Genomic DNA, 57,671 nt, shown 5'->3' on the forward strand with positions numbered 1-57,671 from the left:
CCTTCCAGAGTGCCCCTTTTGTCTTTTTTTCTTCGTCCACGGGCTCTGTGAACCTTTCAGAGTGACCCTTTTGTCTTTTTTTCTTCGTCCACGGGCTCTGTGAACAGTCAAGTCCATTTAATTGTTAAAAGTGTCAACAATGTTTTCATTTGTTAAAAAAGAATTTGTATAGTGAACTTCAATTTTTACTTTTTAAGAAGTTCTAAAAAGGAACAAATGGTTAAGATCCCTTTATCAAAGTTTTCTAAGTTAAAGTGTTCGTTTGGAGCATGAAGATTTTCATCTGGCAAACCGAATCCCATTAAGACAACAGGCACATTTAATGATTGGCTGAAATCCGATACAATCGGAATGGAACCGCCTTCTCTTTTGTAAACCGGCGATTTCCCATAAACGGTTTCATACGCTTCGGCCGCTTTTTGGATCATCGGACTGTCGATTGGGGTTAAGAATGGATTTCCTGTATCGCCAAGAGACACTTTCACCGTACATCCCTTTGGTGCATGTTCCTCCAAATGCTTTTTGACTAATTCCTGAATCTTTTCAGGGTTTTGATTGTGGACTAGACGGCAGGTGATTTTAGCATGAGCCTCGCTCGGGATGACTGTTTTTGTTCCTTCTCCCTGAAATCCTCCCCATAATCCATTTATTTCTAATGTTGGCCGGGAACTGATTTTTTCAGGGTATGGGAAATTGTTTTCACCTCCAGTTAAATCTGTTAACCCTAATGATTTTTTTAGCTTTTCTTCATCAAATCCTAACGCTTTAATTTGTTCCTTTTCAAAATCTGTAAGCTCTACAACATCATCATAAAAATGGTCCACATTTACTTTTCCGTTTGCATCATGAAGGGTCGAAAGCAGCTGTACCAATAAATGGTTCGCGTTCTGGACTCCCCCGCCGAACATGCCCGAGTGCAAATCCGAATTAGCGGTTTTTAGCGAAAATTCCAGTGCACACAGACCTCTTAAAGAATAGGTGATGGCAGGGACTCCTCTGTCCCACATATCAGAATCGGAAATAACGACCACATCACAGGATAATTTTTCTTTATTTTCGGATAAGTATGGCGGAAGATGAGGACTTCCGATTTCTTCTTCTCCTTCGATGCAAAATTTAACGTTTACTGGTAATTTACCTTCTAATTTCAATAGTGTTTCGACTGCTTTGATATGTAAGAACGTCTGCCCTTTGTCGTCGGTTGCCCCTCTGGCAAAGATCTTTTCATCACGGATCGTTGGTTCAAACGGAGGCGTTTCCCATAAATGAAGAGGGTCAACGGGCTGAACGTCATAATGGCCGTACACTAATACTGTTGGGGCATTTTCCTGATGAAGCCAGTCCGCATAGATAATCGGATGCCCTTTTGTCTGGACGATTTCAACATGTTCCATTCCAATGCTTTCTAATTTATTGGCAATCCATGAAGCTGCTTTTTGAATGTCCTCTTTATGCTCCGATAAGGAACTGATGCTTGGAATTCGGAGCAATTCTTTTAATTCCTCGACATTTTGATTATGTTGATTGGATAATAACTCGGATAATTGACTCATGTACTCACCTTTTCTAGTTTATTTCCTATTCTTATTTTATATATAAAGACATGATTAGCTTCAAGTAATACAACTTGGCCAATACCTGTCACGTCACATAAAAAAATATATAGTATATCTTTCTTAAAAAATTCTATATGTATTCATATGTTAGGGCAGCATCTAGTTTTAAGATGATGCCCTCATGATCCCTCTTATGAGATCCATCAAAGAAAACCCTATGTTTATTGAACGTTAATTCATATATCGATATTCCCTCAAACTATTCAATATTGAAATTTCCTGTAATAGTTCTTTACCAATATTCGTTTCTCTTACCTTTTTTCTCACCAGTTCTTTATCCACTAATCTTTTTACAGATAATACATCCGTTCCGTCACATAATACATCTTCTTTTGAATGAAAATGTTTATGAGCCACCAATTGCATACCGTAGGAATTATATAGTAAAGTGTATCCTGCTATACCTGTGACAGATTGATATGGTTTTGAGAACCCGCCATCGATGACAATCATTCTTCCATTTGCTTTGATCGGATTCTCACCCTCAATTTCTTTCACTGGAGTATGGCCGTTTATAATATGGCCTTGCTCAGGGTCGAGATCAAATTCAGCCAAGATATTTTTGCAAATTTCTTCCTGCTCACGTAAATAATAGTACGGGTTCTTTCCCTCCTTATGCGCTTCCTTATCCTTAATAAAGTACCTTTCAAAGGTGGTCATCTCTCTTTTTCCAAAGAGAGATGAGTATTCTCCCGTCCACAAATACCAAACCATATCTGTTGCAAGGTCATCTGTTATTTCCGGGTGTTCAAAAGAATGTCGTAAATTATATTCAAACGTATCCAGTAATTCACGGCCTGCATACGTTTTATTCTCAATCGTCATTTTTTCCATATTTCCTTCTTCATCTAAAGGAATGCAACCATGAATTAACAAGTTACCGTTATATTTTAAATAAAGGCTGCCTTTTTTCATTAGAAATTTCATATGCCTAGCCAGCTTTTCGGAATGCTGAACGGAAAATAACAATTTTTCTATCACTTGTTTTTCTTCTTCTAATAATTGATCGGGCTGCATTGGATTAACGGTAGCAAAGCAACTATTTACTAGAGGGTAGGTTTTCCCATGTATTGTTATTTCGTTCTTTTCATAATCAATTTTCTCAAGTAACCGCCTTTCTGACATATTAAAATACGGGCGCCTCTTGATGATCGGGATTTCCAGTTTAAATTGAATTATTGCGATTGCTTGATGAATTTTCGTTATTTGCAGTTGTTCATGATCAGATAGACTTTTACCAGAATGGATCTTAGGTCTAAAAGCTGGATTATCTTCATAGTACTTTTCCGCTAGATTAAGTAATGGTCTTAAATTGATTCCATACACGTCTTCAATAATATCCAAATTGTCGTATCTCGCACAAATACGAATAATATTTGCCAAACATACCTTTGATCCAGCAAAGGCACCTAACCAGAGGACATCGTGGTTTCCCCATTGAATATCAACCGAATGGTAACCAATTAGTGTTTCCATAATTTTATCGGGCTCGGGTCCACGGTCGTAAATATCTCCTACTACATGAAGATGGTCGACCACTAATCTTTGTGTAGTATAGGCAAGGCCTATAATCAATTTATCAGCCTGAGCTAAGGAGATAATCTGCTGGACAATTTTTGTATAATATTCGTCCTTATTTGTGGAATCATCTTGTTTGTAGAGTAGTTCTTCAATGATATACACAAACTGTTTCGGCAATGCTTTGCGTAACTTAGAGCGTGTGTATTTGGAGGAGGCATAAGAAATGAGCTTAATCATACGCTCAATGATATCTGTATACCATTGGTTTAACTCTAGTTCATTACCAAAATGGCTTTTTATTAACTTCAGTTTTTCCTCTGGGTAATAAATTAAGGTTGCAAATTCATTCCTTTGGTCTTCAGATAAGCAATGTTGAAACAGGTCATTGATTTTCTCTTTTACATTCCCTGAACCATTTCTTAATACATGTTGAAAGGCTTGGTACTCACCATGTAAATCACTGACAAAATGTTCAGTCCCCTTTGGTAGATTTAGGATGGCTTCGAGATTAATAATTTCTGTTACTACTTTTTCTGCACTGTCATATTTTTGGGCCAATAAATCTAGATATTTTGTGTTCAATGGTATGTAACCCCTTCCAGAATTGACTGCGTTACTCTTATTAACATAATTCATTAATGATATTATAAGGGATAAATAGAATATATTTTATATCATTATACCACAACAGGACCCGACTAGAATTTTTCACCTCCCCTCTTAAAATATCCCGCAATAGCTGGAAAACTCATGAATTCCTTCCTCATGTCCCGAAACGAAATCACATCATTTCCTCTAGCGAGCTGGTAATCTAGCGAATAATCGTGACAGTTCAATGGTGTTTGATGATATGTTTTTGTATAGAATTGGATGGCTTCTTGCTGGCTGGCTGCAAAGATAAAGACAAAATCCTTCTGGCTCATCTTCAGTGAGTAGATTCCCAGTTTATGAAGACCTAATACATTGTTTTGAATCAATTCCTTTACTTTCTGATGGTCCGCTTGTTCTAGGTCTATTTTGTCCATGTCGTCTTCTAATGAAATTTTATTCTCTGCTAGTAAATGGTAGATGTAATGGGCCAATGCCGATTCTTCATAACGGAAACAATCCATGTAAAGATCTTTCACAATCATGTAATCACACCTCGAAATATGATTTTTTCTTCAATATAGAGGTTATACAACGGTAGGACTCGATTCCTTCTGATCTTCAATTTTCCCTGTATGCTCGTTGTAATTTACAGCGATGCTTCCAACTGGACCATTTCTGTTTTTCGAGATAATTATTTCAAGGGAAAGATTGTCCGTTTCCTTGTCATAATACGACACACGATATAAGAACAAAATGACATCGGCGTCCTGTTCGACACTACCCGATTCCCGAATATCAGACATCATCGGCCGTTTAATGGCTCTGGATTCCACCGAGCGATTTAACTGCGCCAAACAAATGACGGGGCAATTAAAATCCTTCGCCATCGTTTTAAGGGATTTGGATATTTCCGTTACTTGTTGATGGGAATTCCCTCCGTAAAATTGACTGGAATGGATCAATGTTAAGTAATCTATAAAAAGGATCGGTTTCTTGGACGGAAATTGATTCATCATTTTACGCGTCTTCGCTCTCATTTCGGCAATCGTTTGTCCCGCCCCATCAAAAATTTGCATATGGGTTTCAGAGAGATCACCAATTACGTCCGACCATTTATTCTTTTGATTTTCATTAAGCATTCTTTTTGGATCCCGCATTTTTGCCCGGTTAAAGGCCCCTGTCGAAGCTATTAATCGTGTGGTTATCAGCCTTTCAGGCATTTCCAAGGAAAATACGAGTGGCAGAAACCCTGCCCAACCCGTCATTTTGGCAAAGTGAAGCATCACATCGGTTTTTCCCATCGATGGTCTTGCGGCGAGAATCGTCACTTCGCCATTCTGAAAGCCTCCCGTCACTTCGTCCAGCTTTTTGATGCCCGTTGTGGCACTTTTCACCGTGACTTGATCTTCCCAAGGTGCCTCATAGATATCTGTTAACGCTTGTTGTAAGGACGTGTGATCCTCCATCTTCACTTGATTAATTTTATCCAATTCGGCAATGACTTTAGCAATCTCCCAATCATTCATGGCTGCAGCCGTCAAGATATTTCTCTTTTCCCGTTCCTTCCACAGATCAAGAATGAGCTTCTCCGTAGCGTCAAATTTCTCCAGATCCGCATGCGATAACAGCTCCGATAGGTAAGACATTCCACCTATGGAATCGAGGTCTGGTAAGGTCGTCAATGTGATCAAATCAACATTCTTACCCGACCGGTTTAACTCCACCAGTCTTCGCATTATTTCTTTATGCCGTGTACTTTCCAGCTGTTCAGGTTGGATTACGGTATCCTTGAGTAAGTACTCCGCCTTCATCAAGCTTCCTAAGAACGCTTTTTCCGCAATACTCATCACTCTTCACCTGCCGTAAGGTCAAGTTCAAAACCACTTGGAATAGCTCTTCCGGTAGGAATCGATTCGGTTGATTGCCTATGCTTTGGTGCTGACTTTTGGTTCTCATGATAGGAATCAATTTCTTCTACGGTTAGTAAAGATTCATTTTCCCAGTTTTTCAGTATCCCAACCACATAGCTCAGCCTTCGCTTGTTATTCGCACAAGCAATATTCATTGCTTATAATTTGATCAAAGCTGCTATGTATTTACGGACTATTTTGTTGTAAATATGGAATGAAGTAAAAAATAACATTGTATTTTAATACAACTGATTGTATTATTATTAATAACTTTTCTATATTTGAGAGGTTACTACTGCATGAGGACTCCCCCACAGGGAGTCCTTTTGTATTTTTATAAAATTACTTCATTATTAGAAGATGAAAAGTTCCCTTAGAGTGGGACAAAATAAAAGAAAAAAAACCGTAACGATATTAGCGATCGTCACCGGTTTTTGAGTAATGGTAATTACGCTAGAAATCGTTCGGAACATAGATGGCAATGCCTATACGTGTATAGCTCAGGAGGAAGTGGGGTCGTTAACAATGGGCAATCCTTATGTTATACACCATTAGTATATGACTTAGACCCACGCAAAGCACAAGCTCAGGGAATACACGCGATCTCCAATAGTGAATCCTATAAGAAAGCAGTAACAGATTGTCCACAATATTTGCTGGATAAAGAAAAATAATAAAAAATAGAAAGAAACACGTTAAAGAGCATCTATCTTAAAACAGATAATGCTCTTTAATTTATATGTATTATTTTATTTAAAAAGTTTAGGAAGCCTTGCGCTCTTTAGCGTTCTTTAGTTCCCTTAACCTTTCTTTGATTAACTCTCTTTGTTCCTCGGTAATAATAAAATCCGTAAGACGATCCTCAAAATGAGCAATACGTCTTTCCAACTCCTCTATAGTAAGGTTATCAGTATTCTTCATAAACCCACTAACTCCTCTTATTATAATTTATATATAATTAATATTCTTCATAAAAGCCGCTATTGGCAGATGGATATTCAAGTAAAGGAAGCTAACCAAAATCTATTCTTCAAGTGGAAGTTCCATTCCTTTAATCCCAGGATCCCGTATTTAATTTGCCCATTGTTTCAGAACTTGTTCTTTTGCTATACGATAAACTTCTTCTTCTGTTTGGTTTTTGGTAGCTATTACGTTGGTTTGATAAACTTTACCTTTATGTGGTACATAGATTGTATATTTGTACATTTTATTCTATCTCCTTTATATAATTCTAATAATTCCCACTTTTTGTTTATTCCACTTCTAATAAACCAATTTCATTTTGTTATGCCTATAAATGTTTTTTAACTTTTCTTTATTTTACAAATAAAATGAAAATGATTAAAGCTAAAAAAAAGGTCAAGATTTGACAAATTCTCAACTTAACAAAAATTTATATCCTCACTAGCAACGGTAATGACTGGCAAAGTCAATAAAATCAACAAACTTTTTATGATTCTAATCTCTTGTGTATTTTGTTACACTTCTTAGATTGCAGAAAAATGTCGAAATATTAATACTAAAAAATGCCGGCTCCTTATACCGATCTTAAATTACCTTTTTGTTTTAATCCTTCAAACTAAATTTCCCCAAAGTAAAAAAACCACCTTTGATAAGATGGATTTCTTACTTTTTATTAAACTTACGCACCCTATAGTTCAAGAATCATAAATGAAAAACACACTGAAACATCCAGTGTGTTTATTTTTGCTATTCTTCACTACGTGAATACTAGCACGAATGTTCCTTATTTCTGATTCTTAGATACCTTGGAAGCTACTGATCCTGGCTGTTTTTCAGGTTTATTAGCCTTTAGGTTGGATGCCCAAGATACTCGAGACTCATACCTCTGACTAAGTTCCTTGTTGACTAGGTTTTGTAAACGATCTTTGTTCTTTTCAAGGGAATCCTCTAGTGATTGTAGGCGGCGGGTAGGGAAGGAAAAGCCCGCTAGAATTGTTGTTATAGTCGGGTCGGTTTCTGAGAAATAGGTCCCTTCGAATAATTGTAAAGGTTCTCCAATACTTTCAAAGATAGATGGTACATGAATTAGCTTAGACAAATTCTCTGGTCCTTCATAGATTAAACCAGCTCGAATGACGCCTGTTGATTCAACAGGACAGAATATGGAGTGAACCCATGATTGGTGAATTTCTCTAGATGCGTCAGACGTTGTCTTAGCGTCTGTGATCGTGGCAGAAGATATGATCGTTACTCCTCTTGTGTTAAGAATATTCATTAGGTCTGACTCATCAAAGTTACCATAAAAAGAACTCTTTTGTGTTATTCGCAGTACATTATTTATTGCCTCCATGACTTTTTGATTAGAAGAAAGGTAGATCTGATGTTTGCTAGATTGTGGGTTAATCTTACGCATCTGATCATTGTCTACAAGGAATACAGAAGAGATAGCTTTGATTTTGGAAATCTCTTCAATGCATTCAGAAGCATTGATTCGGTTACCTGCTAACACGTTTCGTTCAGGTAAAATAGCAATAGCACCAATGTTGATGCCAGGCAGTTGGTCTAATAACAGCTCAATTATTAGAGGGCTCATACCAGATCCAGTACCACCATCGGTAGAGAATGCGACCAATAAAAGCTTTATGTTCTTAAAGGACTCCTTTATAAAGTCAATGATCTCTCGATAATTTTCTTGAAAAGCTCTTAATCCTATTGATCTATCTTGACCAGCACCATTATAACCAGGAACAAAATACTTCTTTTCCACCCTCGTGTTTACTACCCCATCACGTTGGTTCGTGTTGATCAAGGCAGTTTGAAAGCCCAAAGTTGTTGCTATCTCAGCAATATTACCGCCTGCTTGCCCTACACCCAAGATACCAATTGATTTCACCAAATCGCCTCCTTATCTTAATATGATAATACTCAAGTTTTAAGAATTTAGACTTTTTCATTTTAAAAATGAATGAAAAGATGGAGAAAAACATTGGTTTTGCCATCCACATTCCATAATAAATGGAATCCATAAAGGTGATTTTATCAAATGGTTAGGATTCACATTGGTAAATGTTGTGAATTTCACAGTACTGATTTATAGTTAAATTAAATAAAGTTTTTTTCCTATATTTCTTAATTAGGAGAAGAACATATGAAACTAGGTGCAATTTCTGTAAGTTTATAATTATTCTTGATACGAAAGGATGATTGAAATGAGTACGGAACAACAGTTTTCATCGAACGTCTCACTCAAAGAGAAAGCAGTGTCTTTTCTACAGCTCGTGGCATCAGGGAAAGTTCGAGAAGCATACCATACTTACATTGGTCCTGACTTTTGTCACCATAATCCCTATTTTCGTGGAGATGCAAATTCGCTTATGCTCGCGATGGAAGAGAATGCAGCTCTAAATCCTCACAAGGTACTTGAGGTTAAACTTGCGATTCAAGAGAGAGATACCGTTGCGGTACATTCTCATGTGAAGCAGAATCCAGAAGATCTTGGTGGGGCTGTTGTACATATCTTTCGTTTTCAAGATAACCAAATCGTTGAATTGTGGGATATAGGACAACGCATCCCAGAGGATTCCCCTAATGAAAACGGCATGTTCTAACTTAGTTAAATAGATGTGCTGCTAAAACACGTTTATCCTTTTTGTTACTGGAGAGTACCATTCGCTGATATTTTTTTAGAATCTTGTTAGTACAGGAGTGTAACAAATTTTTGCTTGATCAATATATATAATAATAGTAAGTATTATTAGACTAGCTGGAGATGATGATATTGGAACCTAAATGGCTGGATTGGGCGAAACAACTTCAATCCATTGCGCAGGCGGGATTAACGTATTCAAAAGATGTTTATGACTTGGAGAGATTTGAATTAATAAGAAATATAAGCGTTGACATTTTAGCACAATACACAGATATGGACAGGCCTGTAATCAAAGATTTATTTGCAGGTGAAACTGGTTATGCAACTCCTAAGGTTGATATTAGGGCAGTAGTCTTTAAAGATGATAAAATACTAATGGTCAAGGAAAATACCGATGGTAACTGGGCATTACCTGGCGGCTGGGCTGACATTGGACATACCCCAAGTGAAGTCGCTGTTAAGGAAGTAAAAGAAGAATCGGGATTTAATGTGAAACCGATCAAAGTATTAGCTGTAACCGATAAAAAGTGCCACCCACATCCTCCTTCTGCTTTTCATGTTTATAAAATATTTATTCAATGTGAAATAATTGGCGGGCAGCCAGCAATAGGAATTGAAACAAGTGAAGTGAAGTTCTTTGCTGAAAACGAACTGCCTCCTCTGTCAACAGCTCGGAATACTAAAACACAAATTGAGATGGCTTTTAAATACCTAAAAAATCCCCATGAAGCCGTTTATTTTGATTAAGTTTAATTCATAAAGGTACTTCCTTTTTTTAATCAGTAAATGTTTAAGACCAAGATATATTTGAAATTCTCAAAATACATCTTGGTTTTGATTTTCTATTTTCTTTACAGCCCCGAATCTTTACACAAAAAAATTTATGCTCATTTTTTTCTAGGAACTTTATAATTTGTCTTATATTAACTTCACTCTTTATCTTTATAATTTGGCCATTGCATCTTAATAGATTCTCTGAATTGGCCCATATTAAAGTTTTTACCTGGACAACTTTTTGTGACCCCTTTTAATTCACGATGTCCCAGAATGTGAGTAGTTGATAAATTAAATTGATGTAATAGAAAAATGCATAATTTACTCAATGATTTTAGCTGCTCTAGTGATGGAGTATGAAGATCAAAATTACCAGCTAAACAAATACCTATTGATTTTTCATTATATGAATAGGCGTGTGCTCCAACATGGTATCCTCTTCCTCTAATGATTTCACCATTTTCCTCAATAAAAAAATTGTATCCTATTCCACTCCATCGACGATGATCCTGATGAAACCTATGCGTCTTATTAATATCCCAACCTATTTCCTCTGTATGATGTACAATGATGTACATGACTTCTTTTAGAGCAATAAGCGGTTCTTTAAACGATAAATTAATATCTTTAATCCATCCCGGTTCTACTTTCATGTAGACCTCTCCTCATCACAAAAGCTTAATCATGATCCCCGTCTTATCATCAGAACGAAGATTATTCCTTTTCTCATATTGTTCTAATTCCATAGAATATACTTGTAAACCGATTGTATGTATCTTTCTAAATGTTTCTTCCATTGAATCGTTTGGATGAAAAAGGCCATCTGTTATCATTAATAATGTTTTGATTTCACTGCGATTTACTTGACCATGCTGAATAAAATGTAAAACTTCTTTTTTTCCATTAGCTACAGTGTAACCATACTCCTTATTAGCTAATGAACGATTAAAGATAAGCTGTTGAGTACGATCCTGATAATTCTCCTCATCTGGAATTTTAATTCCTTGCTTTCTTTGTTCTTCACGCCATGCTTTCGCTCTATAACTTATATTTTTTACAGTATCCCTTGTTAAGGCTTTTATGGTTCCGTTTTGATACTCAGCAATGATCATACAATCACCAAGTTGAGCATAAGAAATCCTTCCATCTTTTTCAATCTTTATAATTGCAGCACATGTTGACCAAAGATTTTCATATTTTTCCTGATTCACCTTGTATTTTTCCATGTGTTCTCTTAACATTCTATTAGCAGCCATGATTCCTTCAACTAATGATAAGTTACTTTGGTAGAGTCTTAAGAAATAATCTTTAAATATATTAGATGCTAAATAGGCACCGTTCATTCCGTTTTCATCTTTGAATGGCATTAATGGAGTTGCCCCATCAAAAACCCCATATACATTTACCTTTTCATTTAATACGATTGAATCTTCACTTACACTTTTATGAGGGGCAGCACTTAAAAAAGACTCAACTTTCATTGGTTGTCCACCTTCTTTTTTATCAAAATTAACAGAAAATCGATTAATTATATAAAGACATTATATGATTTAATGAGAATTTTATGGTTACTAATTCAATTTCTGGTATGATAAAAAAAACACAATCAGTGAAAGTAGGAACATATATCCATGAAAAAATCTTGCAGTGAATCGAGAACCATTCAAACCGACGGCGTCCTGCCAAATGACACAAACCCGCACCAGACTCTTTTCGGAGGTGCTCTGATGAGCCGAATTGACCGCGTTGCTGGCATTGCAGCGATCAAACACTGCAGAAAACCTACAGTGACCGCAAGCACAGATTCAGTCGATTTTTTGCATCCAATCACCCTTCAGGATGCAGTCACATTAGAAGCGTTTGTCACTTGGACCGGGAAAACCTCAATGGAAGTGTTTGTAAGAGTGACAGCAGACAACTTATTTACAGGGGAAAGCCGAGTGGCGGCGACATCGTTTTAACCTTTGTCTCGTTAGATGAAGAAGGGCATCCGGCCCCAGTCCCATCTGTCTATCCCGAAACGGAAGAGGAGCACTATTTATTTAATACTGGAGAAGAACGATCCATTGCCCGAAAGCTCCGAAGAGAACAAAGCAAGCATCTCGCCCATACGTTTGGCCGGAAATAACAATACAATTTACCTTTTGCGCGTTCGGTTTTGAAGTACAAAATGGCAATTAGCAATTGAAACCCCAACAGAATTTGCACTTTTATTAACAGGCTAATAAGTATCATTTATGGTACAGAAAAACGCTCAGGGCATATAAAGCTCTGAGCATACTTTTTAACCAACCTAGTTCATTTATAAATGACTAAGAAACGATTTCTAAAAACAATCTCATTAATAATAACCATGGATTTAAATTTAATATCTCCCTAAGCTGTTAAAAGAATCACAGAGTATTACGGTTTTCCTTTCTTAATCTTCTAAGTACCTCGATTCCACTTAACCCAGGCAACATAACATCTAATAAAATTAAATCGATTTCGGAATGTAAGGCAGATTCTAATCCTGCTTTACCATCATGTTCTACTGTTACTTCAAAACCCTCAAACTCCAATTCCACTTTTAAGACACGAGCAATTTGAGTCTCATCTTCGATTACTAAAATATGTGTTTTCACTACATATTCGCCCCTTCTACCATTAAAGCATTAATCATTCTCAACATTATGCTTTTCCAAAACAAGCCGTAGCATCTCAAACAACAAGAAGTTAAAAAATATCCATACAAAGCCATATACATAACCACCCACAATATCACTTGGAAGTAAATCGGTCGATGCAACATTTGCTATGGTTAACCCTATTAATAAGACTAAAGTAAATAAAAGGCTCATTAGTGGCGTTATAGTGGTTTTTGGATGACGGACAAGTAAAAATAAACATGTTCCATAAATTATGATTGTTAAAGTGGAGCTTATATCAGGAAAATTATCTGAATGAAATTTTCCTACAAACCCTATTGATTGAAGATAGGAAAAAATCTGCATGATAGATTCATGAAACAGCCTCGCTCCTAAAATCGAAACGATGAGTAAAAGGTACTCAAGCAGTCTGTTCTTTCCTTTTCTCCAAATACGGATGATGGTTATCCCAATAATTGCACACAGGGTATACGGAGATTGGAATACTAGAAATACTTTCATCCAACTCATATAAATTGCAATCTTAACCATATATTCAGCTATTTCATTAAATTGACTAAACTCATCATATAAATAGTCTTGAGCCATTCCTAGCATCAAGGTCACCATACCGATTAACACTAAAGTAAGAAAAATAAGAAAGCTCTCTATTTTTCTAATGGTTTTTAGATGATTCAACAATCGTTGTATGAAACGAATAAAAAAGTCCTTGATTTGATTCTTATAAAACCAATAGGCCAAAAAACCTGCCAACAATATGACAAAAACAATAATAAATATAATGAAATATTTACTAGCAGCTTGATGTAAGGCTTCCCAACGAGGTCCCAATACTTTTCCTAGGGTAATAAAACAAAATCCCCATAAAAATGAACCTGTATAAGCAGGAATAATGAATTTTCGAAAAGGCATTCTTGAAATACCCGAAATATAACCAGTGAAATGCCTAATCCCTGGAATGAAATAAGCAAAGACCAACAGTTTGCTGCCAGATTGTTCAAACCAAGCGGCGGTTTTTTCATATCTTTCTGGTCCCAAGTGGATATATTTTCCGTATTTTTCAATTAGATTATATCCTCCTACCCTACCTATCCAATAAGTTGCAGTAATTCCCGCACCGCCCGAAACAAAGACTGTCAGGAGAGCCAAAGTGTAATTCATTTTACCCTGAAATACAAAATAACCAGCGTAGCTCATTAAAAATTCGCCTGAAATAGGTAGGGCCAAAAGCTCTAGTAAGATTCCTGTAAATAGAATCAGATAACTGTGCTGTTCAAATAAAGTGATTAAATGTGACATAAAATATGCCTCCAATATTTATAAAAAGAAACACTAAAATTAATTCAAATTTAGTTCTACATACAATGTAGCACGATAAATGAATTCATTTTCCATATTAATGAATTCTAAATCTGGTTTTAAGAGAACAAAAAGGTTATGGATAAAATAAAAAAGCTAATCCCTTATTTCGAAAAGGTTACCAGCTTTTTTACAATGGATATTAAAATTAAAGTTTTTTAACCTTAATTGGACTTACCATCAACAGAGCGAGGATTAAGGTAATCCATGCATTGCTATATAAAAAGAATCCCATACCAGCCAAGGGCAATCCAGCAGCTGGAATAGGTAATCCTTTAAAATACCCAATGGTTGGTTTAACACTAAACTTAGCTAATCTTATTGCCCCCATTGTTGGGAAAAGGATAAACGCCAAAGAAGTTAAAATGGATGGTGCTGCTAACGAATGAAATAAAAGTGCTGGAGCAACTCCGAAACTAACAATATCAGCTAAGGAATCCAATTCTACGCCAAATTCACTGTTCACTTTTAATTTTCTCGCAACCCTTCCGTCAAGAAGATCTAAAACAGCCGAAAAGAAAATAAAAATGGAGGCTATTTCTAAAAAGCCACTCATATTAAAAGTAATTGAAAGAACACCGCACAATAAATTTCCAATTGTAAATAAATTGGGTACAGCTTTTACTATCTGATTGAACAAGGTAGCCCCCCTGACGATGACAAATCATCTGCACTAAAGTAGCATTTTCTGTTTATTCTTCCCTATTATTAAAAAGACATGATATAGAATGAAAAAAATTTTGTTCTCCCTGCAAAATTTCTTATTTTTTGATATTGATTTTAACCAAATTTAAAAAGCGGGAGATTCAAAGGAAAAACAATCCCTATGCCCCACACTGCATTAAATACATAAGCCACTCAGTAAATCATTTGCCTTAAGATTCAAAATAAAAAACTTATTATCGCTACCGTGGAATTTAAAAAAGATGACTCCTGTACAATACAGAAATCATCTTCTTCACAGCGCCTAACCTTTTTTTAAAATGTCCTTTACAACGGGTACACTTTATAATTGAATGTGACTTTAAGGGTGTCAGGAACCATCGACAAATATAGATGGTACCTTATGTGTTAAAACATAAATTTTTCAAGGTATGTTGGAAAAAATTTAGCGTGTTTTTGTTTCGTCCTATGTAATAGCCCACACAATTTCACTAGTTATGGCTGCTGCGTTCCCGCCCTGACCAGTTTCCTAGTGTTTTTGTTGGACTATAACTCCGCAGGTAGGACTCGAACCTACGACCGATCGGTTAACAGCCGATAGATCTACCCATGAGCTACTACGGATTAATTAAATGTGTTACCTAAACTTAGTCATATTACAACCATGTCCCCGCCTCAGTAAGTACCGCAAGAAGCAGCTCGGCGTGTACAACTCGCAGCTTTTTCATGATGCTATGCTCGTCTCTACCACTGAGCTACTGCGGAAAAATTCTAACTTCCTATATACATAATAATCGGATGATGAATCTAATTTAAGATGTTTTGGTTGGTTTTAGTGGAAATGACGGGAGTTGAACCCGTGTGCAAAGATATTGGCACTTATACATCTACGAGTGTAGTCAGTAGAATTCATTTCACTTACTTCGTTAGCCCACTGACAGACATTGAAGCAGCTAGTCTGGTTAGTCTCTTCCTTCATCCTCAGACGGTGGAATTCGGCGTAGTCCACTTGTAATGAGTCCCTTACCCTACCACATGGACGATGGAGGAAGGAACCGCTAACGACTGTTATTAGGCAGCGAAAGCGAAGTTGTTGTTTTGTTTGCCAGTTATTAGGCTTTATCGTTTTTACGAGGACGATTCCCTCGACTCGCCATATAAGTTCAAACTATCCCTGTCGATACCAAGACATTCCCATAATATTATGGCAGAGAAGAAGGGATTTGAACCCTCGCGCCGGTTACCCGACCTACACCCTTAGCAGGGGCGCCTCTTCAGCCTCTTGAGTACTTCTCTGTAATGAAAACTTACGCGTATGTCCGCTTAAGAACTTACAAGAGAAATATATCATGTCTGCAAAATGGATGATAGCTGTAAATTTCGGTAGTTCAAAAGACCTAGTTATATCATTAGAACTTTATGGTTAACTTCTAGCACATTTTGCCGAGTCCTCACACAAAATATACATTATTTTGATAAAAAAATGCCGCTTCAATGGCTGAAACGGCACTTTTTTACGTAAATGATTGCACACCCTGAATCTCAATACGTTCAGGTCTTGTATAGATGTTTAAAGAATGATTGCGGAGAAAACCAACGGTCGTTATATTAAGCTCTTCTGCCAGCCTGAGGGACAATTCGGTTGGGGCAGATTTTGATAGCACAATGCCACATCCTATTTTAGCTACTTTTAGTAATACCTCTGAGGATATACGACCACTAAATACGATAATTTTATCTGGAAGGGATATAGAATTCTGCAAGCAATAACCATAAATTTTATCCAGTGCATTGTGTCGTCCTATGTCCGTTCTGTCTACGATGATGCCGTTCCTGTCACAAAGGGCTGCATTGTGTACTCCACCTGTATCCTGGAAGATAACGGACGACTCCTGCATAAGTCGCATCAAATGAAAGCATTGGTCAATGGAAATCTTCGCATCTACGTTTTCCATTGGTTTAACGGTTCTCGCATCATTATAAAAATAAAAACTTTGCCGGCTTTTCCCACAGCAGGATGTTACTACTCGTTTAGAATGGAACAATTCGCTTAGTTTGTTGACCTTATGCGTATTTACAATTGCACGGCCAGTCGCTTCTATAATTGTAAGCTCTTTAATTTCTGTATAGCTTCTTATGATCCCTTCTGAGGCCAAAAAGCCAACTACTAATTCTTCTATATGCTCAGGGCTGCAAACAAGTGTAGCGAATTCTTGCTCATTAAGAACAATGGTAATCGGATATTCAGTGACGATGGTATCCGTTACTCTTTGTATGGCACCGTCCTCATAACGCCATATATTGCTTTCCATTTTCATTGGCTGATCCATACTTTTTCACTCCTAGTTACTTTCCCTCAATCGGCTGGTCAAAAACGAATACAGTCATTGCAATATCTTCTTTAATATTAATATCGGAAAATAACCGTACTACTTTTGAACCCATCAAGTTTTCAAACCGTAAAAGGACCTCAGGCTTTTTATATATTTCTTTTACAAATCTCGTTCTCGTTTCATGTACCATCTGTTCGCCATGTTCGGAAGTAATCATAAACTTCTCTACATTTGTCAGGTTACCTTTCATTTCACTGATCGCCCAAGAACCGATAAATTTTGTGGTGATTTCCTTAGGACCATTTCCGACATATTCTTTTCTAATTTCGCGAACAAGCATACTAAATTGATGCTCCAGATTCTTTGGCACTCACTGTCCCTCCCTATCCATATCACTTAGTTTGATTCTAAAGTGGAAACCGATTCATTACTAAAACGAATGGGTTTGCATTTTGTATTTCAAATTACTCTTTTAGGCCTTCACCCATGCCTTTTAACAGATTAAATCCAAATCCTAATACACGATTAATATCAGGATCCTTTAGGGCCTTCATTAAGTCAAAGAGCCCAATCTTGGTATCGTCTTTTAATCCCTGTTCAGCCTTTTGTAATCCGGTCGTTAGGCTTTTTGCGAGCTTACTCGTTGTCTCCGGGTCCAGTTCAGTCAGTATACCGCCTGCGGCCATCGCATTATTAATCATGTTTGTGACAGGTTGGCGAGTAAGTTGACCGACAGCAATTTTTGCTGCTTTCTCTTTTGATTTTAAAAGACTTCCTAAAGCATCCATGATCCCACTGTCGTGTAGTTCCTGCAGCAGATTCAAGGTCTCGAGCAGCGAATCCTTATTTTCTGCAACCCCGGAGAGAAGATTCTCCAAGGATTGTATTTTCTTTTGTTCCTCTGTCTGTTCTGGTCTTTGAATGGTCTGAATTGGCTTTGCCATTACGCATTCCTCCTGTCATAGGAACCAGGTTCTACATGCTCGTTTACACTTGCAATCGGAACGTAATCCCCTCGTTCCCATTTGCGGTAGATTTCAAGTCCCATTTGAGGTGTCCGTGTCGCATTACGCGGATTGTACTTTGGAAGCGGATTTTCTCCGTCCAGTTCAAGGACTTCCATCCGTACTTTCGCCTGTTTGTAAGCTGGTGTATGTGTCACGACATCAACTGCCCCTCCTGTAAGCAGGTTAACCGCACTTTCATGGCTGGAGGAGTGCATTGGTACATATACCGTTTTTCCTGTCACACGATCTGTTACAAGAACTGGCAGCTTAATTGCTCCATAGGGTGATACAAGACGTACAAGTGAACCGTCCTTTACGCCGCGCTTTTGGGCAAGTTCCGGAGAAACCTCCACGAAAACTTTTGGGAATTTGTAGTTAAGTCCCTCAGATTTCTGTGTTAAGTTTCCTTCATGGAAGTGCTCCAACAGACGTCCATTATCTAATGAAAGATCGAATTCTTCCGGGAACTCCATAGGCGGTACATAATCAAACAAACCGAACCGTGCTTTTTTATCTGGGAAATTAAAGCCATCTTGGAAAAGCAGTGGCGTGTTCGATCCATCAAGAGATCCCCAGTGGAAACTATTCCACCCTTCGAGAACATCATAGTTACACTGGCTGAAGAAAGGTGTTAAGCTTGCCATTTCGTCAAAAATCTCACTTGGATGAGTATAATTCCAATCATATCCCAGCTTTTTAGCTAGCTGTGTAAGAATCCACCAGTCCGGTTTACTATCGCCTATAGGCTGTAATGCTTGGTACAAGCGCTGCACGCGGCGCTCGGTATTTGTAAACGTTCCATCTTTTTCAAGAGAAGGAGTACCTGGCAAAATAACATCTGCAAATTGGGCGGTTGTTGTTAAGAAGATTTCTTGTACGACAAGGAAATCTAACTTCTCAAGCATAGCCTGGGTATGATTCGAGTCAGCATCGACCCATGCCATATCTTCCCCAGCGATATACATCGCCTTCATCTCGTCTCTATCCACAGCTCCGAGCATTTCGATATTGTCAAGTCCAGGATTTGCAGGGATTTCCTCCCCATAAGCCTTTTCAAATTTTTCACGGATTTCAACATTTGTTATTGATTGATATCCTGGGAAGATATTTGGCATTGTTCCCATATCAGCAGCACCTTGTACATTATTATGTCCGCGTAATGGGTAAGCACCCGCGTTTGGCCGCATCATGTTGCCTGTTGTAAGAAGCAGGTTGGCAATCGCAACGGATGTGTGTGATCCTGCGATATTTTGCGTTACACCCATTCCCCAGCAAATCGCTGTTCCATTCGCGTCACGGATCATTTCTGCCATTTGAATTAATGTTTCTTTGGCAATACCTGTAATCTTTTCTGCCTTTTCAAGACTATAAGGCTCCATCATTTTCAAAAACTCATCATAGTGGTTGACATGTTCTGTGATAAATTTCACATCATGCCAGCCTTGGTCAATGATATACTTCGTAATAGCGGAAAGCCAAACATAGTCCGTTCCTTGTTTTGGACGAACAAACAAGTCTGCACGGTCACCCATTTCGTGTCTGCGCACGTCAACGGTAATTAATTTTTGGCCGTGAAGTTTTTGCGCTCGCTTAATACGTGTCGCAAGTACAGGATGTCCTTCTGCAGGCGCGCATCCCACGAGGATAACAAGCCCTGCCCCCGCGATATCCTGAATCGTTCCAGAGTCGCCGCCAATTCCTCCGGTTTGCTGTAATCCCCATGAAGCAGGTGACTGGCAATAACGAGAGCAGTTGTCCACATTATTGGTTCCAAACACTTGACGAGCCATCTTTTGGATCAGGTAGTTTTCCTCGTTCGTAATTTTAGATGACGAAATAAATCCAAGCGCATCGCTGCCGTAGGTTTCTTTGATACCACCGAGCTTCTCTGCTACAAGAGAGAGTGCCTCGTCCCAGCTTGCTTCTACAAACAAATCACCTTTACGGATTAAAGGTGTGGTAATTCGTTCTTTTGAATTTACAAAATCCCATCCAAATTTACCTTTTACACAGGTGGAAACATTGTTGACAGGAGCGTTTTCAGATGGTTCAATTTTAAGAATTTCACGGTCTTTTGTCCAGACTTCAAAGGAACAGCCTACACCGCAGAACGTACAAACGGTTTTTGTTTTCTCAATACGAGTTTCACGCATAGCTGCTTCTACTTCTGAAACGGCCATGATTGTTTGATAATCAGGCTCTACCGCTTTGACGATATCAATCATGGGTGTAAGCAAGTCATCGGAAATACCTGTCATAAATCCTGCATTTCCAAGCATGGATTTTTCCATTAATGCGTTACAAGGACATACGGACACACATTGACCGCAGGAAACGCATGAGGATTCGTTAATGCTTTTTCCTCCGTCCCATAATACACGCGGCTGCCCGCTTTCCCAGTTGATGGTTAACGTTTCATTCACTTGAAGATCCTGACAAGTTTCCACACAACGGCCGCACAAAATACATTGATCAGGATCGTAGCGATAAAACGGGTGAGACATATCTACTTTATAGCCCTTAGAACGATGTGGGCGTGTTTGGTGCTCTACTCCCATCATTTCTGCCGTATTATGTACACGACAATTGCCATTGTTATTGTCACAAACGGTACAGTATAATAGATGGTTTTCTAGGATACGGTCCATTGCTTCCTCTTGAGCATTCTTTGCAAGCTCAGATGAAGTCAAAATGTCCATGCCGTTTTCGATCACAGTGGAACATGCACGCATAATGCTGCCGTTTACTTCACACATACACGTATCACAGCTCTGTACCGGTCCAAGAACCTCAGAATAGCATATGTGCGGATGCTCCATTTCCTGTTTTAGTAAATAATCTAAAATACGAGTTCCTTTTTCTACTTCGTGTGCTGTTCCGTTTATAAGAACATTCACTTTTTCATTCACTGTAAGTCCTCCTTAGTTAAAAAACAGAGAAATCTATCAAACTTCTAAAATAGTTCTTACTAGTTGTTAACTAGCTTTCTTAATACTGGATTTTGCTTCAGATTGTGATTGAAGCGATTCCTTATGAACCATCCAATAGATAAAAGCTACAAAAACACCGCCGCCAATTGCATTTCCGATTGCTACCGGGACAAAATTAGCGAAATAATCTGCCCATGAGAAGTGTCCCGCGAAGATCGCTGCAGGAATGACAAACATATTGGCAACAACGTGCTGAAACCCGATAGCTACAAACCCCATAATCGGGAACCAAATAGCAAGTATTTTTCCACCGATATCATCTGCACCATATGCCAGCCAAACGCCTAAACAAACAAGCCAGTTACAGCCGACCGCGGAAATCACGTTTTGAATAAATGTTTCGTCCATTTTAGCTTCTGCGATGGCAACGGTTTTGGTTAGGAATGGACCTGTTTCCGTTAATCCAAGTATATGACCAAAGAAATAAGCGACGAAGATGGCCCCAATAAAGTTACTGACTAATACTAGGAGCCAATTTCTCACCAGTTGTCCTAGCGTAGCGCGCTTTGCCAGAACGGCAATCGGAAGCGCCATCATATTTCCTGTTAACAATTCACCGCCTGCAATAATGATTAACATTAGTCCTACCGGGAAAACCGCCCCACCTAATAGTGAGCTAAAGGTACCCCATTCCTTCGGTAAATTGGCAATGACTCGAATATCTAATAAAAATCCAAGTGCAATAAAGGCTCCACCTAAGAATCCTAATAATAGTGCATGTTCAGACCGCATTGATGCCTTTTTCGCACCCGCATCAACTGCTAATTCAGCAATACGCTGCGAACTATGAAACGCCATATTTTTCCCTCCAGTTCGTTGAATTTAATGGCCTTTTGTTAAGTCAATGGGACACTAGCCGGCCTCTTTGCCCACTGCTTTTAAAATTAGTACGTTAGATGGATTGCTAAACGAATCAAAACGCAAAAAAGCCCACTATAAATCGGTTCCATGCAATGCATGTACCGTTTTACAGTGGGCTGACAGCTGAGCATTTTCTCATACTAGCAATCCTTCCCGCTAATGACACTATGGAAGTACAGGATGTACAGTCAATTTTTATTAACTTACATCAATGAACTTTCCATACTCTATAAACCTTTCTAATATTATCATGTAATGATAGATTTGTGAACATTTTACGAATTTTTTTTGCTTTTTTCATTGGGAAAAAGGAATTATTATGAAAATAATATTTATTATCTCTCATCCTAATTTCCAACAATTTCTCGAGGATTTAACCTCTAGTTAAAATGTAAATGAAATAAAGTGCCAGGCACTTTATTCATTTATTATTTCACTCCATATCAAAATGGGCGGATGTAGCTCGATTTAATATTAATTCCGATGGCGCACTCCCGTATAAATACAACCTATGCATCGCTTTTTCATATCTTCTTTTTCTTCTAATAGCTGTATTGGAAGATTGCTATTTTCCAACATTTTATCGCAATAGAGTTAAGCTCTTCCTCTTTGAGTATATAAATATCATGTTCAATTATCTCTTTTACCTGTTCCAGCTTGGCAGGGTCGATTTTCGTAAAACGTGGTTTGTCCCCATGTCGAATGACTGGTTCTACTTTTGGCAAGTCTTTATCCATGATAGAAAGAATTTCATTTGCTAAATGCATAATCTCTACCGTCGTTCGATAACTCTTTTGTAAAGCTTGATAATTTGCATTTGGGAAAATATCCTTTAAAAATGGTTCCCAACTGTTTAACCCTCGATAGGAATGAATCCTTTGCGCTAAATCTCCAACAATCGTAAACAATTCTGTTTCAAAACCTTCTTTAAAGTGCAACAAATTGGAAATAACTATAGTCCTGCGCTTCATCAATGAAAATACTCTTCATTTTATATTTAAAGGACCTTTTTTAAGACATCGTCATATTTGCTATTAATTTTAGATAGAATTCCAGAGATCCTTTATAACTAGAAACCCATTGGATCAATTTTGATTTTTCGTTACCATTAATCAGCGCCATTAATTTTGAATTAGGAGATATTAATTTTAATTTCTAGAAGCTTTACAGGGACACTAAATGTACCAACATACTTTAGTTTTTTATAAATATTTTACTTTAGCTTGAATTATTCCTTCCTATACTAACCTGCAATGTTTTGTTAAAAATAGTAAAGCTGCCGAAGCAGCTTTACCAAAAGAATAATTGATTAACTTGTAACTGGTTTATTCTTTTATTTTTTCTGGAAAAATGGACGGAAGATGGAATAAGAAACGTGAACGCCCAAATTGAGGTCATCTTAAAAGAGGCCGCCAAAAAGGCCCGAAGATTAAAAAAAGAATAGACAAAAAAAGGCGAATATAAGATTACTATAATAGGGTCAGTCCCCAGGCTCATTTAAGGTTTAATGCACCGGGGGACTGACCCTTCTTTTCCTATGCAACTCAGGATGGATTATTTTTATGATAAATAATATTATTGGTAAGGAATAATGAGTAATGCAGAAAAAGTTATTGTCTTAGTATTTTTTCAATTTCTGTTTCAACACGAAAAATCCGTTTGTTTAAGGCAGACGTTTTATCATCCGTATATTGAATCATTTTTTCTGTGTAATCACCTAAACTTTGTACCAAATTCTTTTGTAGTTTTTCTTGTCCGTTTTTTACTTCAATCACATCTAAATGCATTTTAATTTGACCTTCTACTAAATGCTTTTGACCTGTTTCTAAATTTTCAAGTCGAGTGTTGATTTTTTGTAATTCATTGAGGATTAGATTAAAGTTCTCTTCTATTTGAACTCCCCCAGTTTTATAATGATTTTGATTTATATCATTTAACTTATTACCGAACATATTTTCTTATTTTTATTATAACAAATTGGCCAATACCTGTCACGTCCAATAAAAAATTTGTCATTTAACAATTTTTTACCGTATATATGTCAGTTTACTATTCCTAATCTAGCTAAACCAATCCCAATTTAGGAATCTTTTAATTATATGAAATAAATAAAAAAAGCGAGGCATTTTTTATAATCAGCCTCGCTTTTTGAAAATAAATCTATTGATTAAAACAAATCCTAGCCTCTGTTTCTCCTAGTATTTCAAACGTTTCCGGATCAATGATGACCCCAAACTTATCCATTGCCTGTTCCACTGAAATATATCCGTTCATCACATCGCTTGCTACTTTTTCAACTGGTCGTTTTAATGGATTCCCATATCCGCCTTCTGTTGCTGTCACCAATTGAATGACATCCCCTTTATTTAACGGATATCTTGCCGTCACACCCACCGGTCCGATGGTTTGGCCGTCAGCGGTAACTATTTTTACAAAATTAGTAGAACCATTATCACCGCCATTCATCCCCCATGTCGGAAATAAATGGCGGCCAAAGCTGACTGAAACCTTCTGATGGTCATTTAAAGCGCAATAGGAACGAACCACGCCTGATCCGCCAATATATTCTCCTGCACCTTCCCCGTCGCAGCGAAGACTGTATTCATCTACAAGGACGCCGTATCTCGTTTCAGCGACTTCTAATGGAATATTATACGTTTCACCATCGCCCATACAAAATTGCCCGCGCTCTCCGTCCTGTCCTTTTCCTGCTCCCCAGCCGCCGACAGACGGCTCCACAATGAGAAACGGGTCATTGGTGTCCGGATGTTTTCCAGTTAATACGACCGTACATACAGACAATAAATGTCCAGCCGTCAGCCGGTCTGGTAAAACCGGTGCCAATGCTCTCCAGATCAAATCGGCCGCCCCGATCCGTGCTTCGAAATTCATCGATACCGGTGCAGGACGCTCAGCTAAAACAATGGAACCCTTGTCCGTTAAAATTTCTAATGGTTTAAAAACCCCTTCATTGATGTTTTGCGAAGGTCCTATGATGCCTAAATACATCACCCGAACACCCGCTAACAACCCAAATGAAGAACAGTTTACAGGGTTCGTTACCTGAGGGTGGCTGCCGCGAAAATCACAAATAAATCGGTCATCCGTGATGGTAACCTTTACCTTTATCGGATACGGTCCTCCCTTTGCAGGATCTCCCTCAATAAAATCCTCTGCCGTAAACGTTCCTTTTGGCAGTGAGGCCAATTCTTGTTTTGCCAGCTTCTCACCCTGTTTTAACAGGTTTTGGATTGCGGTGATTACCAGTTCTTTCGTGTGTTTACGGCATAATTCTATGAATCTTTTTCCACCTGTTCTTAGTGCAGCCACCTGGGCCCACATATCACCTAAAGAGAGTTCAGGCATGCGGACATTCGTTGCAATAATATCCACTACTGCTTGATTGATTCTTCCTTCATCAAAGAGTTTCACTCCCGGTAGCTGCAGGCCCTCTTGGTAGATTTCGATCGAATCGCTCGTAAAAGATCCGGGATCCTTTCCGCCTACTTCTGTCCAGTGTCCCTTGTTTGCTGAAAAGGCAACCAGTTCTCCATCATAGAAAATCGGCATGACTAATCCGACATCTGATAAATGGGATCCGCCGCCAACATAAGGATCTTTGATAATAATAATATCTCCGTCTTTTAAACGAAGGCCATTATCATATTTTTGTAAGACATGCTGAACCATCGGGCTTAACATGCCGATAAAGCTGGTTACTCCATTGCCCTGGCTGATCAGCTGTCCCTTTGCATTGGTTAAGCCGCACGCATAATCAAGCACCTCGTAAATGATTGGGCTCATGGACGTTCTCGCAAGTGCATAAAACATTTCGTCCCCAATCTGACCAGCATTTTTATTTATCAAGGTAATCGGTATTCGATGTGTAGTTTTAATGTACTCCATCAGCAAGCATCTTCATCGCGTTTAACTCCGATGAAAGCGCCAAAAACCATTCCTTATCCCCTGTTGATAATGCCAAATCTAGGAGAAATTCAATTTGTGTCTTGTTGGTTACATTTGACACAGGCATCTTTTTAACCCGTTTACTTAAAATTGGTATGGTTTTGCCAATCGTTTGATTATTGTCACTTGTAACGACTGTTACCTTCACTACTCCTTCTAGACTAGACAGCGATTCAATATAACCAATGATTAATTCGCCTTCGGGTGATTCTGCCTTAATCCAATCACCTGTTTTTAAAACCGTATTATTGTTGGAGAACATACTTTTCTCACCCTCTTTATTTTTTATGGTTCATTCAGCAGGATATGCATTATACTGTAACTTTTTTTATTACATTTTTCTCGAAGAAGTCAGGTCTCTTCCGCTTATAAACAAGATCAACAACTTCTTTAATTGTATAATCCTTTAAATATTCTCCCATATGCTCTTCCGCACCAAAGAAAATGCTGCATAGAACTCTTTGCATATTCGCCCCGACAATACACTTTTCATTGGATTCAGGACACTTTGGCTGCAAAGCACCTTCTGAGGTTATCTTATATATATCCCAAAGATTTACTTCACTTAGATCTAGCGCAAAAATAAATCCGCCGCCAGTTCCCTCTTTCGATTTAATAAATCCATGTTTTTTTAACAAACTTAGCACTTTTCGAATGCGTACCGGATGAACGCCAGCACTTTCTGAAATGGACTCGCTAGTTGACATACGGTCCGGCTGTAGCGCAAGAAAAGATAAACTATGAATGGCAAGGGTAAAATCACTATTCATGAGCTTGCCTCCTAAGACATAAAACTTTTCATCTATATATACTATTACATGTATTTTCTGCCTCTTTTTTAAAATTACTATCGTACTGTAATACTGAAAATTACAGATTGGTTAGTCAAGGATATCTTAGTTCATGGAAAAGGAGGATTTATTTAAACATCCCATTGTTTTTTGACTTGTTTTTCTGCAATTCGTTTAATTTTTTCCCATGTCATATCTTTTTCCACTATGACATTGGTATGGTAATTTCGATCTTTATAATTTACTGTCACGAATACTTCAATCATCCGTTTTTCCTCCTTTTAAATACATATATAAAATGAAGATATTAAGGTTATAGCTATATGTGTTGACACTAAGCATTTTACCCTAATTTTTTTATTTTAATTAGCCTCTTTTTGCAATTCGTTGTACAAATAGGTTCGAATCTTACGGGGCAGAAAACTACGAATTTCGTCATCGTTATATCCTACTTGTAATCTTTTTTCGTCCAGGATAATTGGGCGACGCACCATTGTGGGATGCTCCATGATTAATTTATACAATTCATTAAGCGGAAGAGATTCAATATTTATATTTAATTCTTTGAACGCCTTTGAATTCGTTGAAATAATTTCGCTAGTCCCCTCTTCAGTCAGGCGAAGAATCGATTTAATCTCATCGACTGTAAGGGGGTTAGCTAAAATGTTTCTTTCCATATATTCGATTTGATGTTCCTCCAGCCAAGCTTTTGCTTTTCGACAAGAACCACAGCTTGGTGTTGTATACAAAGTCACCATACTTTCACACACTCCTTACGTATATTTTGGCCAACCTATTAAAATGTAACCAAAAACATTACAGTTGCTATACTGTAAATTTAATCGTTACAGTTTGTTTTGTCAATTGTAAAGTTTTGGATTGAATATCATATGTGTATAAGTGACATTTTGACATACCCATCATCAAAACATCTATCCTTTTTAATTTGCTCCGCTGGTCCAATGCTATTACCTATCATACGATCTTATTATACCTACCATCATTATAGACAAAAAGGTGTACCAAAAATAGTACACCTACTAAAAAATTACAGAATTGATAGCATTTCTCAAAGATTAAAAACATTTTTATGTAAAGATATCATTCATCAAGGGAAAACATAGTTTCATTTAAGCAGTTCTCTAAACTCTCTTGCCTCCACTAGCTCAGATCTCCGTAACTGTATTCTCATTATCCTTTGTACGCTTTCTGTAACTCCACTAGATCAAATTTCTTCATGTTAAGAAAGGCGTTCGTTACTCGCGCCAGTTGCTCTGGAGTGCCCTTGCTCATCATCTCGTCCATCCCAGTTGGCACAATCTGCCAGGATAAACCAAACTTATCTTTCAGCCAGCCGCATTGCTCGGCTTCAGGAACTGCAGAAAGCCTTTCCCAGTAATAATCAATCTCTTCTTGTGTGTCGCAGTACACCATAAATGAGAATGCCTCGTTAAAACTGAATTTGTGCTCATGCGCGCTATCCATTGCGGAGAACCATTGGTTTTCAAGCATGAAATCAGCGAACATGATGGTTCCTTCTTTGTCAGGTTCCATGCCTTTAGGGTAGCGAGCGAAAAGTCCCTGCTTTGCGTCCTTAAATACGGATAAATAAAAATTAATCGCCTCTTCCGCGTTGCCGCAATTATCTCCGACAAACAAAAGTGACGGCACTAATGGAGGCCGCTCTTCACCTTCTGGATTGGTAAGGATTAACTGCCAGGAAAAACCATACTTATCCTGGATCCAGCCAAACTTCTCACTGAACGGATACTTATCAAGTGGCATTAACACTGTGCCACCTTCCGACAATTTGTTCCAAACCTCATTTATTTTTTCTCCCGCGTCTTTTTCTCGCGATGGGTCAAAATTTACGATGTAAGATACCGATGGATTGAGCTTGAAAAAAGGCCCTGCGCTGATTGCCATGAACTTCTGCCCCCAAAGCTCAAACGAGACAATATCGGAGTCGCCTGATGGTGTGTTGTGGATTGTTCTTACATTCGTAATTTTTGAGTCTGGGAAAATGGAAGTGTAAAACTCGGCTGCTTCTTTTGCCTCCTTGTCATACCATAAATGCGGGACGATTTTTGGTTTTGATTTTGACATAGTTATTCCTCCTTATTTTCTGATAATTATTATGCAACAAGAATGTTACAAAATTCTAATGTAAAGAATTTAGTTAGACTCAAGGGAGTTAAAAAAATATTTCCTCTCTCTATCATTCGCCAAAAAAGCGAGAAGTCCTGTAAAATAAATGTTCAATCATTTTCCGAAATCTAACCTATTTGAAAAAAGCCTCCCCTTTTGACATTTGTTTGTGTCCACTACATGATTAACAGCAATATCTCATTTAAGTTAGCTTAAAAAACAAAAGAGCCATCAAAAGAGACAGGTTTATGTTTCTTTTTGATAGCTCTTTTTTCCATTGATTGTTGGATTATTTATTCTGCCCCAACAAGTGACCAGTCCTGCAGCTTATTATGGAAACCGAAGATCTTTGGCAAGGAGTAATTATGGTTTTATTTCATTGATGGCAAAACACCAGCCATGAGAAAGCTCCTGGCTGGTGTCCATTACATATTTTGATGTTTTACAACAAGTCGTCATACAGTTCAACAATGTATTGAAGACCCGCAGGATTAGCTGGACCATTTGGTGAATAGTTAAAAACTTCGTAAGATACTACGAAAGCGTAATTTATTAGACCAGGGACAGCAACAGGAAGAGTAGGGATGTAAACATTAGAATATTTGGATATGGTCTGCCAGCTGAATGGAGGAGCGGAAGCTTGTCCAGCATCGCTAGAGCTGCCGTCAACTATTCCTCCTGGAGGTGTAATTTCATTTACAACTGTGATCTGTGGAGGAAGTAAAGGCAGATCCACACGGGTAAATTCTTGAAGAAACAGTGTGTGAGCGTTATCGCTAAAAGTTTCTGCGGTAGCAAGACGTGTTACAGTCCCCGTAAGAATCGGCAGGGAGAATGCTTGAGCAAAATACATAGTTTCAGGTCCTGCAGGAGTAGCGTCATTCCATACATATTGAGGATTGGGCTGACCCAATGCAGCGTAATATACTAGTTCCGGCCAAAACGGAAATAGCTGGCCATTCTCCGCTACTAAGCCATTGGTTGCCGTTGAAATTCCCAATGCCCCATTAATAGCATCTTGTCTACTCAGAGTCGAGAAATAGGTAGAAGCGGAATTACTAACTAGCGTTGCTCTTTTTGTAATAGGCAATATCATCACTCCTTTCAAATTTTTTTTGATTACTGCGCCTTATCGTACTTTCATAGTAGGCTTTTTCTATTAACTGCTTGGACAATTGAACGAGTAACAATTTATGAGATTTGATTCAGCGAAGCAATCATACTTTTATAGTATTCCATATTACGGTAAATGGTTAGACGATTAATACATTTTTACGAGCCTATTTGCAACTAAAACAATAAACCAGCGATTGTTAGATAGTATGTTAGGATTTGTTGGGGGTGTCATGATTGCTGCTAGCTACTGGTCTTTACTGGGTCCAGCCATAGAATTGTCAGCTGACAATTCCATAGGAGCTTGGTTTCCAGCAGCATGGGATTCTTATTAAGTTCACAAGAAAAAGGTAATAAAGACCTCGCTTCTATGAGTTTAATGGTTGGTTTTGTATTGATGATGATTCTCGATGTGGCATTAGGCTAAATTGTTGCTGTCACATTATATTTTTCAAGAACTGTTTTACTATATTCGAAAATTTCAATTTAAATTCTTTGAAAATCGGTAACGATGGTAAACTTTCCTATCTCTCCTCTACTCTTAAACACCCTAACGCAAAATGGAAGTCTCTTCGATTGCGAAGAAGACTTCCATTTTCGTTAGGGTGTCAGGCACCATTTAGGTTATTTACCAGTTAAAGCCGTATACGCATTCGCTTCACCAGATCCATATAATTCATCATGCCCGGTTTTACCATAGTCAAGTGCTGTTTTTTCGATTAGTGCCTCTACTTGAGATGGAGTATAATCGGGATGTGCAGCCTTAATGACTCCTGCGATTCCAGCTACTTTTGGTGCCGCCATTGATGTTCCATGCAAGTATGCGTAGCCTTCATTTTTTTGCACCGTAAAATAAGCATTCAGGTATCTTGGCCATGTGGAGAGTGCTCGATTAGTGAAATCACGTTGATTTAAATCTCGTGTTGCATCATATAAAGGTCCGTTATCTCCGCCAGGGGCCGCTACATCGATAAAGCCATTTCCATAGTTTGAATAAAAAGCAAGCTTATTGGTTGACCATTTATTCGAGGACGAGACATTGATTACTCCAGGCGTGCTACCAGGCACCTCAATCGTTACGCCGCTATATTGGATTCCTAAATCGGCATAGGAAGCATTCATATAGTCAGTCAGTGATTTTTTATCCGCGTAATTTAGGGAATCATTTCCTGCTGAGGCCACAATGGTTACATTTTTCTTTACGGCATATTGAATAGCTCGTTTCCAAAGTAGGACATCTGAAATATCACTATAACGAGTGCCTTCATAGTAATATTTCAGACTATCAAATCCACCAATGGACATGTTAATAACATCGACCCCATCGTTGGCCGCTTGAACAATTGCTGCAACGATTGGTGCTGTAGGTGCATTGCCGCTCGCATCAAATATACGGTAGGCACGGATTCCTAAGTCAGGACCGACACCTTTCACTTTTCCGTTGCCGGCGATCGAACCGGCTACATGTGTTCCGTGACCGTTTGTATCTGTTACATTGCTTGGATTTCCATTCTCTTCTGGTACATCTCCATAATATCCACCAGCAGGTACAAAGTTTTTACCACCGATAAAGTTTGCCTTTAAATCTGGATGTTCTGCATCGATCCCTGAGTCGATAATTCCAACAACCGCATCATGTTCCACTCCGCTCGTTGTTTTGGCGCCACCAGATTCAATGGCGAATGACTTCCCTTCATTTGTTAAATGACGAATATCCCATTGGGAACTCCAATATGTACCATCAGAGTCCGGTGTTAGGGCAACAGGCAGGCCATCCGCCCCTTCTGGGTTACCATCTTCCAGTTTAAAGGAGTTCTCAAGATTCGCTGCAACAATGGATGTAGAATTCAGCTTTTTGAGAAAATCAGGTTGGGAGGAGCGTACCTCAAGAGCGCCAAGCTCAGGTATGGCTCTTACCACCACTCCACCTGCATTTTTTATTTCCGTCTGATAGTCCTTTGGCAAAGACTGATTATAAGCAATCAGAAAGTTTTTACTTACCGTCTGTGAATTGACCGTCTGTGTTTTTGCAGATGTGTGAATACTAGTTGAAAATGATAATAAAGACATGGCCAAAACACCGCTGGCTACCATTACCATTCCCCTTTTTTTCTTCTTCATGAGAAAAACCTCCTCTATTATTTTCTATTAACATTCTTAATTTTAAGTTGATTATTTTTGAAAGAAAATAGATACTTCTCTCTTAAAAACGACATTAAGTAACAGGACTTTGCTAATTTTGTAATATTATCGTAAATAAAGATGAATAATTAACTATAAAAACACCAAAACATTAATGCTTGTCTCATTTTGTCAAAATAATAGTAAAATATATCTACTTCACATACCAAGATGAGACAGACCAAAAAACACTTGGAAGTACTCCAAGCATTTTTACAATTTGATAATTTTTCAAATATATTAGAGAACATCTCTTTTAAGAGAGCTTTTAATCACCTTAATCTCTCTATTTCAATAAGAACCAACCTTTTGCTTTTCATTAAATATTCTTAATCAATTCTCCATAAACTAAGTTTAAAATTAATATGGAGTGAATCTTATGAAAAATATAGTGATTGTTACAGTTCTTATCTTTTCATTATTTTCTTATCAAACAAATACACTCGCCTCTACCCACAGTCGTGAAGTATATGAAAAAACCGGTCATGTTTTTTGGGAAGTGAATACAAACCAAAAAATAGTTGCACTTACTTTTGATGATGGACCTCATCCTATTTTCACTCCTCAAATACTTGATATATTAGCGAAGTATAATGCTAAGGCTACCTTTTTTGTAGCGGGTAATAAAGTAATCAGATTTCCAGATCTTTTAAAAAGAGAAGTAAAAGAAGGACACGAAATTGCCAATCATACCTATCACCATATATATGGAAATATGACCTCAGAAAAACTATCATCAGAGTTAGAAGAAACGGATAAAATTATTAAGAAAATCACTGGATTTAAACCGTCACTTTTTCGTCCTGTCGGAGGTTATTATAATGATTTAATTATTAACACCGCATTAAAAAATGGAAAAGTAGTCGTCTTATGGACATGGGGTCAAGATACACGTGATTGGGCAGATCCCCCGGTAAGTCAAATTTGCAACACCATAACAAAAGGAGTAAAGCCAGGGAATATCATTCTATTTCATGATTGGCATGGCAGTGAATATACACAAACTTGTCAAACCGTTAAAGCATTAGATACTATTTTGGATTTTTTATACAAGAACGGGTATAAATGTGTAACTGTATCTGAACTGCTCTACCGCTCCACACAAATCATTCCAGACACTTATGAAATTTTTCCTATTTAGAGAAAATTTAATTTTTTATATAATATTGATTAAAGAACAAATGTTCGTGTATAATATTAAATATGACCATTATTGCTGGTTCATAGAGGATCATTTTGTAATAACAGCACCATGGCTAACCTAATTTAATGAAAAAGGAGAATGTTAAAATGATTAAACCCTATTTAATGTTTAACAGAGAATGCGAAGAGGCTTTTCAATGGTATCAAAAAGCTTTTGATGGAGAAATGATAGCAATACAAAAATACGGTGACATGCCGGCAGATCCTAATTTTCCTATTACTGAGAGCGATAAAAATCTTGTGTTGCATGCACAATTAAAATTAACAGATTCAGGAATTATTATGGGCTCGGATGGAAAACAGGACTTTCCAAATAGTGAGAAAGTGGTCATCAGTGTCGAGCTTGACTCTGAAGAGCGTGCTAAACAGGCATGGAATGTCCTCCAAGATGGCGGGTCCGTTCATATGGATCTTCAACCAACATTCTTTGCCAAGCTGCATGGTTCTGTGAAGGACAAATTTGGAGTTAGTTGGATGTTTACAGTAGAATAAGTACGGTAACGTGGAAGCTATCAAATAGAAATAACATAAAATTGATTTTTGGATACAGTGGAGGACCTTAATAAAAAAAGAAACGTGCACGGAACCATCCTGCATTCGGATAAGGAATTCCAGTACACGTCTAAAAAATACAACAAACGACTAAACCATCGTGCTCCAGTTGAATATCGGATCACGATGGCTGCATAGTCTTTTTAGAGCTGTCTACTTGACGGGAATTGAAATCGAATGTTATACCCTTCTAAATGATTTTTGGTCAAAGTGAGGTCAACAAATTAGTACATTTCCCATTTCCCCAACCTGTATAGTATAAAACTAGACAAACTACTGGAAAATGAGTTTACATTCTTTTCTCTATGTGATTTTTAGCTAATAAGACTTTTCTATTTATAACTGCATTTTCTATAGGAACTAAGCTGATAGATTAATTGACATCTATTCAGCTAAAATTTTATTAACGTTACAAATTGGCATCTTTTTAAAACAGACCTTAGGTGACTAATAAAAAAATTTGTTTTTTTGTAAATTCATTTACCAATAGAATCGAGATTAAACTCCCCACCATGGTAAATCCGCAAAAGGATAATAGTCTAGATCGTCCTTCTTAAGCGCTTTTAAAAATCCTTCAAAATTATATTCTGGTTGGAATCCTAATACCTCCTTCGCTTTATGAATAGGCCAATATGTATTTCCCCAAATTGACAGGATTTCTTCTACGTTAATACCTTTTTCGGTAAAAATTTCATTGGCACCTGGATAATATTTTTCAATCACTTTTCTTGGGTTTGAAAATAATTCAGTTTCATCTTCACAAGAGTATGGAACGTCTGACATTATATTAAAAGCATCCAGTCCGATATTTTCATTTTCCAATGCTAAAATAAAAGCAGAAGCAACATCCCGATCATCGACTCCCCCCTTTATGAGCCGAAATCCATATCGAATAAAATTCTCAGGTACAAACATTCCTAAACGAAGCGAAATGGTCTTAATTCCATAAGTACGATAGTAGTATTCGGCCATATTTTCACCTAATCGTTTGCTTAAACCGTAAATATCTTTAGGAAGTAAAGCATGATCTTCAGTAACAGCCGCGTACTTCCCTTCTTGATGAGAAATGCTTTCACCATAAACTCCCATTGTACTGCAAAACACCACTTTAGCGACATTATTTTCTATAGCTGCTTGATAAATATTGTGTGTTCCAGTGACATTTAAGTTCCAAAAATCATCAGCTGTATATTTAGACAAATGGATACCATGAAGTGCTGCCCCATGAACAATCGCATCTACGTTTTTTGTAGCCTTTCTAATAAAGGTACTATTTGTAACATCGCCTTGAATAAATTCATAAGGGGTACCATCTATTTTTCTATAATCTAACAAAATTGGTTCATGCCCTTTTGTACTCAAAGCTGGAGCCAGAACTTTCCCTAAGTTTCCTCCAGATCCCGTAATTAAAACTTTCATTTATATCCTCCTCTCTTTAATCTACCGCTTTTATTTAACAGGATTTATTAGATTGATATATTCCAATTCTTCTTTACTTAGTAACGGACGGACAGAAGCGCCAAAATTCTGTTCTACTTGACGTGTCGATTTTGCTCCAGGAATAGCGCTTGTAACTGCCGGATGGGAAAGTACAAATTGTAGTGCCAATTGTCCAAGAGTTCGATTTTCTCTCTCTAATTCTTTAAGTTTTTCAATTTTTTCTAATTGGTGTTCAAACCATTTTCGATCCCAATGTTGACGAACATCATTACCTGTAAATGTTGTTTCTTTTGTGAACTTTCCTGTTAACAAACCCTTTTGTAATGGGCCTCGAACAACAACACCAATATTCTCTTCAAGGCAATATGGAAGAATTTCTTTTTCTGCTGAACGATTCAAAATACTGTATTCCACCTGTAATACATCAATAGACTTGTTACAATTAAACTCTTTTAAATATTCAAAATTATCAGTAGAAACTCCCACTGCCTTAACCTTTCCATCATCCTTCAATTTTTCAAAAGCTGTAAGAAAAGCCTCTGTTTCCTGTTCAACATGCCACCAAATATGGCAGAAATACACATCAATATAATCTGTTTTTAAACGTTTTAAACTATCTTCAAATGCCTTAATCACTTTTTTAGGGCTTTCATAAATCGGTTCAGGTTTCCGTGAATGCCCCATGAGTCCCCCCTTTGTGGAAAGAACAATCTGATCTCTTTTTCCTTTTATCAGTTCACTGACCAATTTTTCACTGTGGCCTGTACCATAAACATCGGCCGTGTCAAAAAAATTTACGCCTAATTCATACGCACGACTCATAGCATTAATAGATTGTTCATCATCTACTGGCCCCCATGCATCTCCCCCAATAGCCCATGCTCCAAAACCAATTTCTGATACCATCAATTCTGATTTACCAAGTAAACGTTGTTCCATTTATACTTACCCCTCTCTTAAAATACAATTATTTGTTCAAACGTGACTCTGGCGTAAATCTTTAATACTACTTTGTCAATTCTCAATTTAAAAATATTAATTATCTACTATTTCCAAACAACTCTCTCTTTCTTGTACTTTTACGAACAACGGCCTTTCACTACCATGAGGGGTATCTGGATAATGTGTAGATATATACAATTGCCCCTGAAAATCTCTAAATAAACTCGAATGTCCAGCGTTTCTATCCATCAATAACACTTCATCATGTGTCCACGGGCCAACTAAATTACCACTCTTGGATCTAGCTACAGCTACAGTATATCCGCCATAGCTTGTATCGCTATAGTTTGGTTTAGAATAACTTGACCATAGCATAATTAAATCGCCATTTATCGCCTCGTACATAAACGGAGCATCCGTTAGAAACCCAACTTTCTCAATGCGCGGATCACAAAAGTGTCGAATCCACTCCATTGACGCTGCGTTTAAAATCTCGACAGCCTCTCCGAACGATTTCTTTAGTTCTTTATTTAATCGAATAGCTTTAATTTTCCCTTCATACTCTTGTGTCCACTCATGACAAAATACAATCCATCTTTGCCCGTTGCGATCCTCATAAAATGTCCCATCCAAGCATTCCCAATTATTTGGAGTAACAGGACCCTTACTGTGGACCTTGTATGACCCCCCCGGATGATCAGACACTAAAATACCTGTCCCGCGAGATTCTCCAATTCCCCCTTTGAACGTTGCAAACATGTAAAAACGTCTATCTATTTCAAATACTTCGGGTGCCCAGAAATGCCTTACTCCCCAAAACCCCTTAGAAGGGTTAAAAGCTACGTATGGCCCTTCCCAATCAGCCAAATTTTCACCTACATATACCTCGAAAATAGGATCCTTATCCCCGCATCCATCAGCAAATGTAGTACCAAATAAGTAGTATTTGTTTTCTTTTTCAAAAGGAAAGACGAATGGATCCCTTATATGGATTTCATCCGTTTTTACTTTTCGAATTGTTCGAAATCCTTTTTCCATTTCGCACCTCCTATATATCAAGCTCCTCTTTACAAAGGATGAAAAAATCGTGATCTCTTTTTAATTTTTCGCAAAGTCTGTTTTGCATCTATTGTTGTTTTTCTTATAAGTATTTCAACCCGTATTTATAAATATTTCATGGCATCCTTTCGTCAAAAACATTACCAAAAATCGCCTTGTAATCTTGGTAAATGACCTTTAATATGATTCAAAAACAATAAAGTTTACTAAAAGATCCTTCGCAAATGAATTAAATTGTTCCTGGGTGCCACATATTGTTGATTTCTTTAATTTTTTCTAAATCACATTTTGGCTTCCGGTCATATGTTAATAATCCATTTATTTCTTGCTCAACATCCGTTAACTGAGTATAGCAATAGCCGTATAAAATTTTAGAGCTGTAAATAGCTTTCATAATTCGTTTGTAATCATCAAGGAATTCTTCATTATTTTGAACAGAAGTATATCCCCAACCTGAGTCATCACCAGCTTTAAAACCAATACCACCAAATTCTGTTAAGAGAATCGGCTCTCCAACATGTTCAAAACCATCAGCATATATCCCTCTTTTTGCAGGTTTTGAAGAAAGAATCGATTCTTTTGTCTCCAGATCTTCCTTATACTTTTCGTACTTTTCAGTTTCACTTTTAGATCCATGGTTATAGTTATGAATGGCACAAATATCTGTTTTTGTAAGCTCCCATCCATCATTTGAAATTACAAGGCGAGTGGGATCAATCGAATGGATCAGGTGATACATGCCCAATGAATGGTGTTGCTGTTGGCGGTTGTCACGAACATTTGGAATCCCCCAGCTCTCATTAAGTGGTACCCAAGCAACAACTGACGGATGATTATAATCTCGTTCAATAATTTCAATCCATTCTCTTGTAAGTCGTGCAACTGCATCTTCATTAAAAGAAGGCGACGATGCACACTCACCCCAAACAAGGTAACCTAATTGGTCAGCCCAATAAAGGAAGCGCGGGTCCTCTACCTTTTGATGTTTACGGCAGCCGTTAAATCCCATAGATTTTGAAAGTTGAATATCCATGATAAAGTCTTCATCCGTCGATGCTGTGAGGAGACTTTCTGGCCAATATCCTTGATCTAATACTAACTTTTGGTAATATGGTCGATTATTTAGGTACACCATACCATTTTCGATGTGGATTTTTCTCATACCAAAATAAGAACTAATTTCATCTAGTAATGTTCCATCTTCTTTCAATTTTACTTTTACATCGAAAAGATTCGGATTCTCTGGTGTCCAGTTCCATCCATCACGATGGAAGCTAGTACGAAAGATTTTATGTTTATATAAATTAAATGATCGTTTGAAATATTTTTCGTTGATTGAGATCGTGTCACTTACTACTCTTTCCCCATTAAATTTAATTTCAAATTGAACAACCAATTTAGTTAAGTTCCCAGAAACTTCAAACTCAACCCCTATTTCTCCTTGATCTACATCAGGTGTAAACTTTAATTTTGATATATGTGTTGAATTAATTGCTTCTAACCAAACGGTTTGCCAAATACCAGTTGTACGGGTATACCAAATTCCTTCAGACTTCTCAATCCAAGACTGCTTCCCACGTGGAATGGTTTCATCTGTTGAGGGATCTTCTACCTTAATGACAATCGTTCCTTTTCCTTCAATTAAATAATCCGTAACATCAAATGAAAAAGCAGTATGACCTCCTTCGTGGAACCCAACAAATTGTTCATTTACATAGACCCAAGCACGATAATCTACCGCCCCAAAATGTAGGATGACTCGTTGACCCTTCCAGCTAGCAGGAATTTCAAATTCTCTCTTATACCAAACGACATCATGGAAAGTCAGGTCTTCAATTCCACTTAGTTTGGTCTGGTATGCAAATGGCACTTTAATTTCCTTATTAAATGCGTTGCTTGTTTGTTTGAACCATTTTTCCTCTGTTCCAATGTTCTCATCATCAAATGCAAATGCCCAAACTCCGTTTAGATTCAGCCAATCTTTACGAACAAGTTGTGGTCTTGGATACTCTTGACGAAAGTTCATCTTCTTCTCTCCCTAGACGATAAGTTTTATTAAATACGTAATAAATTGTGTTTCATTCTACTAATCTATCTAGACGCTCCCTCATCAGCTTCACCATAGGCGCGTTTACATGCTATTTTTGTTTCTATTTAACATTAACCCCATTAGACATTTTTCGATTCCAATTATAATGTCTCGACCTTAGTTTATTAGGACTTTCAAGCAGTTCATCAGGATTACAATGACTTGTACCTGGGTAGGAACCTGTTCCCAGTTCAATGGCATCCAATCCTGACTCCTTCACATAATCAAGCATTTCTTCAAAGCCTTTACTTCCAAACAGTACTGTAAATACACCTAATTTCATTTTCGTTCCCTCTTGTTATTTTCTAATATAGTAGTTTAATATATACGATTTTTTAGATTAATAGTAAGAGTGATTTAAAACTTCACTCCACCTTCCTGTAATCCGGAAATAAACCTTCTTGTTAATAATAAAAATAATATTATCATTGGAATAACAGTAATAACACCGCTTGCAGCCATTAAAGCCCAGTTGGTTCCATATTTGCTGGTAAAGTTTAAATATTGGGTAGAAACAGTTCTTACCTCTTCTGTTTGCAAAATTGCATTTGCAAGGAAAAATTCGTTCCAGGTTCCGAGTGCAGAAAAAATGGAAACAATAATAAATGCTGGCTTGCTAAGCGGAAGAATGATTCTAAAAAAGGCTCCGAGTGTCCCACAGCCATCTACTCTTGCGGATTCTAGTAATTCCTTAGGAATTCCTACCATGTAGGCTCTTAATAAAAACACGTTAAAAGCAAACCCTCCTCCAACGTATGGAATAATTACCCCCCAATACGTATTAATCAGGTTAAACTTTACAGCCATGAAAAAGATTGGAATAAAACCCATTGGGAGGCTCATGGATATGAATAAGTAACCTAAAAAAATATTTTTTCCTGGAATAATTAAATGGGATAGTGCATAAGCAGCCAATCCAGAAAGTATACAAACTAATATCACAGTTGCTCCCGTAATAATAAGTGTGTTGAGATAGGCTACACTGTAATTCCCCTGTTGCCATGCAATGGAATAATTCTGAAGTGTCCATTCAGTGGGGAACCCCATTGGATTTTTAATAATTTCAGTTTTTGTTTTGAATGAATTAATAAATAACAGATACATAGGAAATAGGGCATAGATCGCTACAAGTGCTAAAGGGATATGACGCCAAGGCAGTTTTCTCTTCATTTATACTTCCCAGCCTTTCTTTTTCGTTAAGTAGGCATAAACAGCAATGATAATAATAGCAACAAACATTTGAAAAAGAGCAACAGCTGAGGCATATCCTGCTCTCCTTCCCGTTGTGCTCAGGTTATAGAAATAAGTAGACAAGGTTTCCGTCACATGGGCTGGGCCCCCATTGGTCATAACGTATACCATTTCAAATGCCCCGAAGGAACCTAACATGGTTAATAAAACAATAATCGTCAATGTCGGTCTTAACTGAGGGACAATGACGTGCCACATGATTTTAACCCTTCCTGCTCCGTCCATTTTCGCTGCCTCTTCTAGGGAAGGGTCCATTTGCGTCATGGCTGCCAGAAGCCAGATTACATTGGTTCCAAACCCTTTCCACATATCGGCTATTAGCACAGAAAATAGTGCAAGAGCTGGTATAGTTAATCCCGGCCATTCTAAAAATTTGAGACCAACCTTATCAAGATAAAAATTAACACCGCTAAATGGATTATAAATCCAGAACCAGATTTGTCCGGCTACAGTGACAGTTATAATAGATGTAGAAAAATAGGTTGCCTGATAAAGGGTTTGTCCCCTTTTAACTTTTCGCAATAAATGTGCTAAGACAAAGGCAAGTGTGATTGGAATTGTGATCCAGAATGCTGCCCATTTTATGTTATTGAGAAAGGCTGTCCATACTATTGAATCTTGGAACGCCTCGATGAAATTTCTTAGACCAATAAACTTTGGAGTGTTTAAACCATTCCACTCAGTGAAAGGCAAATATAAAGACATGACGGCAGGAAGGGTCACAGCTAAAATATGAAATAATAGTCCTGGGACAATAAACATCCAGCCAATCCATCTTTCCTTTTTTAGCCTTCTTTTGGGTTTTACTTCTCGTTTTATTACTAATTTTGCTGTACTTTCATTTAAGTTTGAAATTTCCATGTTCCTCCCCCTTTGTTGGTAAAAAACCCGAAGGTATCTACATGAATAAATAGATACCTTGAGCTAATCAGTATTTTAATAGTTTTCTAATTTATAAAGGGTTCCATCCTTTGCGTCTTTTTCCTTCTGTTTTTGTAATTTTTTAAGCCAGTCTATAACAGACGTCTTTTTCAAATACACACTAGCGAAATCGTTTTCTAGAACTTCTACAACGCTTGGCGATGCATAAGAATAGGTTTGATAGCCAGATTCGCCCTTAGCGGCTGCCTCATTAATAAGATCTAAAGCCTCTTTAACATTTGGCCTAAAGTTCATACCGCTATAGTCTGCTTTAATTGGCTCAACGATTCCATTTTTGGCCATAGCTTGGACTACCTCTTTATGAAAAAAATAACTTAACAATTCAGCCACTTCTTTTTTATGTTTGGACTTGGCATTAATAGTAAAACCACCCCCAATACCCAATGGAATGATTGGTTTACCATCTGGAGCCCAGCTTGGAAATGGTGCATAACCTACTTCAAAATCAGTTTTGAGGTCTGAAGCTAAGCTCCAGGTCCCGTCTAATTTCATCGCCGCTTTGCCGGTGATAAATAACTGCGTCGCATCTGTTTGAGAAATAGCCTGAGATTTTTTGTTGGTCACATGTCCTTCATTCCAGAAATCTGAGTATCGTTGAACGGCCTCTACAATTTTAGGGTCAGTCCATTTTTTATCACCAGAGAAAAGTTGTTTTGCCCCTTCTTTGCCTAGGACACTATTTACCATACTCGAAACCCACCAGTCGTCGCATCCTGCACAATCGGATGTACCCCACGCAAAAGGTATAATACTCTTACTTTCCATTTGCTTAACGAGTGCTGTGACTTCATTATAATTTGTCGGTACTTTCCAGCCATTTTTATCAAACATTGTTTTATTATACACAAGCATTAGGCCTTCATAGTTCCAAGGAATCCCAATATATTTCCCATTAAATAAATAGGAATTTTTTGCCCAGCCAAACATATCTTTATCGTATTTATATTTTTCATAGTATTTATTCAGTGGCTCAATGTATCCCTGTTTATAAGCTTCTTCCGCTTCAAAAGGTCCTTGTAAAATTAAATCTGGAGCTTCCCCTGCTGCAAGTGCCGTTCCCATTTCCTTAACTGTCACTTGTTTTAATTTAATTTTCGGATGATCTTTTTGATATAAGTCATACATGACTTTTAATGCTGAACTTTCCTCACCCCATATATCTGCATTCGGTACTTTTATAACATTTGCTTCGTCTCCCGAAGCTTTATTACTGCAGGCTCCAAGGACAAGACTTGAAAGTAATGCTGTAGATAAAGCGATTAATTTAAATCGGTTTCCTAACCCCATCGTTTTTCCTCCTTTTTTATGCCACACCAGGTTTAATAAAAGATTGAAGAAAAGCTGCAGAATCAAGATAAGACTGTTCTGGATCACCGGAAATTTCACATTCGATAGACATGAATTGATTAAAGCCAATTTTTTGAAGGGTGTTAAAACTGGATTCAAAATCGATATGTCCCTGACCAGGCATTAAACGGTTGCTGTCAGCTAAATGAACGTGACCAATTAAATTTCCAGTAGCGAGGATACTTTCTGATATATTAGCTTCTTCGGTATTCATATGGAAAAAGTCTGCAAGAATTTTAACGTGTGAGAATCCGCCTTCATTAATCAAGGAAGCAGCTTGTTCTAATCTATTAATCATATGGTCTTCATATCTATTAAGAGGTTCCAAGAATAAAGTGCTTCCTGCTTCTTTCGCCAATACATCCAGTTTGTTTAATGAATCTAATAATGTTTCACGGTCATCTTCCATTGATCTTGGAGGAGAAAATGGAGGAAGTTTTCTGGAGAAAATTCCAAAGGCTGCAGGTACAATGACACCTGTTGCACCAATTTCTGCTGTATATCGAAAGATTTCACCAATATCAGAGATTGCCTTTTTTCTTTCTTCTTCTTCAAAAGCTCCGATCCATCCTCGGTAACCGCCACAAATGGAGCTGATTGGAACCCCAGTTGAGCTTATTGCCTGTTTAATTTCAGCAAAGCGATCAATTAGAACATTCCCGCCAATCTCTAATCCTTCAAAACCCAATTCTCTTACTTTTGTTAATTTCTCCTTAAAGCTTTCCCCAAAGAATCCACGGTCCTGCGTAGCTAATTTCATGATTCTCCTCCTTTAAATTCAGATTTATATGAAGGGACTAAGAATTTCCAGCCCCATTTCCTTTTTCTTAAAATTTAACCCCAAGCTTAACGCTTTTATCTGGGTGAAGATCTACGTAGCTTTCATAACCTTCTGCAGAGTCTTCAAATGAAACTACTGGTTCTACGATTCCCTCGCAATTAAGTAATCCTTCCGAAAGCATCTTCCAGCATGTCTCTTCAATACGTCTCCAGCTCCAGCGAGGATAATCAGGATTCGGCTCGCTGCATGCCCTTGAGAAGATGATCTTCGCGTTGTTAAAATGTGCTTCCCTTCCAAGATCCAAACCGCCTCTAAACGGTCGTGCCCACCCAACAAAAGCGATGGTACCTCCATATGCTAATCCTCTTAAAGCCTGCTGAAGGGCAAATTCATTCGCGCTTGTTTCAATGACGACATCTACACCCATTTTATTGGTAGCTTTCTTTAATTCTAGTCCTACATCTTGATTGATTGGATCAAATGCTTCATCCGCCCCTGCACGTATTGCAACATCGCGGCGTTTTTCAATTGGATCAATAACCGCAACATAACTAGCTCCTGCCAATTTTGCAAATTGGGCGGCTAACTGCCCAATAGCTCCTAAACCAATAATGGCTACTCGGTCACCTGCCCTGACATGTGCGTCCCGTATACCGCCCAATGCAAATTGTGCAGGGTCGAAGCATACTGCATTTTTCCAAGACATGTCTTCAAGCATTTTTAATAAATAAAAATTATCAATTGCGTTTACAATCTGGGTTTCTCTAACTCCGCCATAGCCGCAGACCCTCTCGCCTACCTTGTAATCCAATACATCAGAACCTACTTCTGTAATCATACCAACCCACTGATTTCCAAGATTCCATTTTCCAAACTCTACACCTTTGTTTTCTCCCTCCGGCCGCGGTAGGAATGTATGCCATTCTTCATCATAATAGTCATCCATATGAGGACTTTCGCCTCTAAATCCAGCCAGCTCTGATCCATGTTTAGGGGAAGCATACTCAACCTGTACTTTTACCTCATTTGACTTAATTGGACGGTCCTCGTAATCTAAAATGTCAGCCTTATGAGGTGCTACTGCCACTAATTGTTTTAACATTTACTAATTCCTCCTCAGAAAATTCTGATTTTCTATTTTAAAATTTTTTCTTCATGGACTAGTTAACTTTCGGAACCCTTTGTTTCTCTTCACCTGGCTCCATATTATTAATAGATGGCCAACCATTCTTCCAAATGATTGGATCAATCATCAATACTCTTCTTGGTGCCCCGCTTTTCATCCAAGGTTTTTCCTTTTCGTAGGCATGGTAGACCATCCAATCTGTCCCATTACCATCCTTAATAACAGCATTGTGGCCTGGCCCTACGAATTTACTATTTTCTCTTCCTAGTAAAATAATCGTTCCTCTGCTATAAAGAAGTTCATTTCCGGCCTTATCCTTATAGGGACCTTTAAGTGACTTCGACCGTCCAACCTCAACATTATATGTGCTTTTAGATCCCTCGCAGCAAGATCCGTTAGAATCAAATAAATAGTAATAGCTGTTATGTTTATAAATGTAAGGTGCCTCAAAATCATTTCCTGCAATTTGAAACGGTTTTCCTTTTATCGTCAAACGGTCTTTACTCAATTCAACTCCATAAATACCATGGAAGCTTCCCCAAAATAAATACGGTATCCCCTTATCAACAAATAACATTGGATCGATTGAATTTTCGACGCCAATTTCATTGCTTGTAAATAGTTTTCCATGATCTGTAAAGGGTCCCTCCGGTGAATCGGAAACCGCCACACCTATCCCCGGACTACTATCACCCCAAACGGACAAAGCATAATACATGTAATATTTGCTTTTGAAATAGGAAACATCCGGGGCCCATAATCCACCATCTTTCCACGTGGGACGAGATTCTTTTGCAAAAGCATCCCCTATATACTTCCAATCAACCATATTTTTCGAGCGCACAATAGGGATATATTTAAGGCCTTTATTATCATCCCATTTATCTTCCGTTCCATAGGCATAAAAGTAGCCATTTGAAGCTTTGATAATGGATGGATCGGCCAATACCGGCTTAAACACAGGATTTTGAAAATAATCATGAACACGGACGAAAATAATGCTAGCCAAAATGGTCAGTATTATTGCAAGGCTTGAAATGATTACAACTACCTTTCTCTTTTTTGCTGCCATATCAATCAATTTCCTTTAGAGAAACCCAGGATCTTTTTTCATGGCTTTCTAAAATCGCCTCAACAATTTCCATGACCCTATGTCCATCCTTTAAGGTGGCGAAATGGGATTGATCTATTGTTTCTTTCCCTTCCATTACAGCCGTATAAAAATCAATAAATAGATTTTTTAGCCCGTCCGGCCAGCCCTCCTCATGACCTCCAGGATAATGAGCTGCTTTTGCGGCATTATGGTGTAATAATGATGGATCTCTTAACAGCTCTTGGTTTGGTTCATCTCTTTTACCAATCCAAAGCTTATTTGGTTTCTCCTGGTCCCAAGACACGGATCCTTTTTCAAAGGCAATATCAAAAAAAAGTTTATTTTTCCTCCCTCCACTGACCTGGGAGACAGTGAATACTCCTTTTATTCCATCCTCAAAATGAACAAGCACACTGCCGTAGTCCTCTGTCTCGATTTTAACCTGCAGCATTTCTTCAGAATCGGAGTTTTCAAATGTAAAAGCTTCAGTGACCGGTTTTAAGCGTACCGGATGAACCGTCTTTAAATCAGCGAATACCTCAACAATTTTCTTTCCTAAAATAAATTGAATCGTGTCACACCAATGTGAGCCAATATCAGCAATTGCCCTTGATTTCCCGTTTCGTTCCGGGTCCAAACGCCAGTTATAATCGGTTTGGTATAATAACCAGTCCTGAAAGTATCCGCCAAATACGTGATGTACTTGCCCCAACTCACTACCCTCTGTTAATTCTTTTGTTTGAATAACCAAAGGGTAATGCCGATAGTTAAAACAAATTCCGCTTACCACATTAGCTGATTGGGCCAGCTCCGCTAGTTCCTTGGATTCCCTGCTATTCATTGCCAGTGGTTTTTCGGACATTAAATGCTTGTTTTGTAATAATATCTTTTTATTTATTGTGTAATGGAGATAATTAGGTGTACAGTTATGGATTGCCTCGATTCCAGGATCATCTATAAGCTCATCGACTGTTGAATATATCCTGTCAATACCATATTTTTCAGCCATTTTCTGAGCTTTTTCTAAACTGCTCCCTGCTATTCCAATTACCTCGACAAACGGAATCCTGCTTAATGCTTCAATATGTGAATTGGCTGAGAATCCTGTGCCAATGATTCCAATTTTAACTGTTCTCAAGATTTTTCCTCCTTTCCTTTTAAATATTGACAGGAGGACTATCGCTCCATTTTTTATTTAGATTTCTAAATTGGGTAGGTGATATTCCAACATAATTCTTGAACAGTCTAGTAAAACCCGGAATTGCCGGATAACCAACAGCGTGTGCAATTTCAGTAATAGACATTTCAGTTGAAATTAACAATTTCCTTGCGCGATCTATTTTCATCTCACGTTGTACATGCATGGGCGATTTGCCAAAAAGCTCTTTAAAACGATTGCTTATATAGGTAGGATGTAAATGGAACTGGTTTGACAATTCTTGTAAAGAAAGTTCCTTTTCGGGATTGGTTACAATTTGAGTGAGTATGCTTATAAACCCCTGCGAATGATTTCGCTCGAAACTTTCTTCGTGTGAGTTCATAATACTTTTTAATAATAGGTAGAGAATTTCATGGGATTTTGCTTTTTTAAGGATGGTCTTGATGAGAAAATCTTCTGTGAAGGAAATATTCTTATACTCTAAAAATACCTTTTCAAACTCTTCAGAGTTCGTTAATTTAAATGTGATTGGGAGGTTAAATATTTTTAAGACATCGAGTGCATTTCCTATTTCATATGTAAAGTGGCACCATAAAAAGATAGTTTCCTCTTCCGTTTCTTTATAATGGTCATGCTCGATATAAGGCGGAATGATGACAACCGTACCTGGTAATAGCATATATTCATCTTTCCCAACCCTTAGCTTTGCCTCGCCCTTTTTTATATAAGACATTACATAGCAAGAAAGCCTCCTGTTAAACGTCTTCATTTCCGTTCTAATATGAATATCAAATTCTACAATTGAGAGTTCTGCACTTTGTAATAAAAAATCAATCTGTTGACCCACCTTATAGTTTTTCTCCCTTCTAAACGGTAATTTTTCAACCTTTAAAAGTGTTATTTAACTTTATCACATTTTTGGAAAGCGCTTTCAAAAATCATTATATGCTAAATTTTCTGATAATCAAATACCATTTATAAAGTGATATTTATCAGTTTTACAGGTTTTGAGAATTTAACAATTTATTGGATCAGCAAATAACTGGTTACAGTAATCAAAAAGGATCATCTTTTGTTCAGTTTGTAATAAAATATGACCATAGCTGCTGGTTCACATAATGTTTAGGATCATTTTGTAATAACAGTACTATGGCGAACCTAATTTAATAAGTTTATATTCATGAACAAATTTTAATGTTGACAATTATCAGATAATAAGCGAGAATGAACGCGTGTACATTCCAAGCAGGAGGTGAGATCTTGTCTAACCGAAAAGATGTTGCAAAATTAGCTGGGGTTTCTGAAGCCACCGTTTCACGAGTATTTAATAATATCGGCCCTCTACGTGAAGAAACAAAACAAAAGGTTTTGCAAGCAGCCCAACAGCTAAATTACCACCCTAATGCCATTGCTCAAAGCTTTGCACGTGGGAAAAGTAAGAACATCGGGGTCATTGTTCCTTATTTTCAAAAGGTAAATTTGATGTCGACCCATTATTTTTCGGAGCTTTTAAGTGGAATTGGTGCAAAGCTTAGTGAGTCTGGCTATGGATTGCTGCTTTTATTTCAACCCGCTGAAGAATCAAAGGATTATGTGAAGCTTTTTCATACTCAAAAGGTAGATGGATGCATCATCCTTGGTTCTAAGGATGTTCCTGGTGAAGTGAAAGCGATTGAACAACTACATCAATTGCAGCTCCCCTATTGTCTTGTAAATCAAACTTCTTCAGGCTATCCCTTTCATTCCATTGGTGCAGACCATCAAGAAGGCAGTTTTCAAGCTGTAACCTCCCTGTTGAAGAAAGGGTATCAACAGATCATTTTTTTAAATGGACCAAAGGAATTTTCAAATAGTATCGACCGATTAAAAGGATATAAGAGTGCCCTCCTTCATGCAGGGATTCCCTACCATCCTCAGTTCGTGTTCCAAGGGAATTACAGCCGGAAAAGCGGCTTTCAAGCTGCTCCTGGTATAGCTTCTTTGCTCCCAGATATGAAGGCTATTTTTGCTGGGAATGATCGAATGGCAATTGGACTTATGCAGGGTTTAGGTGAACTAGGCTACCAGGCAGGTCGTGATTATGCTCTTATTGGGTATGATGACTCTGATATATCAAGAATGACGTCTCCCCCACTTAGCACCGTTCAGGTACCGCTTTTTAATATGGGACAATTGGCCGCTGAAAAAGTTCTCCAAATGATTGCGCAAGGGCCCATGACAGAAATGAATGAACAATTGCCTGTTACCTTTATCGAACGGGCATCATCACAACTTTAAACAGCTTATAACAATCAATCTAAATAAAAATCTAGGATTCTTTTATTTCTTACCTAAGAAAAGGAGATTAGTGATGGAAACTGTAAGAATCGGAATGGTCGGATACAAATTTATGGGTAAAGCCCACAGTCATGCCTACCGGGATCTTCCCTTTTTTTTTCCCAACACCCTTTATCCTGAAATGAAGGTGATTTGTGGTCGTGACCAGAATGCTGTCGAAGCTGCAGCTAAGCAATTCGGCTGGGAGGAACAGACCACAGATTGGAAAACTCTTTTACAAAGAGAAGATATTGACCTCATCGATATTAATGCACCTAGTAATGTACATAAAGAAATAACGATTGCAGCTCTCCAAGCAGGAAAGCATGTGTTTTGTGAAAAGCCTCTAGCGCTGACATTAAAGGATGCAAGAGAAATGCTAGAAGTGGCGGAGGCTGCTGGGGTTAAGCATATGGTTGGATTTAATTATCGATTTGCCCCTGCTGTGATGCTGGCTAAAAAGCTTCTCGATGAAGGTAGGTTAGGTGATATCTATCATTTCCGCGCCTGGTTTTTACAAGATTGGCTTGTTGATCCAACCTTCCCTCTAGCCTGGAGACTTCAAAAAGAGATTGCAGGGTCAGGATCACATGGAGATCTTGGAGCCCATCTTATCGATTTGGCTCACTATCTGATTGGTGATATCACTGAAGTGATTGGAATGAGCAATACTTTTATAAAGGAAAGACCACTTCCTATTCAGATGACTGGCTTATCAGCGAAAGGTAGTAATAATGAAAAAGGCGAGGTTACGGTTGATGATGCTACCCAATTTTTAGCCCGTTTTGCTAACGGCGCGATAGGAAGCTTTGAAGCTACACGATTTGCTACAGGGCATCGCTGTAAGAATTCCTTTGAAATCAATGGCAGTAAAGGGAGTGTTATCTTCGATTTTGAACGGATGAATGAGCTGCAAGTCTATTTCGTAGATGATAGCGAAGATGTTCAAGGCTTCCGCCGCGTATTAGCGACTGATCCTTCCCACGCATTTTCTCAAAACTGGTGGCCACCAGGACATACGATTGGCTATGAACATACGTTCATTCATGAAATGGTTGAGTTGATGGATGCTCTCCGTGAAGATCGGCAGCCCGTTCCTAATTTTCGTGATGGCGTAAAGTGTCAAGAAGTCTTGGAAGCTGTTGATCTATCAATTGAAAGGCGTCAATGGATCCGCATTTCTGAAGTATAAAACATGAAAAGGAGTGCTTTTATAATGAAAAAAACGGCATTGATTGTTTGGGGCGGATGGGATGGCCATCAACCAGAACAGGTTGCAGAAATCTTTAAAGGAATTCTTGAGGAAGAAAACTTTCGAGTGGAGGTTTCCCATACACTGGAGGCATATGCAGACACGGAAAAGCTGAAATCTTTGGATCTAATTGTTCCCCATTGGACAATGGGTGAGATTAAAAATAAATATGCCTTAAATATTTCTGAAGCGGTTATGGCTGGGGTTGGTTTAGCAGGATGCCACGGCGGAATGTGTGATTCCTTCCGCAATAATGTGGATTGGCAATTCATGACTGGCGGGAACTGGGTAGCACATCCTGGTAATGATGGGGTGGAATATATGGTGAACATCAAGCACTCTACTAGTCCGTTAGTAGAGGGCATCAACGATTTTAAAGTTGTCAGTGAGCAATATTATCTTCATGTCGATCCAGCAGTTGAAGTGTTAGCGACCACTCGCTTCCCAGTGGTTCACGGTCCTCATGCTGCCAATAAGGCAGTCGATATGCCTGTTGTTTGGACAAAACGCTGGGGGCTTGGAAATGTTTTTTATAGTTCATTAGGCCACCAAGCAAACATCATCACTATGCCAGAAGTTACGCTGTTGATGCGCCGCGGATTTTTATGGGCTGCCGATGGTAAGAAACGAGCTGAAGGTATGGAAGTAGTCGCTCTTAATGGAAAAGGGCGTGTATTTACAGGTATGGGAGACAGTCAATAATACTAGATCGAAGCAGTGACCTAGACGATTAAACAGGAGGAACCAATAGTGAAAAAACTTAAAATCGGTATCATTGGATGCGGAAATATTAGTTCTATTTATATGGAAAATTGCCAGAAGTTCCCCCACCTCGAACTCGTGGCTTGTGCAGATTTAGATGTACAGCGGGCACAAGCCCAAGCTGACAAATTTGGTATTCCTAATACTTATTCGGTACAAGAACTGCTAACTGACCCTGACATTCAATTAGTCATCAATTTAACGATTCCAAAAGCCCATGCCTCCGTTTGCCTTCAAGCACTCGAAGCAGGAAAGCATGTTTATACCGAAAAACCTCTGGCTAGTACACGAGAGGAAGGCAGACTTATTCTAGAAACAGCCAAGAAGCATAATTTGTTCGTTGGCAGTGCACCAGACACTTTCTTAGGTGCTGGTATTCAAACCGCTATCGATTTAATAGAGCAAGGTGAAATTGGCGTCCCTGTTGGTGCTTCGGCCTTCATGATTTGCCGCGGCCATGAACATTGGCATCCTGACCCTGCTTTCTATTATGATGTCGGCGGCGGACCCATGTTCGATATGGGACCCTATTATTTAACAGCATTAGTTGCTCTTTTAGGACCTATCAAACGAATTTCTGGTTCGGCCCGTATCAGTTATCCAGAACGAACGGTCACTAGTAAACCTAAGGCTGGAACGAAGATTCAAGTCTCTACCCCTACTCATTTATCAGGTGTGATTGATTTTACCTCAGGTGTGATCGGAACGATTACTACAAGCTTTGATGCCTTTGGCGGAACATCTTTGCCCCCTATCGAAATCTATGGTAGTGAAGGTACAATATTGGTTCCAGATCCAAATACATTTGACGGTCCTGTCCGTATCAGAAAACGTGATGAAAAAGAATTTGTGGAGGTCCCACTGTCAAATGGGTATGTCCAAAACAGCAGAGGGCTTGGTGTCGAAGATATGGCCAAAGCCATCCTCGAGGGCGGTACCTATCGTGCTACTGGCGAATTAGCCTACCATGTTTTAGAAGCGATGCACGGTCTCCATGACTCATCGGAAACTGGAAAGCATTATATCATGGAAAGTACCTGTACCCAGTAAGGAGCCACAATCACGGGGACGGTTCATGTTGTCAAAACTACTCTCAGTTCATTCATGAGAACCGTTCCCCCGGCTTTATTTATTTTTTTGACGAAATAAATCAACAGATTTATACCCTTGTGATAAGATATCGACCATTTGTGCTTGTCGTTTCTCTTGGGTATTTTTTTGTTTAGCAGAAAAGATATAACGAGCCCAATCTTTTTGATAACCTGGAGTTAGGTCTTTAAAAAATTTGAGTTCATTTGGATATTCAGTTAAAACCGCTTCTATATCTTTCACATGATCCTCATAATCTGCTACACACTGACTTGCAGCGGATGATTTTTGGACTTTCTTTTTTTCCCGCTTTAAACCAATGACTGTAAACACATCATCCATACTGACCATCCGCGAAAATTTCAAATCGCTTTTATCTATATATCCATCTTCATCCACCTTCATAGCTGGAAAGATTTCATCTCTATGCACAAAGGTTTCATACCGTTTATTCCCTTTTTTCGGATAAGCAAAATATAAGTAGCCTTTTTCAAGTAATTGTTGTTCATTGATCATGCTTTGTGTATGTTTCACCATTTCGTCAATGGTTTCTACAAAGATGAAAATAGCATCATGGTCACCAGATAATGCCATCTGATATCCATTAAATATATCATAATCACTTGGTTGATTAAGAACGGCCATATTTGTATATTTGCCAAGATTTAATTTGTTGATAATTGTCATAACATTCTCCTTTATCTTTGATTGTTAAATTATAACCTTTTCCTGAAAGCGCCTCAATTAATCTATTGTCTCCGCCATATTTATTTCTTTCGTAAAAAACTGTTATCCTCCCTTCAGATCATTCTGTAAGCAGTATGGATTAGCTTTAAAGAATAGCAAAAGAAAAAGGCATTGTCACAAGCATATTCCTAGAAAGGGAATTGCTTGGATAATGCCTTCATTGTATCCTACCACTTCACTACTTTTTTTTCCTAAATTTTCAATTCTACCTGATGGTCGAGTCCGTCATCTTGTAATTCCACAAATGGTCCTGCAGCTTTTTCCTTTTCAGGAATCGGAATTTGCACACCGTCAACAGTCAACTCGCTTTCACTGCCACCAGACCCATTCTTAACGTTAATGTGGTAAGGGGTCTTCCCAAATCGGTACGTAGCCGAGAATCCCGGCCACTCACTAGGAATACGCGGATCAAGATAAAGACGAGTTTCTCGTCGCCGAATCCCTAGGATCCACTCGATACCGGCCTGATAAAACCACCCTGATGCCCCCGTATACCAGGTCCATCCTGAATGTCCCTGATTCGGTTCTGCTGTATATACATCAGCGGCAATTGCATATGGTTCACCTGTATATCTTTTTACTTCTTGGTCGGTACGAGTATGCGTCATCGGATTGAGCATTGTAAACATCTCCATTGCCTTATCACCGTTACCAAGCTGACACCAAGCGATGATCCCCCATATAACTCCATGTGTATATTGAGCACCATTCTCCCTGATTCCCGGCGGATAACCTTGTATATATCCAGGGCTTGGTTCGGTCTCATCGAAAGCTGGAGTCAACAGCCGAACAACCGAAAGGTCCCTCTCGACGAGTTCCCGGTCAAACGAGTTCATTGCCTGAACAGCACGATCCATTGGTGCTGCCCCTGAGATTACGGACCATGATTGAGCAATAGCGTCGATCCGGCACTCTTCATTTTGTATGGAGCCAAGCCATTGTCCTGCATCGGTAAAGGCCCGTCGGTACCACTGACCATCCCAGCCCTGCTCGTTGAGAGAGTCTGTTAACTGTTTGCGCATTGTCTGGAATGATTCCACCCGTTCAGAATCCCCTCGCAATCCGCAAAGCTCGGCAAATCGGTTCAACACGTCGCAAATAAACCAGCCGAGCCACACGCTTTCGCCGCGCCCCTTCACACCAACCTGATTCATGCCATCATTCCAATCTCCTACTCCGATTAATGGCAAACCATGCTCGCCAATCCGGCTCAATGCCCGATCGATTGCTCGCAGGCAATGCTCATAAACCGTGCCCGTTTCAGTTGAGCGTACGGTCGGTTCATAGCGTTCGTGTTCACCCTCAGCAAGCTGTTCACTCATTAGGAACGGTGCGACTTCGTCCAAAACCGTTCGATCACCAGTATGCTCGATGTAACGTGAAACCACATACGGCATCCATAATAAATCATCAGAAAACGTCGTCCGGATCCCCCGTTCCGTTTCTTCATGCCACCAGTGCTGCACATCCCCTTCTAAATATTGGTGGGAGGCGTGGAGAATAATTTGTGCTCTTGTTTTTTCTGGCATTGTATGCAGGAGTGCTAGTGAATCCTGCAATTGATCGCGAAAGCCAAATGCTCCTCCCGCTTGATAAAAGGCCGTTCTGGCCCATATTCGACAGGCAAGCGACTGATATAATAACCACCCGTTCAACATAAAATCGGTTTCCTTTGACGGAGTTGACACTTGAATTTGGCCTAAATGATGGTCCCAAAAAGCAGTAATCTCCTCCATCGCTTGATCACAAGCGGAAGGTTGGCTGTATTTCTTAGCTAACTGCAAGGCGCTCTCTTTGGAGTCGTCGCAGCCTAATAAAATATAAACCACCTGTTCTTCATCCGGTTTTAACGCGAGTTTAGTCTGAATCGCACCACAAGATTCGTAATGCGTGCCTGTCCGACACGACAAACCAACACGACCCATTCCTGCTGGATGTTCCATACTTCCATTTCGTCCAATAAATTCGTTACGGTCTGCGGTCCACGTAAGTTCGTTTGAAGGGTCAGGGCCCGAATCAGCACCCCGCTCTGGATACATCCCTAAAAATGCGGTGGCATCACGGAAGGTTTCTTGATAGGTGTTTTTGGCGATCATAACCCGCTCAGACTCATCCCATTCCGTCACAATAAATGGTGCATTCGCCTGTCGCTGAACCCCTAAAACCCATTCGGCATAATAGGTAATAGAAATCTGCCTTTGCTCCGTAGTCTTATTTTGCAGCTTTAACTTGATGATTTTCACAGGATCCTCTAATGGTACATATACCAGCATTTCATGTTTAATGCCGGTTCTTTCGTGATCAAACTTTGTAAATCCTTTGCCATGCGTTATTTTATATGGCTCGTTTGAATGGTCTGCGGATGGTGCAACTGACCAGACCTGACCACTTTCCTCATCTCTTATATAGGCTGTTTCCGTGGGGGGATCAAGGACGGGATCATTGGACCATGGCGTTAGCTTGCATTCACGGCTGTTCTGCCACCACGTATAACCTGATCCCATCTCGGAAATGAGACAGCCAAAACGAGGATTGGACAGGACATTAATCCACGGTGCCGGCAAGTGATTTCCATTTTTGATCATGAGCCGGTACTCTTTTCCATCGGGGGAAAACCCGCCCCAACCGTTGAAAAATAACCAATCTTTTGTTTCCTCTTGGATGGCTTGCCCAGAAAAAACGTACTTATTTTTTGCAGAAGACACCGGATTAAGTTGTGGAGGCAATCCATTCTCGGTTTCAGCTTTAAGCGGTTCATTTTCTGTTTCAACCTTAGGCAATCGCATTTGCGTTTCTATACTAGCTCCGCCTGCACGGAACTCGACACGAGCAACTGCCATTAACAATGCTTTGTCCTCTGCAGCCAATTGATTAGAGGCTATCACATATACACCAGATAATCCTGCCCCAAATCGATCCACTCCATGTTCTGCCGCCTGCTGAAGTGCTTCTTGCAAGAATTGTTGATAGCCTTCCTCCGATTCGTTAAGGAGAACAAGGTCGAATAAAAGACCAAGTCGCCTTATGTATTCATGACCTGTTAACATTTTTACAACGAACGGCATTTGGCTGCGGTCTTCGATTCGAACAAGGACGATTGGTCGATCCCCAGATACTCCAAAACTCCATAGTCCAGATTGACCTTTTGTATTGATTGAAATATTTTCTCCTCGGCCCTCCTTGAGCGGAGGAGTATATAAAATATGACCTGCCAGCCTTTGGAAATCAGTTGCCTCTCGATTCGTTAATTGCAGATTACGAATTTCAATCTGTCCTCGGTTCCACGATAATTGAAACGCCCGTTCCACTGCTTGATTAGGAGCAAACTTACGGACAATTTCGATTGCATCTTCCTTTGTCTCACTAACCGAAGTAACGGCAACTAATCGAATTTCCTTGCCAGGTTCAATGCAGATCCGCCGTCTCATCACAAAGGCGGGATCGGCCACCGAACCAACCTTACCACGAAGGCGAGACCGGATTCCTTGGGGATTGGATAGTCGATAGCCCCGGCCAATAAAGCTAGCGCGGTCGGTTTCAAATTCAACCGAGCCAAGCGTATTCCCCTCCACCATGAGTGAATGTGCTGACCAAAGTGTCTGGTCCTTCGCTTCCCGAGGTCTTCGGCCAGCGATAAGGCAGCCTGATCCAGCATCGAAAGCCGTCCGAATAAACAGCTTGCTAAAGGCAGTATGGGCAGCATCTGCGATGGGATTGGACAAAGCAAGCTCAACAAAAGTAGTAACCTCCAAAACTTTTGCTTCCTCACCGTAATTGGTTAACGTTATTCTACGCAGCTCTGCATTCCATTCCGATGAAACGCAAATTTCCATACTTGTCTTAACCTCTCCATCCTCCCGCATATACGTGGCACGATCTAATTCAAATTGTACGCGTTGTTCCGAAGAATTCACTCGGCATGGTTGGTACGACGGCGACCATAGTTTATCTTGGGAGATATCCCTTATATACACATAGCTCCCCCATGGATCCATTACCGGGTCCTCGCGCCATCTAGAGAGCAATAAACCTTTGTACTGGCTAAAACCACTGCCAGTATTTGTTACCACTGTTGTGAACGAACCATTTGAAAGAACGCTGACCTCGGGAACCCTTGTGTCAGGTGAAATATATTCTCTTACAGTTGGATCATCCTGAGCGGTTTTTGTATAAGGCTTGTGCACACGTCCTAAAGCTGGATGCTTAATATACTTCGGCGTTTTAGGAATCCGTTCTTGTAAGAGCAATTCTGCTGAACGTATTTGTTTGTTCCGATGGAATCTCTCTACCATTGTTTTTGGCAGTAATAGGTTCGCCAGGGTTAGGAAGCTCATCCCTTGATGATGGGCCATAAAACTTTGAATCACCTGATGTTGCTTACCATTAGGCAGCCGTTCTTGTGTAAAATCCATTGCTTCATAAAAGCCATATTTTCC

Annotated in this window: 49 protein-coding genes, 2 tRNA genes, 2 other RNA genes and 5 pseudogenes (1 of these 58 running past the window's edge); 11 read left to right on the plus strand and 47 right to left on the minus strand. The window is 38.7% G+C overall.

The window, feature by feature from the left end; translation table 11 throughout:
• Positions 1-185: 185 nt before the first annotated feature.
• The 5 genes from ACJ004_RS26740 to ACJ004_RS26760 all read right to left on the minus strand — a co-directional run bounded on the left by ACJ004_RS26740 (position 186) and on the right by ACJ004_RS26760 (position 5,793).
• Positions 186-1,553 (minus strand): dipeptidase, encoded by a 1,368-nt coding sequence (locus ACJ004_RS26740; protein ID WP_410896136.1) that lies wholly within the window; start codon positions 1,551-1,553, stop codon positions 186-188.
• Between the two features lie 234 nt (positions 1,554-1,787).
• Positions 1,788-3,719 (minus strand): fructose-1,6-bisphosphatase, encoded by a 1,932-nt coding sequence (locus tag ACJ004_RS26745; RefSeq protein ID WP_410896137.1) that lies wholly within the window; start codon positions 3,717-3,719, stop codon positions 1,788-1,790.
• A gap of 116 nt (positions 3,720-3,835) precedes the next feature.
• The gene (locus tag ACJ004_RS26750; protein WP_410896138.1) at positions 3,836-4,270 is read right to left on the minus strand and encodes a hypothetical protein; all 435 of its coding nucleotides are present in this window, start codon (positions 4,268-4,270) and stop codon (positions 3,836-3,838) included.
• Between the two features lie 42 nt (positions 4,271-4,312).
• The gene (locus ACJ004_RS26755) at positions 4,313-5,575 is read right to left on the minus strand and encodes a DnaB-like helicase C-terminal domain-containing protein (RefSeq protein ID WP_410896139.1); all 1,263 of its coding nucleotides are present in this window, start codon (positions 5,573-5,575) and stop codon (positions 4,313-4,315) included.
• Positions 5,575-5,793, minus strand: coding sequence for a DnaD domain protein (locus ACJ004_RS26760; protein ID WP_410896140.1), 219 nt, complete (start codon positions 5,791-5,793; stop codon positions 5,575-5,577). Before ACJ004_RS26760 ends, ACJ004_RS26755 begins: the two co-directional genes overlap by 1 nt.
• A gap of 304 nt (positions 5,794-6,097) precedes the next feature.
• On the opposite strand from ACJ004_RS26760, the pseudogene ACJ004_RS26765 reads away from it, so the two are divergent.
• Positions 6,098-6,312: pseudogene (locus ACJ004_RS26765) on the plus strand (DUF2690 domain-containing protein); the annotation flags it as partial.
• A gap of 88 nt (positions 6,313-6,400) precedes the next feature.
• Here ACJ004_RS26765 and ACJ004_RS26770 read toward each other — a convergent pair.
• The 3 genes from ACJ004_RS26770 to ACJ004_RS26780 form a co-directional block, all read right to left on the minus strand.
• Complete coding sequence (locus tag ACJ004_RS26770; protein WP_307407416.1) at positions 6,401-6,559, minus strand: hypothetical protein; 159 nt, start codon at positions 6,557-6,559, stop codon at positions 6,401-6,403.
• Positions 6,560-6,709: 150 nt separating this feature from the next.
• On the minus strand, positions 6,710-6,844 hold the full coding sequence (locus tag ACJ004_RS26775) for a BA3454 family stress response protein (protein WP_410896141.1): 135 nt from the start codon (positions 6,842-6,844) through the stop codon (positions 6,710-6,712).
• Between the two features lie 541 nt (positions 6,845-7,385).
• Positions 7,386-8,495 carry an FtsZ/tubulin family protein gene (locus tag ACJ004_RS26780; protein WP_410896142.1) on the minus strand — a complete coding sequence of 370 codons (1,110 nt, stop codon included), beginning with the start codon at positions 8,493-8,495 and terminating at the stop codon, positions 7,386-7,388.
• Between the two features lie 316 nt (positions 8,496-8,811).
• Between ACJ004_RS26780 and ACJ004_RS26785 the strand changes: the two genes are divergently transcribed.
• Positions 8,812-9,210: a nuclear transport factor 2 family protein gene (locus ACJ004_RS26785; protein WP_410896143.1), complete on the plus strand. Its 399-nt coding sequence runs from the start codon at positions 8,812-8,814 to the stop codon at positions 9,208-9,210.
• 170 nt (positions 9,211-9,380) lie between these two features.
• A complete protein-coding gene (locus ACJ004_RS26790) occupies positions 9,381-9,998 on the plus strand; it encodes an NUDIX hydrolase (protein ID WP_410896144.1) in 618 nt (205 codons plus the stop codon).
• A 182-nt stretch (positions 9,999-10,180) separates the two neighbouring features.
• Here ACJ004_RS26790 and ACJ004_RS26795 read toward each other — a convergent pair whose 3' ends face one another.
• A complete protein-coding gene (locus ACJ004_RS26795; protein ID WP_410896145.1) occupies positions 10,181-10,678 on the minus strand; it encodes a peptidoglycan recognition protein family protein in 498 nt (165 codons plus the stop codon).
• Positions 10,679-10,693: 15 nt separating this feature from the next.
• A complete protein-coding gene (locus ACJ004_RS26800; RefSeq protein WP_410896146.1) occupies positions 10,694-11,506 on the minus strand; it encodes a protein phosphatase 2C domain-containing protein in 813 nt (270 codons plus the stop codon).
• A gap of 150 nt (positions 11,507-11,656) precedes the next feature.
• Between ACJ004_RS26800 and ACJ004_RS26805 the strand changes: the two are divergent.
• Positions 11,657-12,153: pseudogene (locus ACJ004_RS26805) on the plus strand (acyl-CoA thioesterase).
• A 251-nt stretch (positions 12,154-12,404) separates the two neighbouring features.
• Here the strand turns inward: ACJ004_RS26805 and ACJ004_RS26810 are convergent.
• The 21 genes and pseudogenes from ACJ004_RS26810 to ACJ004_RS26910 all read right to left on the minus strand — a co-directional run.
• A pseudogene (locus ACJ004_RS26810) lies at positions 12,405-12,649 on the minus strand (response regulator); the annotation flags it as partial.
• A 30-nt stretch (positions 12,650-12,679) separates the two neighbouring features.
• Positions 12,680-13,972: a VTT domain-containing protein gene (locus tag ACJ004_RS26815; RefSeq protein WP_410896147.1), complete on the minus strand. Its 1,293-nt coding sequence runs from the start codon at positions 13,970-13,972 to the stop codon at positions 12,680-12,682.
• A gap of 208 nt (positions 13,973-14,180) precedes the next feature.
• Complete coding sequence (gene pssA / locus ACJ004_RS26820) at positions 14,181-14,672, minus strand: CDP-diacylglycerol--serine O-phosphatidyltransferase (protein WP_410896148.1); 492 nt, start codon at positions 14,670-14,672, stop codon at positions 14,181-14,183.
• Between the two features lie 490 nt (positions 14,673-15,162).
• An RNA gene (gene ffs, locus ACJ004_RS26825) (signal recognition particle sRNA small type) lies at positions 15,163-15,248 on the minus strand.
• Positions 15,248-15,319, minus strand: a tRNA-Asn gene (locus ACJ004_RS26830). Before ACJ004_RS26830 ends, ffs begins: the two co-directional genes overlap by 1 nt.
• Positions 15,320-15,528: 209 nt before the next feature.
• Positions 15,529-15,891: a transfer-messenger RNA gene (gene ssrA, locus ACJ004_RS26835) on the minus strand.
• A 9-nt stretch (positions 15,892-15,900) separates the two neighbouring features.
• A tRNA-Ser gene (locus ACJ004_RS26840) sits at positions 15,901-15,991 on the minus strand.
• 218 nt (positions 15,992-16,209) lie between these two features.
• Positions 16,210-17,025 carry a formate dehydrogenase accessory sulfurtransferase FdhD gene (gene fdhD, locus ACJ004_RS26845; protein WP_410896149.1) on the minus strand — a complete coding sequence of 272 codons (816 nt, stop codon included), beginning with the start codon at positions 17,023-17,025 and terminating at the stop codon, positions 16,210-16,212.
• Positions 17,026-17,041: 16 nt separating this feature from the next.
• On the minus strand, positions 17,042-17,398 hold the full coding sequence (locus tag ACJ004_RS26850; protein ID WP_410896150.1) for a Na-translocating system protein MpsC family protein: 357 nt from the start codon (positions 17,396-17,398) through the stop codon (positions 17,042-17,044).
• Positions 17,399-17,492: 94 nt separating this feature from the next.
• Entirely contained in the window at positions 17,493-17,972 is a 480-nt protein-coding gene (locus tag ACJ004_RS26855; protein WP_410896151.1) for a helical membrane plugin domain-containing protein, read from the minus strand.
• On the minus strand, positions 17,972-20,944 hold the full coding sequence (fdhF, locus tag ACJ004_RS26860; RefSeq protein ID WP_410896152.1) for a formate dehydrogenase subunit alpha: 2,973 nt from the start codon (positions 20,942-20,944) through the stop codon (positions 17,972-17,974). Before fdhF ends, ACJ004_RS26855 begins: the two co-directional genes overlap by 1 nt.
• A 66-nt stretch (positions 20,945-21,010) precedes the next feature.
• Positions 21,011-21,823, minus strand: a complete 813-nt coding sequence (locus ACJ004_RS26865) for a formate/nitrite transporter family protein (protein ID WP_410896153.1) — start codon at positions 21,821-21,823, stop codon at positions 21,011-21,013.
• A 605-nt stretch (positions 21,824-22,428) separates the two neighbouring features.
• Complete coding sequence (locus tag ACJ004_RS26870) at positions 22,429-22,857, minus strand: hypothetical protein (protein ID WP_410896154.1); 429 nt, start codon at positions 22,855-22,857, stop codon at positions 22,429-22,431.
• Between the two features lie 639 nt (positions 22,858-23,496).
• Positions 23,497-23,838: a hypothetical protein gene (locus tag ACJ004_RS26875; RefSeq protein WP_410896155.1), complete on the minus strand. Its 342-nt coding sequence runs from the start codon at positions 23,836-23,838 to the stop codon at positions 23,497-23,499.
• Positions 23,839-24,046: 208 nt separating this feature from the next.
• Positions 24,047-25,792, minus strand: a complete 1,746-nt coding sequence (locus ACJ004_RS26880; protein ID WP_410896156.1) for a hydantoinase B/oxoprolinase family protein — start codon at positions 25,790-25,792, stop codon at positions 24,047-24,049.
• The gene (locus ACJ004_RS26885; protein WP_410896157.1) at positions 25,779-26,114 is read right to left on the minus strand and encodes an IDEAL domain-containing protein; all 336 of its coding nucleotides are present in this window, start codon (positions 26,112-26,114) and stop codon (positions 25,779-25,781) included. Before ACJ004_RS26885 ends, ACJ004_RS26880 begins: the two co-directional genes overlap by 14 nt.
• A gap of 49 nt (positions 26,115-26,163) precedes the next feature.
• Positions 26,164-26,622 carry an RrF2 family transcriptional regulator gene (locus ACJ004_RS26890; RefSeq protein ID WP_410896158.1) on the minus strand — a complete coding sequence of 153 codons (459 nt, stop codon included), beginning with the start codon at positions 26,620-26,622 and terminating at the stop codon, positions 26,164-26,166.
• Positions 26,623-26,774: 152 nt separating this feature from the next.
• Positions 26,775-26,909 carry a BA3454 family stress response protein gene (locus tag ACJ004_RS26895; protein WP_410896159.1) on the minus strand — a complete coding sequence of 45 codons (135 nt, stop codon included), beginning with the start codon at positions 26,907-26,909 and terminating at the stop codon, positions 26,775-26,777.
• A 96-nt stretch (positions 26,910-27,005) separates the two neighbouring features.
• Positions 27,006-27,401 (minus strand): transcriptional regulator SpxA, encoded by a 396-nt coding sequence (gene spxA, locus ACJ004_RS26900; RefSeq protein ID WP_410896160.1) that lies wholly within the window; start codon positions 27,399-27,401, stop codon positions 27,006-27,008.
• Between the two features lie 433 nt (positions 27,402-27,834).
• Positions 27,835-28,749, minus strand: coding sequence for a VOC family protein (locus tag ACJ004_RS26905; protein WP_410896161.1), 915 nt, complete (start codon positions 28,747-28,749; stop codon positions 27,835-27,837).
• Between the two features lie 484 nt (positions 28,750-29,233).
• Positions 29,234-29,881, minus strand: a complete 648-nt coding sequence (locus ACJ004_RS26910; RefSeq protein WP_410896162.1) for a hypothetical protein — start codon at positions 29,879-29,881, stop codon at positions 29,234-29,236.
• A 190-nt stretch (positions 29,882-30,071) separates the two neighbouring features.
• On the opposite strand from ACJ004_RS26910, the pseudogene ACJ004_RS26915 reads away from it, so the two are divergent.
• Positions 30,072-30,227: pseudogene (locus ACJ004_RS26915) on the plus strand (ZIP family metal transporter); the annotation flags it as partial.
• 301 nt (positions 30,228-30,528) lie between these two features.
• On the opposite strand, the gene ACJ004_RS26920 reads toward ACJ004_RS26915, so the two are convergent.
• Complete coding sequence (locus ACJ004_RS26920) at positions 30,529-32,025, minus strand: S8 family peptidase (RefSeq protein WP_410896163.1); 1,497 nt, start codon at positions 32,023-32,025, stop codon at positions 30,529-30,531.
• Positions 32,026-32,464: 439 nt separating this feature from the next.
• Between ACJ004_RS26920 and ACJ004_RS26925 the strand changes: the two genes are divergently transcribed.
• Together ACJ004_RS26925 and ACJ004_RS26930 are read left to right on the plus strand one after the other, a co-directional pair.
• The gene (locus ACJ004_RS26925) at positions 32,465-33,226 is read left to right on the plus strand and encodes a polysaccharide deacetylase family protein (RefSeq protein ID WP_410896164.1); all 762 of its coding nucleotides are present in this window, start codon (positions 32,465-32,467) and stop codon (positions 33,224-33,226) included.
• A gap of 149 nt (positions 33,227-33,375) precedes the next feature.
• Complete coding sequence (locus ACJ004_RS26930; RefSeq protein WP_410896165.1) at positions 33,376-33,780, plus strand: VOC family protein; 405 nt, start codon at positions 33,376-33,378, stop codon at positions 33,778-33,780.
• Positions 33,781-34,338: 558 nt separating this feature from the next.
• Here ACJ004_RS26930 and ACJ004_RS26935 read toward each other — a convergent pair.
• The 13 genes and pseudogenes from ACJ004_RS26935 to ACJ004_RS26995 all read right to left on the minus strand — a co-directional run bounded on the left by ACJ004_RS26935 (position 34,339) and on the right by ACJ004_RS26995 (position 47,916).
• Positions 34,339-35,259, minus strand: a complete 921-nt coding sequence (locus ACJ004_RS26935) for an NAD-dependent epimerase/dehydratase family protein (RefSeq protein WP_410896166.1) — start codon at positions 35,257-35,259, stop codon at positions 34,339-34,341.
• A 30-nt stretch (positions 35,260-35,289) separates the two neighbouring features.
• A complete protein-coding gene (locus tag ACJ004_RS26940; RefSeq protein ID WP_410896167.1) occupies positions 35,290-36,219 on the minus strand; it encodes an aldo/keto reductase in 930 nt (309 codons plus the stop codon).
• 96 nt (positions 36,220-36,315) lie between these two features.
• The gene (locus ACJ004_RS26945) at positions 36,316-37,260 is read right to left on the minus strand and encodes a glycoside hydrolase family 43 protein (RefSeq protein WP_410896168.1); all 945 of its coding nucleotides are present in this window, start codon (positions 37,258-37,260) and stop codon (positions 36,316-36,318) included.
• Positions 37,261-37,510: 250 nt separating this feature from the next.
• Positions 37,511-39,307, minus strand: a complete 1,797-nt coding sequence (locus ACJ004_RS26950) for a glycoside hydrolase family 2 protein (RefSeq protein ID WP_410896169.1) — start codon at positions 39,305-39,307, stop codon at positions 37,511-37,513.
• Positions 39,308-39,491: 184 nt separating this feature from the next.
• Positions 39,492-39,653: pseudogene (locus ACJ004_RS26955) on the minus strand (sugar phosphate isomerase/epimerase); the annotation flags it as partial.
• Between the two features lie 74 nt (positions 39,654-39,727).
• A complete protein-coding gene (locus ACJ004_RS26960; RefSeq protein WP_410896170.1) occupies positions 39,728-40,540 on the minus strand; it encodes a carbohydrate ABC transporter permease in 813 nt (270 codons plus the stop codon).
• Positions 40,541-41,482 carry a carbohydrate ABC transporter permease gene (locus ACJ004_RS26965; RefSeq protein WP_410896171.1) on the minus strand — a complete coding sequence of 314 codons (942 nt, stop codon included), beginning with the start codon at positions 41,480-41,482 and terminating at the stop codon, positions 40,541-40,543.
• A 75-nt stretch (positions 41,483-41,557) separates the two neighbouring features.
• Entirely contained in the window at positions 41,558-42,850 is a 1,293-nt protein-coding gene (locus ACJ004_RS26970; protein WP_410896172.1) for an ABC transporter substrate-binding protein, read from the minus strand.
• A gap of 16 nt (positions 42,851-42,866) precedes the next feature.
• Positions 42,867-43,670 carry a sugar phosphate isomerase/epimerase family protein gene (locus ACJ004_RS26975; protein ID WP_410896173.1) on the minus strand — a complete coding sequence of 268 codons (804 nt, stop codon included), beginning with the start codon at positions 43,668-43,670 and terminating at the stop codon, positions 42,867-42,869.
• A 67-nt stretch (positions 43,671-43,737) separates the two neighbouring features.
• A complete protein-coding gene (locus ACJ004_RS26980) occupies positions 43,738-44,793 on the minus strand; it encodes a zinc-dependent alcohol dehydrogenase (RefSeq protein ID WP_410896174.1) in 1,056 nt (351 codons plus the stop codon).
• A 58-nt stretch (positions 44,794-44,851) separates the two neighbouring features.
• Positions 44,852-45,889, minus strand: coding sequence for a family 43 glycosylhydrolase (locus ACJ004_RS26985; RefSeq protein WP_410896175.1), 1,038 nt, complete (start codon positions 45,887-45,889; stop codon positions 44,852-44,854).
• 1 nt (position 45,890) lies between these two features.
• A complete protein-coding gene (locus ACJ004_RS26990) occupies positions 45,891-47,048 on the minus strand; it encodes a Gfo/Idh/MocA family protein (protein ID WP_410896176.1) in 1,158 nt (385 codons plus the stop codon).
• Positions 47,049-47,067: 19 nt separating this feature from the next.
• On the minus strand, positions 47,068-47,916 hold the full coding sequence (locus ACJ004_RS26995; RefSeq protein WP_410896177.1) for a helix-turn-helix transcriptional regulator: 849 nt from the start codon (positions 47,914-47,916) through the stop codon (positions 47,068-47,070).
• Positions 47,917-48,329: 413 nt separating this feature from the next.
• On the opposite strand from ACJ004_RS26995, the gene ACJ004_RS27000 reads away from it, so the two are divergent.
• The 4 genes from ACJ004_RS27000 to ACJ004_RS27015 all read left to right on the plus strand — a co-directional run bounded on the left by ACJ004_RS27000 (position 48,330) and on the right by ACJ004_RS27015 (position 52,449).
• Entirely contained in the window at positions 48,330-49,346 is a 1,017-nt protein-coding gene (locus ACJ004_RS27000) for a LacI family DNA-binding transcriptional regulator (protein WP_410896178.1), read from the plus strand.
• A gap of 73 nt (positions 49,347-49,419) precedes the next feature.
• The gene (locus tag ACJ004_RS27005) at positions 49,420-50,577 is read left to right on the plus strand and encodes a Gfo/Idh/MocA family protein (RefSeq protein WP_410896179.1); all 1,158 of its coding nucleotides are present in this window, start codon (positions 49,420-49,422) and stop codon (positions 50,575-50,577) included.
• A 24-nt stretch (positions 50,578-50,601) separates the two neighbouring features.
• Entirely contained in the window at positions 50,602-51,339 is a 738-nt protein-coding gene (locus tag ACJ004_RS27010) for a ThuA domain-containing protein (RefSeq protein ID WP_410896180.1), read from the plus strand.
• A gap of 48 nt (positions 51,340-51,387) precedes the next feature.
• The gene (locus ACJ004_RS27015) at positions 51,388-52,449 is read left to right on the plus strand and encodes a Gfo/Idh/MocA family protein (protein ID WP_410896181.1); all 1,062 of its coding nucleotides are present in this window, start codon (positions 51,388-51,390) and stop codon (positions 52,447-52,449) included.
• Positions 52,450-52,524: 75 nt separating this feature from the next.
• Here the strand turns inward: ACJ004_RS27015 and ACJ004_RS27020 are convergent, their stop codons facing one another.
• Complete coding sequence (locus ACJ004_RS27020) at positions 52,525-53,175, minus strand: YdeI/OmpD-associated family protein (protein WP_410896182.1); 651 nt, start codon at positions 53,173-53,175, stop codon at positions 52,525-52,527.
• Positions 53,176-53,426: 251 nt separating this feature from the next.
• On the minus strand, positions 53,427-57,671 hold the 3' portion of the coding sequence (locus ACJ004_RS27025; protein WP_410896183.1) for a glycoside hydrolase family 94 protein. Its footprint extends 4,098 nt past the window's final position; only the last 4,245 of its 8,343 coding nucleotides appear in the window; the start codon falls outside the window, past its right edge; the stop codon is at positions 53,427-53,429.

The organism is Neobacillus sp. 204 (assembly GCF_046562815.1).
Lineage (GTDB): Bacteria > Bacillota > Bacilli > Bacillales > Cytobacillaceae > Neobacillus.

Excerpts from the sequence above, each read along its gene's own strand:
- ACJ004_RS26815 (WP_410896147.1), bottom strand. The coding sequence starts at position 13,972 with ATGTCACATTTAATCACTTTATTTGAACAGCACAGTTATCTGATTCTA.
- ACJ004_RS27005 (WP_410896179.1), top strand. The coding sequence starts at position 49,420 with ATGGAAACTGTAAGAATCGGAATGGTCGGATACAAATTTATGGGTAAA.
- ACJ004_RS26870 (WP_410896154.1), bottom strand. The coding sequence starts at position 22,857 with ATGAAGCGCAGGACTATAGTTATTTCCAATTTGTTGCACTTTAAAGAA.
- ACJ004_RS26785 (WP_410896143.1), top strand. The coding sequence starts at position 8,812 with ATGAGTACGGAACAACAGTTTTCATCGAACGTCTCACTCAAAGAGAAA.
- ACJ004_RS26980 (WP_410896174.1), bottom strand. The coding sequence starts at position 44,793 with ATGTTAAAACAATTAGTGGCAGTAGCACCTCATAAGGCTGACATTTTA.
- spxA (WP_410896160.1), bottom strand. The coding sequence starts at position 27,401 with ATGGTGACTTTGTATACAACACCAAGCTGTGGTTCTTGTCGAAAAGCA.
- ACJ004_RS26760 (WP_410896140.1), bottom strand. The coding sequence starts at position 5,793 with ATGAATATTGCTTGTGCGAATAACAAGCGAAGGCTGAGCTATGTGGTT.
- ACJ004_RS26940 (WP_410896167.1), bottom strand. The coding sequence starts at position 36,219 with ATGGAACAACGTTTACTTGGTAAATCAGAATTGATGGTATCAGAAATT.
- ACJ004_RS27010 (WP_410896180.1), top strand. The coding sequence starts at position 50,602 with ATGAAAAAAACGGCATTGATTGTTTGGGGCGGATGGGATGGCCATCAA.
- ACJ004_RS26750 (WP_410896138.1), bottom strand. The coding sequence starts at position 4,270 with ATGATTGTGAAAGATCTTTACATGGATTGTTTCCGTTATGAAGAATCG.
- ACJ004_RS26930 (WP_410896165.1), top strand. The coding sequence starts at position 33,376 with ATGATTAAACCCTATTTAATGTTTAACAGAGAATGCGAAGAGGCTTTT.
- ACJ004_RS26965 (WP_410896171.1), bottom strand. The coding sequence starts at position 41,482 with ATGGAAATTTCAAACTTAAATGAAAGTACAGCAAAATTAGTAATAAAA.
- ACJ004_RS27020 (WP_410896182.1), bottom strand. The coding sequence starts at position 53,175 with ATGACAATTATCAACAAATTAAATCTTGGCAAATATACAAATATGGCC.
- ACJ004_RS26970 (WP_410896172.1), bottom strand. The coding sequence starts at position 42,850 with ATGGGGTTAGGAAACCGATTTAAATTAATCGCTTTATCTACAGCATTA.
- ACJ004_RS26755 (WP_410896139.1), bottom strand. The coding sequence starts at position 5,575 with ATGAGTATTGCGGAAAAAGCGTTCTTAGGAAGCTTGATGAAGGCGGAG.
- ACJ004_RS26775 (WP_410896141.1), bottom strand. The coding sequence starts at position 6,844 with ATGTACAAATATACAATCTATGTACCACATAAAGGTAAAGTTTATCAA.
- fdhD (WP_410896149.1), bottom strand. The coding sequence starts at position 17,025 with ATGGATCAGCCAATGAAAATGGAAAGCAATATATGGCGTTATGAGGAC.
- ACJ004_RS26800 (WP_410896146.1), bottom strand. The coding sequence starts at position 11,506 with ATGAAAGTTGAGTCTTTTTTAAGTGCTGCCCCTCATAAAAGTGTAAGT.
- ACJ004_RS26865 (WP_410896153.1), bottom strand. The coding sequence starts at position 21,823 with ATGGCGTTTCATAGTTCGCAGCGTATTGCTGAATTAGCAGTTGATGCG.
- ACJ004_RS26950 (WP_410896169.1), bottom strand. The coding sequence starts at position 39,307 with ATGAACTTTCGTCAAGAGTATCCAAGACCACAACTTGTTCGTAAAGAT.
- ACJ004_RS26875 (WP_410896155.1), bottom strand. The coding sequence starts at position 23,838 with ATGTTCGGTAATAAGTTAAATGATATAAATCAAAATCATTATAAAACT.
- ACJ004_RS26740 (WP_410896136.1), bottom strand. The coding sequence starts at position 1,553 with ATGAGTCAATTATCCGAGTTATTATCCAATCAACATAATCAAAATGTC.
- ACJ004_RS26935 (WP_410896166.1), bottom strand. The coding sequence starts at position 35,259 with ATGAAAGTTTTAATTACGGGATCTGGAGGAAACTTAGGGAAAGTTCTG.
- ACJ004_RS26880 (WP_410896156.1), bottom strand. The coding sequence starts at position 25,792 with ATGGAGTACATTAAAACTACACATCGAATACCGATTACCTTGATAAAT.
- ACJ004_RS26895 (WP_410896159.1), bottom strand. The coding sequence starts at position 26,909 with ATGATTGAAGTATTCGTGACAGTAAATTATAAAGATCGAAATTACCAT.
- ACJ004_RS26985 (WP_410896175.1), bottom strand. The coding sequence starts at position 45,889 with ATGGCAGCAAAAAAGAGAAAGGTAGTTGTAATCATTTCAAGCCTTGCA.
- ACJ004_RS26975 (WP_410896173.1), bottom strand. The coding sequence starts at position 43,670 with ATGAAATTAGCTACGCAGGACCGTGGATTCTTTGGGGAAAGCTTTAAG.
- ACJ004_RS26920 (WP_410896163.1), bottom strand. The coding sequence starts at position 32,025 with ATGAAGAAGAAAAAAAGGGGAATGGTAATGGTAGCCAGCGGTGTTTTG.
- ACJ004_RS26795 (WP_410896145.1), bottom strand. The coding sequence starts at position 10,678 with ATGAAAGTAGAACCGGGATGGATTAAAGATATTAATTTATCGTTTAAA.
- ACJ004_RS26890 (WP_410896158.1), bottom strand. The coding sequence starts at position 26,622 with ATGAATAGTGATTTTACCCTTGCCATTCATAGTTTATCTTTTCTTGCG.
- ACJ004_RS26960 (WP_410896170.1), bottom strand. The coding sequence starts at position 40,540 with ATGAAGAGAAAACTGCCTTGGCGTCATATCCCTTTAGCACTTGTAGCG.
- ACJ004_RS26925 (WP_410896164.1), top strand. The coding sequence starts at position 32,465 with ATGAAAAATATAGTGATTGTTACAGTTCTTATCTTTTCATTATTTTCT.
- ACJ004_RS26905 (WP_410896161.1), bottom strand. The coding sequence starts at position 28,749 with ATGTCAAAATCAAAACCAAAAATCGTCCCGCATTTATGGTATGACAAG.
- ACJ004_RS26945 (WP_410896168.1), bottom strand. The coding sequence starts at position 37,260 with ATGGAAAAAGGATTTCGAACAATTCGAAAAGTAAAAACGGATGAAATC.
- ACJ004_RS26770 (WP_307407416.1), bottom strand. The coding sequence starts at position 6,559 with ATGAAGAATACTGATAACCTTACTATAGAGGAGTTGGAAAGACGTATT.
- ACJ004_RS26885 (WP_410896157.1), bottom strand. The coding sequence starts at position 26,114 with ATGTTCTCCAACAATAATACGGTTTTAAAAACAGGTGATTGGATTAAG.
- ACJ004_RS26855 (WP_410896151.1), bottom strand. The coding sequence starts at position 17,972 with ATGGCAAAGCCAATTCAGACCATTCAAAGACCAGAACAGACAGAGGAA.